This window comes from Nocardia sp. NPDC046473 (genome assembly GCF_040645995.1).
In the GTDB taxonomy this organism is placed as follows: Bacteria; Actinomycetota; Actinomycetes; order Mycobacteriales; family Mycobacteriaceae; genus Nocardia.
The window spans coordinates 146652-204322 of the sequence record NZ_JBEYZJ010000014.1 but is presented as its reverse complement, the minus strand read 5'-3'; the positions used below and the strand labels follow the sequence as shown (position 1 = coordinate 204322).

Genomic DNA, 57671 nt, shown 5'->3' with positions numbered 1-57671 from the left:
GCTGGTTCCTGGTCACCGGCCTGCTGGTGTTCGTACTCGTGGTCGCCAGCGGTCTGTCGTTGATCGTCGATCATGTGCTGCCGCGAAAACCGTTCTCCGCGACCGCCACCGTCGCCGCGGGCACCAGCCTTCGGGTGGCGGCCGACGCCGCCGACATCACCCTGCGCGCCGGGACAGACGAATCGGTACACGTCACCGCCACCGGCGACTACCCCTACACCGCCACACCGAACACGATGACGGCGTCCACCGCGGACTCCGTCACGACCGTGACCGGCGGCTGCCGGAGCGCCTGTTCGCTACATCTGGACATCACCCTGCCGGCAACGCTCACGGTTCAGGCCGAGGTCAAGTCGGGCAGCATCACCCTGGCCGATCTCACGGGCCCCCTCACCGCGCGTACGCAATCCGGCTCCATCGAGGTCGCGAACCCGGCGAGCCCGGTCGAATTGCACAGCGGCAGCGGACAGATCGTGGTGCACGGCAGCCGCTCGAACCGGCTGATCGCCAGCGCGGCCAGCGGCGAGGTCCGGGTCGGCTTCATCGCCGTCCCCACCGCGGTGACCATCACCACCGCCGCCGGTCACGTTGACCTGAACCTCCCGACCGCCGAGTACTACATCGACGCCACCAGCCGATCCGGTACCTCGACGATCGACGTACCCAACAACCGCTACGCCGGTAACACGATCAAGGTCAAAACCGAATCCGGTGGTATCGACATCCACTGACCAGACCTCGGCGCAAGGCCCAGTTGACTGCCGTAATTCTTTGCGGCAGTAGGTATTCCACCACGATAGGAGCTCTGTCATGGCCATGCTCGAACCGGACGACGCCAGCGGGATCCGCTTCCTCACCGACGAGGAAACCGACGCACTCCTGGCTGCCCCGGACGGATCGACCTGGATCGGCCGACGTGATCACACCCTGCTGCAGGTGGCGGTGCACACCGGGCTACGAGCATCGGAAATAGTCCGGCTCTGCCGCGCGGACGCGCACCTGGACACCGATCCGCACCTGTGCTGCCATGGTCAGGGCGGCGCCTACCGGGCCATCCCATTGACTCCGGAAACTGTTGCCGCACTGAGCATGTGGCTGGCCGAAGGCAACGACACCGAGCTGATCTTCTGCACTCGATCCGGCGGACCACTCAACCCAGCTGCCGTGGAGCAGGTGATCGCCAAGCACGCAGCCACCGCCGCACGCGCCAACCCGGCACTGCGGATCACCGACGTATCGTCATACACCCTGCGCCATACCGCCGCACGGTCGCTCCTGCACAACGGCGCCGCCCCGTCGGTGGTCCCGTTCCTGCTCGGATACGAGACCCCCTGACGGGGCGGCGCCGGGACGACGCGGAAGGCTACTCGCGCACCGCGATAGCCTCCACCGCGCGCGTCCGACAGAGCAGCCAGGCTGGAATCATGGTCGAAAGACAGGCTGCGGCAACGGTTCCCACGATCGTCACCAGATAGGTGGTGGCATCGATCGACGGGACGATCGAGCCGGTGATCCCCTTGCTGAACGCCGCGAGCGTGAGCAGGGTGACGAATGTTCCCACGATCACCGAGACCACGCCCACCGCACCGGCTTCCCACCCGAGCATGGCCATGATCTTGGCACGGCTCATGCCGATGAGGCGCAGTGCGGCCAGTTCCCGGCGGCGCTGGAAGGTCGCCATGGCAAAGGTATTCACGACGGCGATGCCGGTGAAGGCGATCACCAGCCCCACGACGAGCGCATTGAGGGCCTCGTTGTTGCGCGACTGAACCGGCGCCGGGGCGTTGTCGGTGATGCCGACCCCCGGGAACGCGGCCGTGGCCGCTTCGATCCGGGCGCGGTCGCCCCCCTTGATCAGAATGGCATTGTCCTGCAGCGTATCGACATGGGCCGCAAGCAGATCGCGGGGCAGAATCAGGTCGCCGAAACCGAGATTTCGACGGTAGAGAGCCACCACACGCAGGGTGGCCGCGGTGCCGTCGGCGAGGGTCAGCTTCAGTTCCGAGCCCACCTTGGTCTGTGCGCCGTCGGCGGCGTTGTCACTGACCGCGACCGTGTCGGCGGCCATCCCCGCCAGCGAGCCCGCGTAGATCTCCGGGTCGACCATGGTGCTGAGATCGGCCGGTGTCATGCCCTGCACGGAATATCGGCTTCCGTCCAAAAACGCGCTGCCGCCGACCATCTCGGTGACCGCGGCCACGCCGGGCTCCGATCGCAGCGTGGCGGCCAGGGCCGGTGGCACGCCGGCCTGCCCGGTGACGGTGTAGTCCGCGAGGATCCCGTCGCGGGCCTGCACCCCGGCCGCCCCGGCCAGCGTCGGCGCGAGGGACAACGCGGTGCACGTGACGGATACGGCCAGGATGAGTGGGGCGAATCCCGCTGCGAGACGGCGCGGTTCGAATCGTCCCGCAGCGGCGGCGAGGTATCCGCTGACGCGGGAGAACCTGGCGCCGGTCGAGGTCAGGACCACCGCGAGCCCGGCGAGCGGCACGGAGAGGAATCCGGCGGCGATCGCCGGGACCAGGATGCCGCCCATGCTGACGGGCAGCCCGGCCTTCTGGGTGTGCGCCAGCACCAGCGTGGTCAACACCCCGGCGAATCCGATGATCGCGACCACGCCGGCCACCTTTGCCCACCACGCCGTGCCCCGGCCCGACAGTGCCACCTCGCGCAGTCCCTCGACCGGATGCATCCGGCTGGTGCGCCATACCGCAACCACGGCGGCGCACCAGGCCGCAAGCAGGGTGGTCGCCACGGCGACGGCGGCGGGAATCGGACTGAGCGACAAGCGAAGTGTGGCCGGAATGATACCGGAGTCGACCAGCCATCCCTGGGAGAGCGCGGCCAGCGCCGTCCCGGCCACCGCCCCCGAAACCCCCGCTGCCAGGCCGAGCCCGATCGCCTCCCGGCCGATCATGGACCGAACCTGTCGGGGCGTCGCGCCGACGGCCCGCAGCAGTGCGATCTCCCGAAGCCGCTGCTGGGTGGCGAGGGTGAAGGTGCCGGCCACCACCACCAAGGCGATCCCCAGCGCGGTCCCACCCGCGGTGGCGCCCATGCTGATGAGTTTCACCCGGTAGCTCGAGGCGTCGGGAAATTCCTGGGTGCCGCGCCCGTCACCGACTTGGACGCTCGTGGGCGTATCCCGAAGCGCCTGCCGCACCGCGTCTTCGGCTGAGGCAGGCCAGACCCCGATCGCCGCGACCTGGCCCTGGTGGCCCGCCAGGCGCCGGGCCTCGGCGCTGGAGAAATAGAAAAGCCCCTGCCGCAACCCGTGATCGGTGATGCCGGTGACCGTATAGATACCGGGCCCGTCGCCGGCGATCACCTGGATCTTGTCGCCGACATTCAGGTTCTCCGCCGCCGCGGTCGCGGCATCCACGACGACGTCACCGGAGCCGGACGGGACGGCGCCGGTACCGAGACTCATCGGAGTCATTGCGGCCGAGTCCCATTCGTGCCCCGACGACTCCGGTCCTTCGACAACCTGCCCGTCCTTGACGAGATGTACCGGGAAGGTGAGTTCCGATACCACGCGCGTCACGCCTGGCACGGCGGCGAGGCGGGCGGGGACGGTGTCGCTCACCCAGGCCCGGTCCGGCAGGTCCTTGGTTCGATACCGGGGCGCGCCCTTGTGGTACTGCGTCCAATGCACCTGCTGATCGCCGGTGACCACGAGGGGCGACCCCGCATACCGCTCGGGTGCCATGGATCCGGCCAGACCGGTTGCCAGCAGCACCCCGCACAATGCGACCAGGGCGGCGGCGAAGAACAGGGCAACCAGCGCCGCCTTCCGATGCCGAACGGTAGTCCAGAACCGGGTCACGACACCCGCTCCAGCTCGGTCATTCGCTTTGCGACGCGATCGGCGGTCGGTGCGGTGATGATGTCGGCCACCTGTCCGTCGGCGAGAAAGACCACGGAGTCGGCGAAGGACGCGGCCACGGGATCGTGGGTCACCATGATCACCGTCTGCGCCCATTCGTCTACCGCTCGACGGAGCAGCTCCAGTACTCGCCGGGCGTTGCTGGTGTCGAGCGCACCGGTCGGCTCGTCGCCGAAGATCACCTGCGGGCGGGTGATGAGCGCGCGGGCGAGGGCCACCCGCTGCTGCTGACCGCCGGACAGCGCGGCAGGCAGGCGGCCCGCCTGATCGCCGAGACCCACCAGTGCCAGCGCCTGCTCCACCCGGTTGCGCTCCGCTTTGATTCCCGCCAGGCGCAACGGCAATGCCACGTTCTGCGCCGCCGTGAGCGACGCGATGAGGTTGAAGGACTGGAAGACGAAACCGATCTGTTCCCGGCGCAGCACGGTCAGCTCGGTCTCCGACATCGCGGTCAGCTCGTGCGCGCCGAGGTGGACCGTGCCCGCCGACGGCTTGTCCAAGCCTGCCGCACAGTGCAATAGCGTGCTCTTCCCCGAGCCGGACGGACCCATCACCACCGTCATCGCCTGCCTCGGCAGGTCGAGTGTCACACCGCGCAGCGCGGACACCGCTCCGCCGCCCGCGCCGTACACTCGCTCGAGTCGGTTCAACCGAACAGCGGGACCACCTGCATGGCCGACGCTATCCGGCGCGCCAACGGATTTCGGAACCGATCGCATGCGCGATCCACCCTTCTCCACAGTCGGAACAATTCAGGACGTTGTGAGATCGATGTCGCCGGAACCCGAGGCGACCGTCAGTGTGTCCGCCGCACCGGCGACGTCGGGGATTCGGTTGTGGATCGATCCGCTGTCGGTATGCGCATCGATCCGATAGGGGTGAGCGGGCACGGTGACGGAGATATGGCCCGACCTGCTGTGCGCGGTCAGCTTGTTCGGCGCGGCCGACAGCTCGATGCCGATATCGCCCGATCTGGTGGTCGCCGCGACGGCGGGCGCGACATCGCTCAGGGACACACTGCCGGAACCGCTCTCCACGTCCACCGGGCCCGCGATCTTCCTGATCGTGGCCGATCCGGAACCACCCCGATAGGTGACCTCGCCGACGCCCTCGACGTCCACCGAACCGGAACCGCCGAAGACGCTGATTTTTGTCGCGGCCGGGACGGTCACCGTGTAATCGATCCTGCAGTTGTCGCATTCCGCGCTGAGCACCAGCGTGCCGTTCGCCTGGCCCGGCACAGCCGAGGGGGCGTGCGATCGGTAGGCGATCTCCCGGTGAACCTGTACGGCATTGCCCGGCGTCACCCGTACCGATCCGCTGCCGTTGTGGATCTCGAGCACCGCCGGATTGCCTGCCACCGACGTATCGTCCGAGGTGTGATTGGGGGCCGGTCCCAGGTCGGAGCATGCCGTCACGCCGAGCGGCACCGCCATCGAGCAGACCACCACTCGGAGAATCGCCGACGATGTTTTCGCCGAAAGCCTCATAACCCCCCTCTCCCTGTTTTTGTCGGCAACGTACAAGCCGCTGTGCGGGTCACCATATCCGGCGATGGCGGGTCCAGAACAGTCATGTTTTCCCTACCTACCGCAAATATCTTCGCGGAGAAGGCTTTTCGGATCGGTCAGCGCGGTCGGCTGTGGACACCGGGTGTCGTTTGGGGCACCAGCTCGGCGCCCCGCGGCGACGAGGCGCTCGCATGCACGGCGAGGACGCACTGCAGCAGGGCCTGTGCTCCCTGCACCAGCAGCGGTTCGGGGGTGTATTCGTCCGGGGCGTGGCTGATACCGCCGGTGCTCGGCACGAAAACCATTGCTGTCGGCACGTAGCGGCTGAGCACGCTGGCGTCGTGTCCGGCGTAGCTGAGCAGCCTGCCGACAGCGGGAGCGACCGTTCGCAGCGACATCTCCACCGTGTGGCACAGCGCGGGATCGAAACGAGCGACCGGCTTGTAGGAGATCTGTTCCACTGTGCCGGAACAGTTCTCGGCCTCGGCACTGCGCTGGACCAGCTGTTCCAACCGACGGCGCACCGTCCGCAGCGCTTGTTCCGTACCGGCCCGGAACTCGACGACGAATTCGGCCCGGCCCGGGATCACATTGGGTGCGCCGGGCTCGAACTCGATGAAACCGAGGTTGGCGACCATGTCGGGGTCCAGGGCGGTGACCAGGTCGATGATCTGGGCCGCCGCCTTGACCGCTGCTTGCCCCGCGTCGGCCCGTCCCAGCATGGGAGTGGTCCCGCCGTGGTTGGCGACACCCTGCATGGTCACGGAATAGCGTGCCACACCGACGATTCCGCTCACCGCGGCGAGCTCGAGCTCCGCGGCTTCCATCCGGGGCCCCTGCTCGATATGTAGTTCCAGGTAGCCCGCGATGCTCTCGATATGGCCGCCCGCGCACAAGGCGGTGGAGCCCACCAGTCCCCCCGTCGAGGTGGCCTGTGCCCCTTCCTCATCCCAGAAACTCACGATCTCCAGCATGTCCGCCGCCGGGTGGTCGGCCTCATGGAGCACGCGAAGCACCTCGAGTGCCGCGATGACGCCATAGGCGCCGTCCAGGTAGCCCCCGCCGGGCACCGTGTCGGTGTGCGAGCCGACCAGCAACCAGGGGCCTCGGCTGTCGCCGCGGCGGCCGAAGACATTACCGGTGTCGTCGGCCCAGCTGGACAGGCCGCATGCTTCGATGCGCTCCCTGATCCAGGCTCGGGACGCGAGGTCGGCGGCGGAACCGGCGACGCGGTCGATCCCGCCGTCCTGCCGCCGTCCGAAGGTGGCGAGTTCAGCCAGGTCCAGCAGGAATCTCCGGCTCGAAATATGTAGTGGTGTCATGTGTTTCAGCTCTCTGTCCCGGGGACGTACCGAAGCAGGGCATCGACCCTGGACGGTTCGAAGACGCCCTGGTGATCACCGGCGATCCGGTCGATTCGCAGACCGCGCAACGCGAGCGACCGCCATCGGTCCAGATATTCGGCGTAGCCACGCCCGCCGGTGACGGAGTGGGTGCCTGCGGCGCACTCGTCGGTCACCATCAGGTGGACGCGCGCGGCGAGCGGTCGATAGCGGTGGGCCGACATACTGCGGTCGAGCAGGCGCCAGGTGCGCATGTTCACCGCCAGTTCGTCCAGCAGTTCGGGCTGGGCGCTCACCCCGGCCAGCCGCAAGAGCGCGATCAGCGTCTCCTCCACGCTCGCTCTGGACGCACCGGTAGCGGCCGCACGGACGGCGAACAGGCGCTCGGCCTCGGCGAAGAACCGTTCATCCACGGCGCCGCCCTGAGCTGTCTGCGGATCCGCCCGATCGATGGCCGGATCGATGAGCGCCAGAATCGGTGCCGGCTCACCCCGTTCGACCAGTTGCCTGGCCATCTCCCACGCCACCGTGGCCCCCGACGACCATGCGAGCAGGTGCACGGGGCCCTCGTGTCCGGTCTCCGCCAGTTCCGCGAGATAACCCTCGGCCAACATCGCCACCGACGGCGGCGCGGCCTCGTCGCGAATTGCCTTGGCCGCGAAGGCCGCGACCGGGCGCCGCGGGCCGATCCGCTCGGCGAGCGGCCGGAACCAATGAATGCTCCCGCCGACGGGGTGCACGCAGAAGATCGGGGCGCCCCGACGGTTGGGGCTGAGCCAGACGAGGGATCTCGTTGCGGTGTCCGCCCGATCGACCTTGGCGGCCAGTTCCGCCACCGTCCGGCACTCCAGCAGGTCCGCGGTGGACAGGGCCAGGCCGAGTTCCTGCGCTTCGGCCACCACGCGCAGCATCAGCAGCGAGTGACCACCGAGCTCGAAGAAGTCGTGGTGGACGCCGATGCGTTCGAGGTCGAGTACGCGACGCCACACCGAGGCGATCAGCACTTCGGTCTCGGTGCGCGGCGCGAGGTAGGTACGACTCGCGGCGACGCTCGTCAGTTCTGGCGCGGGCAGCGCGTTGCGGTCCACCTTCCCGTTCTGGTTGAGCGGGATCGTGTCCAGTTCGATGAACAGCGTCGGCACCATGTATTCGGGCAGCGTCTGCTTGCAGTGGGCGATCAACGCATCGCGGCCGGGCATTTTCGCGCCCTCGGCCACGCAGTAGGCGATGAGCTGCTTGTCGGTGTCGGCCAGCCGGCGCGCGACGACCAGGGCGTCGCGGATCTCCGGATGGCCGGTGAGCACCGTCTGGATCTCGCCTGTCTCGATGCGGTATCCGCGGACCTTGACCTGATGGTCGACCCGATCGACGAAGACGACATTGCCGTCGGCACGGATCCGGCACAGGTCGCCGGTGCGGTAGAGCCGGGACCCCGGCATCCCGAACGGATCCGGGACGAACCGGTCGGCGGTGACGTCGGGCATATTGGCGTAGCCGCGCACCACTCCGACTCCGCCGACGTAGAGTTCGCCGAGGGCTCCGATGGGCGCAGGCTCCATATTTTCGTCGAGCACATACATCGTGGTGTTGGGAATCGGCCTGCCGATCGGAACGAGTTCGCCATCCTCGTCGCCCGCGATCTCGTAGGTGCAGTTGGCCACCGAAATCTCCGTCGGCCCATACTCGTTCAGCAAGACCGAGGGGCCGCCGAGCGCCCGCCAGCGTTCGAGGGTGCGGCGCGGGAAAGCGTCCGCGCCGACCGCGAGCAGCGGTGCCAGGGCCGCCGCCTCGTCGGCGGTGAGCTGCGCGGTGAGCAGGTCGAGGTGGCCCGGCGTCATCTTGATGAAGCGGTAGGGGCCGGACTCGACCAGCAGCCTGCCCAGGTCGTCGACCTCGACCTGCTGCGGAAGCACGTGCACCGCCTCGCCCATGATCAGCGGCGTGTAGAGGTCGGGTACCACCATGTCGAAGGCGATCGACGAAAACAGCGGCGCCCCACCGGAACCCTGCGCGGCGTAACCCTCGACGCACCACCACAAATAGTTGGTCACGCCGCGGTGCGGAACCAGCACGCCCTTCGGCCGCCCCGTGGATCCCGAGGTGTAGATGACGTAGGCCAGGTTGTCCACCCCGGCGACGGGCGGCAACGCCGCGCCGGACTGGGCGTCGATCAGCTCACGGTCGCGATCGACCAGCAGATAGTCGTCGGCGGGGCGGATACCGGCGAGCAGTTCGGCGTAATCGCTGTGGGTCACCACAATGTCCGCGCCCGCGTCGGTAAGCATGTAGGCGAGCCGCTCAGCCGGATAGGTCTGGTCGAGCGGAACATAGGCGCCGCCCGCTTTCCACACACCGAGCAGACACGGGACCAGCTCGAGGCCGCGGTCGACCAGCACCCCCACCACCTGCTCGGGGCCGACACCACGCTGACGCAACAGCCGGGCGTACCGGTTGGCCCTGGCATCGAGTTCCGCGTAGGTCATCTGGGCCCCGTCGAAGGTCACCGCGACCGCGTCGGGATTCTTCGCCGCCTGGATCTCGAAAAGCTCCTGCACACAAGCGATCCGGCGCGGCGCGGCGGTGTCGTTCCATGCGGCGAGGACCTGTTCGCGTTCCCCGGCAGGCAGGTAGGCGGCGACCGCGTCACCGCCGGGCGCGGCGGCCATCGCCACCAGCACCGCCCGGTACATCGCGCCGAGCCGGGCGCCATTGGCGCGGCTGACGACGGCCGTATTGGTGGTCAGGACCACGTGCCCGTCCTGCGTGGCCGCCGAGAGTGCGAACTCGTTGGGGCTGGCGTCCACGCTCATCGCGTAGTCGACCAGGTCCCGGTCGACCATGTGGAAATCGAGGTAATTGAAGAAGACGTCGACCAATCGCCGGCCGCCGGCGAATTCGTTCTGCATGGCCGACAGCGGGAATCGCCGGTGCGGCCACAGCTCGACCTCCTGCGCGAAGACCTGCTGGACCAACTCCCGCCAGGTGGACGCCGATACCCGGAAGGCGAAGGGCACGGTGTTGAGATACATGCCGTAGACCTGATCCGCGCCGAGCCGCTCGGGGCGGGTGTCACAGACCAGGCCCGCGAAGAAGGTGTCCTCGAAGGTGAGCATGCTGAGGACCTTGAGGTGCGCGGCGTGCAGCACGCTCTTCATCGGCACGCCCGCCTCGGCGGCCAGCGCCCGCAAACCGTCCTCCAGGTCGTGGAAGGCGACGGGGACCTGATACATCTCCCGGGGCGCGGCGAGATCGCCCCAGTGCGAGGGCAATTCGAATTTGGTCCCCTCGCGCACCACCCGACTCCAGTAGTCCCGGTCCTCGGCCGAGGTGAGCGCCGCGCGCTCGGCGGCGACATAGTCGGCGTAGCGCACCGCCGGCATCGGCGTGGCCACGGGCGTAGCGCCCGCCCGGATTTCGCGATAGCCGCGCAGCAGCTCCATCAACAGCGAGTGGTAGCTCCAGCCTTCGAGAATCGCGTGGCACTCCGTGATGACCAGCCACCAGTCGGTCTCGCTGGTGATCTGCGCGAACACCCGGAGCAGTGGCGGATTGCCGAGGTCGAACGGATGTGCCCGTTCCTGCTCGATGTGCGCATGGACCGCCTGCCGCTGCGCCTCGTCGTCGAGCCGGCGTAGATCCGCCATGCCCACCGACATCTCGGCCGTGCGGTGCACCAGCTGCAGTGGCTCGGTGTAGCCGAACAGGTCGATGGAGGTGCGCAGCACCTCGTGCCTGCCGACGACGATCGCGGCCGCGGCTTTCAGGGCGGCCGGCGAAAACGGCCGATCATCGAGGACTTTGAACGCGGTCACGTTGTGGTAGGTCCGCTCCGCGCTGCTGAGCATCTCGAAGATCATCCCGGCCTGGACCTGAGACAGCGGGTAGGCGTCGGTGACGTCCGTCGCGCGGACGCGATCCACGTCGGCGTCGGCCAACAGGCTGAAGGGAGCCACGGTCGGCTCCTCCACCAGGGCGGTGGTGTGCTCGGCAACCATGTCGGCCAGCCGCGCCACCGTCCGCAGCCGGAACACGTCGCGGACCGTGACGTCGAAACCGGCCGCCCGGACCGCGCCGACCAGGACCACCGCCTTGATCGAGTCGCCGCCGAGATCGAAGAAGTCGTCGTCGACGCCGACCTGGTCCAGGCGCAGCATCGTTCCCCAGATCTCGGCCAGCACCCCTTCATCCCGCGTGCCGGGGGCACGGTAGCCGCGGACCGCGCGATCGATCGCGCGCCCCGGCGCGGGCAGCAGCCGCCAATCCAGTTTTCCGCTGGTGGTCAGCGGGAAATGATCGACAGCGACGAAAGCCGACGGGATCATGTAGACCGGCAACGACCGGGCGGCCCAGTCCTTGAGCTCGGCCGGATCGGGACCCGGCGACGATCCCGAATCCTCGCCGCCACGAATGACATACGCCACCAGTTCCTTGATGCCCGGGACGTCCTCCCGGACCACGACGACCGCATCCCGTAGCCCCGGATGACCGGCCAGCACCGACTGGATCTCGCCGAGTTCGATGCGATAGCCACGAACCTTCACCTGGCTATCGATTCGGCCGAGATGCTCCAGCTCCCCGTCCGGACGGATCCGGCCGAGGTCTCCGGTCCGGTAGAGCCTGGCGCCCGGCTGTCCGAACGGGTCGGGGACGAATCGATCGGCGGTCAGGTCGGGGCGGCCGAGGTAGCCGCGAGCCAGCCCTGGGCCGCCGACATGGATTTCCCCCGGCACCCCGATCGGGGCCAGATTGCCTGATCGGTCCAGCACGTAGCTGCGCAGGTCGGCGATGGGACGGCCGACCGAATTCGAGGCGAACTCGTTCTCCGCCATGGTGATTCGGCGGTGGCTGACATGCACCGTGGTCTCGGTGATGCCGTACATGTTGATCAGTTCCGGACGGTCGACGCCGAGCCGGGCGATCCATGGCTCGAGGTCGCGGACGTCGAGGTGTTCGCCACCGAAGATCACCGTGCGCAGGGCCAGGCGACGCACCCGGGGATCGTCGTGGCGAGCCGCGTCGGTCAGGGCGCGGAAGGCCGACGGGGTCTGGTTGAGGACGGTAACCTGTTCCGCGACAAGCAGATCCAGGAACTCATCGGGCGACCGGGACACTCCCCCGCCGACGACGACCAAGCGTCCACCGTGCAGTAGCGCCCCCCACAGCTCCCAGACGGAGAAATCGAAGGCGTAGGAGTGGAACAGCGTCCAGGTGTCCTGGGGACCGAACTCGAAGTGGCGCTGGGTGGCGGCGAAGAGGCGGACCACGTTGGCATGGGTGACCGCGACGCCCTTGGGTTTGCCGGTGGAGCCCGAGGTGTAGATGACGTAGCCGAGATTGTCCGGGGCCGTGCGGTTTTCCGGGTTGGTCGCGGGCATGGCGGCGATCGCCTCGTGGTCGCGATCGAGCAGGATCAGCTCGATCGCGCGGTCGGCCGCCGCGGTCACCGTCGCCGCGTGCGCGGACTCGGTGACCACGATCCGGGCACCGGCGTCCGAGAGCGCCCAGCCGAGCCGTTCGACCGGATGGGACGGGTCGAGCGGCAGATAGCCCGCACCGGATTTCAGCACCCCGAGCAGCGTGGCGACCAGATCTATTCCTGGCTCGAGGCAGACACCCACCAGCGACTCCGGACCTGCCCCACGTTTCCGCAAAGCATGGGCGAGCCGATTGGCGTGCGCCTCGAGCTCCGCGTAGGTGCGGCTCGTACCGCCGGACACCACCGCGACCGCATCGGGTGTGGCGGCGGCCTTCGATTCGAAGAGCTCGTGCACGCACGCCGCGCTCGTCGGCGGTAGCCGCACCGCCGACGGCGACCGTCCGCCCGCACTGAGCAACGCGAGCTCGGCGGGCTCGAGCAGCGCGAACGCGGAGACCCGGGTATCCGGTGCCGCCGCGATACCGTCCAGCAGACGAAGGTAGCGATCCGCGAGGCGCCGCACGGTGTCGGATTCGAAGAGCGCGGTGGCATATTCGACGACGCCGCGGAGCGAGCCGTCGGCCTCCTCCTGCAGGTGGCAGGAGAGGTCGAACTTGGCGACCGTCGACGGGACGACGACACGCTCCACCGCGACGCCCGCAATCTCGAAGGTGGCCTCGGCGGACTCGTGCATCGCGAACGCCACCTGGAACAGTGGCGTTCTGGCCAGGTCACGGTCCGGCTGAAGATCGTCGACCAGCTGACTGAACGCCACGTCCTGATGCTCGAGCGCGTCCAACAGCGTCGACCGGTTCGCGTCGAGCAGCTCGGTGAACGACGGATCGCCCGACCAGCGGGCCCGCAGCACCAGCGTATTGACCAGATAGCCGATCAGGTCGCGGATCTCGGCCCGGGTACGCGCGGTGACGGGCGTGCCGACGGCCAGATCCGTGGCGCCGGTGTGGCGGGCGAGCAACACCTGAAAGGCGGTCAGCAGCACGACGAATGGGGTGGTGTTCCGCTCCCGCGCGATCGCGCGCAATGCGGCGGCGACGGGGGCGGCCACCGCGAACGGAACCGTCGCCCCGTGCCAGTCCCGCAGCACCGGCCGCGGCCGATCGGTGGGGAGTTCCAGCGGGCCGAGCCCGGACAGTTGGCGCTGCCAGTAGGCCGCGCCGTTCGCCTGCGTCGCCGACCGGTGGGTCCGCTGCCATGCCGCATAGTCGGCGTATTGCACGGACAGCGTGGGCAGTTCGCCGTTCTTCGGCTCGCCACCGGAACCGTACAGCGTGGCCAGCTCCTTGGTGAAGAGCTCCAGGGAAGCGTCGTCACCGGCGATGTGGTGCATGACGACGATCAGCAGGTGCTCGTCGTCGCTCAGCCGAATCAGCCGGGCTCGGATCGGCGCCTCGTGCTCCAGATCGAACGGCGTTGCCAATTCCTGCTCCAGCAGCGCCCACGCGGCCGACTCCCGCTCTTCAGGAGCAAGTTCGGTGAGGTCCATAGAGTCCATGACCGGTACGGTGTCGACCGAGCCGATCACCTGGACGGGCACCGCCCCCGCCAATCGGTAACGGGTGCGCAGGATTTCGTGCCGCCGCAGCACCTCGGTGAACGCCAGGCCCATCGCCTCGGGGCGCAGTGGCCCGCGCAACCGCAGGACCAGCGGCATGAGGTATTCCGGGCTCTCCGGCGCCCATCGGTTGAGGAACCACATCTGCTGCTGCCCGAACGACAGCGGCAGTTCTCCGTCCCGTGCCGCGGGACCGATCTCCCGCTGAACGCGCGCGGCTGCCGCACTGCCACCGGCCGGGCGACCGGCCAACCGCCGCCGCAACAGCTCCTCGCGGAGGTCGCGGTCCTGGAAGTTGGCCACGCCGGCGTCACCAATCGTCATGACGGGGTCTGCTCCTTGATCTGGTTCGTGTACGCCGCGATCTCGGCGTCGTCGAGCAGGGCTATCTCCGCTCGGATCTCCGCTTCCAGCACCTCCGCCAGGTCGGCGAGGACCGGCCACTCGTAGACCGTGCGCAACGGCACGACAAGCGCGAAGGACTCGTGGATCTCGGTGACCATGCGGGCCGCGAGCAGCGAGGTCCCCCCGGTGTGGAAGAAGTTGCATCGTGCGCTGTCGACCCGGATCCCGCCGAGCAGCTCGCTCCATATCTCGGCGAGACGTTCCTGCACGGGGCCGCGCAGGGCGACCCGCTCCCCGGGCGAACTCCCGAATTCGGCGGGCGGCAACGCCTTTCGATCCACCTTCCCGCTCGGGTTGAGCGGGAACTCGTCGATCGTGACGAAAACCGTCGGGATCATGTAGTCGGGCAACCGAGTACGGCAGTACACGGCGAGTTCGGTTTGTGGCCCCGGCGGACAGGCGGGCACGCAGTACGCGACCAACTGCTGCTCCGTCCCGACCGCGGCGGCGACCACGAGGGCATCGTGTAACTCCGGATGGGTGCGCAGCACCAGGGCGATCTCGTCCGGCTCGATGCGGTGGCCCCGGATCTTCACCTGATTGTCGATTCGGTCCAGGTATTCGACCGTCCCGTCGGGGTGACGTTTGACGAGGTCTCCGGTGCGATAGAGGCGCGAACCCGGGATCGGCGAGAACGGGTCGGGGATGAACTGCTCCGCCGTCCGCTCCGGCAGGTCGCGGTAGCCGCGGGCAAGTCCCGCCCCGCCGATGAGCAGCTCGCCGGGCACCCCGACGGGGACCTGCACCAGGTTCTCATCGACGACATAGACGGTCGTGTTCTGCAGCGGCCGCCCGATCGCGACCCGATCGGGCGCCTGCGCTACCGCCCAGGCCATCGACCAGATCGTGGTCTCCGTCGGACCGTAGACGTTGGTCAGCCTGCCCACCCGCGCACGCAACTGCCGCGCGAGGTCGACCGACAACGCCTCCCCGCCGACCAGGGCGACCGTCGAGGATCGGTCGAAGCCCGCCTGCAGCAACAGTTTCCACCCCGACGGGGTGGCCTGCACGTGCGAAACCCCGTGTCTGTCGACGAGACCGAGCAGGGCCTGTCCGTCTCTGGCCTGCTCGGCGCTGGCCAGCACGACCCGGCCGCCGGAGATCAGCGGGAGGAAAAGCTCCAGACCCGAGATGTCGAACGACAGCGCTGTGATGGCGAGCCACACATCTCCGGGCGCGGCACTGAGGTCGTCGCGCATGGCCAGCAGCAGATTTGCCAGGGCGCGATGCTCGACCTCGACACCTTTGGGCCGCCCGGTCGAACCGGAGGTGTAGATGACATAGGCGAGCTCACCGCCCGACGGCACGAGTCCGGCTGTCCCCGCGGCGTTTTCGGCGTCTCCGTCCGACGCGAGCAGCAGGGTGGCGCCGTTCGCCGCAGGCAGCAGTTCCCGGTGTGCGGCCTCGGCGATCACCACGGTGGCCTGCGAGTCGCCGAGCATATAGGCGAGCCGCTCCGCGGGGAGCGCCGGACTGAGCGGAACGTACGCGGCGCCGGCCTGCCACACCCCGATCAGGCAGGCCACCAGATCAGGAGTCCGGTCCATCAGCACCCCGACCACCGATTCGGGCCCGACACCGATGGCGCGCAAACGACGGGCGTAATGGCCGGCGCGCTCGTTCAGCTCGGCATAGGTCATCCGGCTCGTCCAGGCGTCCGGGGACCGACCGTCGATGATCGCGACCGCGTCCGGGGTAGCCGTCGCCTGCCGCGCGAAAAGCTCAGCGACACCGGCCGAGTCGCGGTCGACGACGGTGTCGTTCCATTCGACCAGCGATTGCCGTCGTTCGACGGCGGTGCGCAGCTCTACCGTGGAGATCGGCGCATCCGGTTGCGCGGCAACACTTTCCAGCAGCGTGAGGAAGTGCCGGGCCATCCGCTCGACGCTCTCCCGATCGAACAGCGCCGCAGCGTATTCCAGCACCGCGCCCAGTGACCCGTCGCGGTCGCGATGCATCACCAGCATCAGATCCGTCTTGGCCGTCTGCCAACCTTGCTGCAGCACGTCGATCTCCGAGGCGTCCGCCGTCGGCGCGGTGAAGCCCTCGTCGTGCAGATCGAACATGACCTGATACAGCGGCGTGCGGGACAGATCCCGTTCGGGCTGCATCGCCTCCACCAGTCGCTCGAACGGCAGCTCTTGATGAGCGAACGCGTCCAATGCGGTGCGGCGAACCCGGTCGAGCGCCACGCCGAAACCGGGGTCACCGGTGAGGTCACAGCGAATAACCAGGGTATTGAGGAAAAGGCCGACCACGCCTTCGGTTTCCGGGCGGAGCCGTCCGGCGACCGGAGCGCCGACCGGGATATCCCATCGACCCGTATAGCGAGCCAGCAGAGTGGCGAACGCGGTCAGCAACGTCATGTACGGGGTGGCGCCGCCGCGCCGTCCCAGCTCGGTGACCGCGCGGCTCAACCGGGGCGGAACGGTGAAGACGACAGCGCCCCCGCGGGCGTCGCGGATCGCCGGACGCGGTCGGTCGGTGGGCAGATCCAGTGGCGTGCTGCCGTCCAGGACCGAGCGCCAGTGGGCCAGCTGCCGGTCCAGCAGGTCGCCGGTGAGCCGATCTCGCTGCCACACCGCATAGTCGGCGTATTGCACCGGCATCGGGGCGAATTCGGGCTGACGCCCGTCGCGAAGGGCCGCGCAGGCGACGCCGAATTCGCGCTCCAGCAGCGCGGATGACCATCCGTCACAGGCGATGTGGTGGATCGTCAGGATGAGCAGGTGCTCGGCGCCCGGGGTGCGGACCAGCAGCGCCCGCCACACCGGCCCGGCGTCGAGGTCGAATCCCCTGGCGCATTCCGCCGCGAAAAGCTGTCCGAGCGCGGCGCCGGCGGCCGTTCCGAGATCCTTCTCCGCCAGCTCGACGACGGGTTCGCGCTCGATCACCTGCCGGGGTTGTCCGTCGAGCACCGGGTAGCGGGTGCGCAGCACCTCGTGCCGCTGCGCCAGCAGCGCCAACGCTCGCGCGATCTGCTCGGAGCTCGTGTCGGCGGACACCCGCAACAGCAGCGGCACAACGTATTCCGCGCTCGCCGGGTTCAGCCGGTCCAGCAACCACAGGCGCTGCTGCCCGAAGGACAGCGGCATCGACGCGCCGCGCTCGACCGGCCGCACCGGGGACACCTCCTGGCCGCGCGTCGCGATCAGCGCCGCCTGCCCCGCCACGGTGGGCGAGGCGAGCAGTTCGGTCAGCGCGACCTCCTGCCCCGACGCACTGTGCAGCCGCCCGGCCAGGCGGTTGAGCATCAGCGAATATCCGCCGCGCTGATAGAAGTCGTCGTGCACCCCGATGCGGTCGATGCCGAGCAGCTCAGACCACAGACTCGCGACGAGGTGTTCCTCGGCCGTCCGCGGGGCCACGTACTCGGGGTCGATGAGCGACTCGCCGGACCAGGGATCCGGGAGCGCCGCCCGGTCGAGCTTGCCGCTGCTGGTCCTCGGCAGCTCCGTGAGCGAGACCAGGACCGTCGGCACCGAATAGTCCGGTAGCCGGGCACGGAGATAGTCGCGCAGTTCGCCGAGTGTAATCGTCTGCGTGGCAACGAAATACGCCACGAGCTGGCGGGCGCCGGCCCGATCCGTGCCGACGGTGACCGCGGCCTGCCGAATCACCGGGAGCGTGGTGAGGACGCTCTCCACCTCGCCCGGCTCGATCCGGACGCCACGGATCTTGACCTGATCGTCGAGGCGGCCGAGAAATTCCAGGATGCCATCGGAGCGCCACCGCGCCCGGTCGCCGGTGCGATAGAGCCTGGCGCCAGCCGGACCGTAGGGGTCGGGGACGAAGCGTTCGGCGGTGAGCTCGGGCCGGCCGAGATAGCCCCTGGCCACGCCGGGCCCACCCGCGAAGAGCTCGCCGGGGACGCCGATCGGGGCCAGTTCGCCCGCCGCGTCGAGCAGCAGTACCCGCATCCCGCTGATGGGACGGCCGATCGGCACCTGACCGGTGGTTTGCGCACGGTCGAACCGGTGGGCGGTGATATCGATCGAGCATTCAGTGGGGCCGAACGTATTCCACAGTTCGGTGTCGGGTCCCAGCGGATCGAGTAGCCGATGCGCCAGCTCCGCGTGCAGCGGTTCGCCTGCCGAGAAGATCAGCCGCAGCGAGCTGCACAGTGGCCAGTCCGGCTCGCCCGCAAGCAGACTCAGCACCGAGGGCACCCCCTGCAGCACCGTGGCGCCGCGCTCGATCACGGCGCGGACCAGTGCCGCGGGATCCCGCTCGGCACCTACCGGAGCCATGACGACCGTCGCGCCGACCACGAGCGGGGCGAAGATCTCCCAGCCTGCCGCATCGAAGCTCAGCGGCGTCTTCTGCAGAACCCGATCGGCACCGCCGAGCTCGTGGCGGCGAACGGTCCACCTCACCCGGTTGGCGATCCCCTCGTGGCTGACGACCACGCCCTTGGGCTGTCCGGTCGAGCCCGAGGTATAGATCGCATACGCGGCGCCCGCCGGATCGACCGGCTGCCCCGCAGAGTGCATCGGAAATTCGGCGATCCCGACGGATGCGTCATCCAACGGCACGCCGTCGTGCACGAGGTGGGCCAGCCGGGACTGGGTCAGCGTGAGGGCGACTCCGGTATCGCGTTGCATGAATTCCAGCCGTTCGGCCGGGTGGGCCGGGTCGAACGGCACATAACCGGCCCCCGCCTTCCACACGCCGAGCAGGGCGATCACCAATTCCGGACTGCGTTCGGCACATACACCGACCAGATCGTCCGGGCCGATACCGCGGGCGCGGAGAAAGTTCGCCAGTTGATCAGCCCGCGCGATCAACTCACGATAGGTGAGCCGGTCGTCACCGGCTTCCACCGCAACGGCGTCCGGCGTCAGCCGAGCCTGTTCGTCTACCAAGCCTGGCAGCATAATTCCTACCGTTCCCGAAACCGATGAATTGTTCGGCCGCAATTATTGGACTGCCGCCATGCGTTGCCGCAGGCTGAGCGGTCGCATATCGGTCCAGACCGTCGCGATATGCGCGAGGCAATCCTTTTTGGGGCCGCGGGTACCCTCCGCTCGCCAGCCGGCGGGGATATCCCGATCGGCCCACCACACCGAATACTGTTCCTCGTGGTTGAGCACGACCAGATATTCGCGAATATCGGCTTCGTCGGCCATGACTATCCTTTCTGTTCGAATAGCGAGATCAGTTCGGGAGGGCTTCCAGCAGCTGCTTCTCCCCCGCGATATTCAGATTCCGATCCACCCAGTCGTCCGAGAAGACGGTCTGCAGATACCGGTCACCGCGGTCCGCCAGAATCAGCACGCAGTGCGACCCGGCCGGGATCTCCGGCGCCTTCTCCAGCAGCGCGGCCACCACCGCCCCCGACGACGCGCCCGCGAGGATGGCCTCGGCGGCGACCAGCCGACGGCAGGCGCGGACGCACTCCGCGTCGGTCACGTGCACGACCTCGTGTGCCGCGTCCTGGTCGAACAGCGCGGGCCGAACCGCGGCGCCGTGCCCGGGCAGCAGTCGTTTCGTGGCCGGCTGCCCGTCGAAGATGCGGCTGCCGACGGCATCTACCGCAACCAGCCGGGTCGACAGCGAGTGGGCGGCAACGTATTGAGCACAGCCACGCAGCGTGCCGAAGGAGCTGACCGCCGAGAACAGATAGTCGACCGGGGCGTCCAGCGCGGACACGATCTCCCGCATGGTCTGTTCGTGGGCACGCGGGTTGAGCAAGTTGGCGTACTGATTGGGCCAGTACGCGCCGGGTACTGAATCGGCTATCTCTTGAACCCGCCGGATGCGCGTGAGCAGATACTCACCGTCGGCGCCCGGCCGATTCACCATCTCCACCTCGGCGCCGTAGGCGTGCAGCATGCCGATGTTGTGTGAGCTGGTCTTCGCGTCGACGACACAGACGAACCGGATGCCGTAGTAGCAGCAGATCTGGGCGATCCCGACGGCGAGATTGCCGGAACTGGATTCCACCACGGTGGACCGGCCCGGCACCAACTCGCCGGACGCGATCTTGTCGGCCAGCATGCTCAGCGCGGAACGGTCCTTGATACTGCCCCCGGGGTTGGCCATCTCCAGTTTCGCATAGACGGAGAAATCGAATCCCGAAGACAACTTGACTAATTCGACAAGAGGCGTCTCGCCAATAGTGGCGAGAATGCCCCCGTGTTTCACACCCATCAGAATCCTCGTCCCTGCCAAGCTTCCCTGTCTCGCAGTTTGGTGCCATTTCCTATATCCGCCCTATACTCCCGGCGGATCCCGTTCCGGGTAGCTGCCACCGGGGCTGCTGTGATACACAGGGACTCGGACCACCTATCGGTTCCAACTCAATACATGTGCATATGAAAATTGGGGGATCTATGGCCGCCATATCGCCACTGACCATCCAGCAGGAATCAATGCTGCTGCTCAACAAGATGGCGCCCGACGGTATCGGGTACAACCACTTCGTCGGATTCACCGTCCGCCCCGGTATCAGCGTCGAACAACTGCAACGTGGCATGGATACGCTGCTGGCCCGGCACGATCTGCTCCGGTCCACCTTCCATGCCGACCACACCGGCACCCGTCGGCTGACCAGCCGGTATGCGGTCATCGAACCCGAAGTCATCGACGGCACCACACTGGATGCCGAACAGACCCGGGAGCTGGCACAGCAATTCGGCTACCGCCACTTCACGCTCGGCGAACAGCTACCGCTGCGCTGCCTGCTGATCGACCGTGGCCAGGCCGAGTCGGTGGTGGTGCTGGTGACCCACCACATCGCGAGCGATTTCCATTCGATCGGCGTGTTCGTGGCGGATCTGTTCACCAGTGCGCTCGAGCCGGATCGCGAACTGCCCCCGGTCGAGCACTCGTTCACCGACCATGTCCACGCGGAGCGGCAATGGCTGAACTCGGACGAGGCCGCGAGCGCACGCGACCATTGGTTGTCGCTGCTCGACGGCGTCGATCCGGTGCTGGAATTGCCGGCCGATCTGCCGCGGCCTGCCGAGTACCGGCTGGTCGGCGGCACCGTCGATTTCCGGCTGCCCGACCCGCTCGTCACCGAACTCAAGACCGTGTGCCGCGAATGCGGTGTCACGCCGTTCTGCTACCTGCTGGCCGCCTTCGTCGTCCTGCTGCAGCGCGGCAGCGGCCGGCGCGAGTTCGTCATCGGCTCGGGCATCGGTACTCGCGGCCGCCGAAGTGCCCATGTGACAGGGCCTTTCGTGAACACCATGCCGATCAAGGCGGCACCGGCAGCGGACCTCACCGTGGCTGAGCTCGGCACGGCCCTCGCCGAGCAGATCACCCGGTCCGCCGAACACGCCAGATACCCGTTCGCGCTGCTGCCGAGCGGCCTCGGCATTCCCCGCGACCCCAGCAGAACACCGTTGGTACAGGTGCTCATGACGCTGATGGCCGTCGGTCGGAGCAACCCGGTGCTCGCCGCGATCGCGGAGGGCGCTGGGCGGGTGGTGATCGGTGATCACCAGTTGGAACACCTGGACCTGCGCCACCAGGAAGGGCAGTTCGACCTGGGGCTGGAGATCTATCAGACCCCGCAGACGATCCGGGGCCGCCTGAAGTTCAACAGCGAGATCTTCACCAGGGCCACCGTCGAGCGGATGGCCCGGCACTACACCACGCTGATCGACGCGGCGGTGCACCACCCCGGCGAACTCATCGACCGGTTGTCCATGGTGGACCAGGAGGAGAAGGCCAGCTTGCTGGCCTTCTCCTCCGGCGAATAGTGTTGGCGCGCACGGGAACCTATGCCGACCGTTCGACGGGCGCGCTGGCCAGCGGCACCCGGGGGCGGCAACCGAGCAGATCCAGGGCATCCTCCACATCGCTGGTGTCCTGGATCAGCGCCCGGTCCTCCTGACCGATGAAGTCCGAACGAACGAGGTGGTCCAGCAGCAGGATCAGCGGGTCATAGAAGCCGTCGCGGTTGACCAGAACCATCGGCTTGCAGTGGAAACGCAGCTGATTCCAGGTGGCCACCTCCATCAGCTCGTCGAGGGTGCCGAGTCCACCGGGCAAGACCGCGAACGCATCGGACATCCGATACATCAAGGCCTTTCGCGCGTGCATGTCCTTCACCACGTAGATCTCACCCCGAACCTCCAGGGATTTCTCGCGCTCGCGCAGCTCGCGGGGGACGACGCCGGTGACGGCGCCACCACCGTCGAACACGCCCCTGGCCACGGCGTGCATCACGCCGGTGCCGCCCGCGCCGTAGACGAGATTGGCACCGCGGCCGGCCAGCGCGAGCCCGAAGTCGTGGCCGAGCTCGATGTGATCGTCGGACGCGCCGGCCCGAGCGCCACAGAAGACGGCGATCTTGTTGGTGAATGGGGTGGTAGCGCTACTGAACATGCTCATCTCCTCGATGAATTACTCGACAGTTGGACTTCGGCGAATGCTCGGCTGAACAGCCGCGCGCCCGCCGCACGAACATCGAGCGCCACGGTGGCGGCGTCGGCGTCGGGTCTGATCGCCTGGATATGACCGCTCAGCTCGAGCTCGACCGCGGCCTCCGCGTCGACCTCGGCCGAGCGGGTAAACCGCACACCGAATTTCCGAATGGCGGTCGGATCGCCGAGCCACGACGCCAGATATCCGGCGGTCAATCCCATGGTCAGCATTCCGTGCGCGACAACCGTCGGCAGGCCGGCGAACCGGGCGGCGGCGTCGCTGAAGTGAATCGGATTCGGGTCACCGGCTACGCCCGCGTAGTTCACCAGATCGCCGCGAGTCAGCCGGGCCGTCCGCGGCGGGAGCACATCGCCGACGGCCAGCCGATCGGCCCGCGGCACCGTGTCGACGTCGGGTCCCCGATACGGCCCGGCGGTGGCGACCTGCGGTTGCGCCGCGGCGGTGATCGGAATCAACCGTGGCGTCCGGTCCCCATCACCGTGCCGAGCCACCGTTTCTGCGAGCCGGGCTATGTCCGAGCGCACTTGCTGTCCCTGCCGAACCGCGATCGTCGTCGATTCGACGCGGATGACACAGCCCGACTGGTCGGTGACGACGAATCGCAAGGCCACGAAGTCCGTGTCGGCCGGCGAGCGAATCGACGTTATCGTCACGGCGGAGCGCAGCCGGTCCCCCGCGACGATGGCCCGGTGCATCTCGATTGTCTGCTCGGCGTGCAACACCTGCGAGAGATCACGGTCGGGGAACACCGCATTCAACACTGCGCGGATGCCGCTGACCGTTTGAATCGCGGTGAAGGTCGGCGGCGCCACCAGCCCGAGATAGCCCAGTTTCCGAGCGGAATCGTCGTCTCGATGCACCGGATGGTCGTTCTGCACGGCCCCGGCGAATTCGCGAATCTTCTCCCGGCCCACCTCGTAGTGGTCCGGCAGCCGGAACCACCGTCCCGCCAACCTGCGATCGGTCGTCAAGGGATCGTCACCACTTGGGCAGCGTGCACCAGTCCGGCGCCGTAGCCGACGACCAACGCCAGGTCGCCCCGGGCTACCGCGCCGTCGGCGCGCAGCGTGTCCATGGCGAGCGGGATCGAAGCGGCGCCGGTATTGCCCTGGGTCACGATGTCGCGCGCGACGGCCACTGCGGGCGGCAATCGCAAGGCGCGCACCAGAGTCTCGGTGATGCGCAGATTCGCCTGATGCGGGATGAATGCCGCGAGATCGTGCACCGTGACCCCGGCCGCTTCCATCGCCTGTTCGGCGACCGGGGCCACAGCGCTTGTCGCCCAGCGGTATACGTCCTGACCGACCATGGTCAGGGCCGGGAAGCGGGATCCGGATCGGGCGAAGTCGTCCGGATCCCGCAGCGCGTCCCATGGGGTGTGCTGCCGGATCGCCTGGCTCTTCGCCCCCTCCGAACCCCACACCACCGCACCGATTCCCGGTGTCGCCGACGGCCCGACCACGACGGCGCCCGCGCCGTCGGCGAACAGGAACGCGGTCATCCGGTCGTCGAAATCGGTGAGGTCGGACAGCCGTTCGACCGATACGACCAGTACCCGGCGCGCGGAACCGGCGCAGACCAGGTCGCCTGCGATCGTCAGCGCGTAGGTGAACCCGGCGCAGGCGGCGCCGACATCGAACGCACCGGACCGTAACCCCAATTCGTGCGCTATTTCCGCGGAAACGGACGGAGTGTTTCGCATCGACGACAGCGTCGCGACGATCACACAGTCGATATCCGCGGGCACGAGCCCGGCATCGGCGACGGCCGCGCGCGCCGCCGAGGCGCCCATCTCGACCAGAGTTTCCTTCTCGGAGGCCCGGCCCCTGGTCATGATTCCGGAGCGCGCCCTGATCCACTCGTCATCGGAGTCGATACGCTCACAGATCTCTTCATTGGTTACTGTCCGGCGCGGGCGATAGGCGCCGAGCCCTTCGATGCGAGCGAATTGCGTGCGGCGATCGGCCCGAATCTCACGTAGCGACATCTTGTTATTCAATTCACGTGCCCCGTACAGTCTCTAAATTGCTTCGGGTAACATCTCCGGTTCACGCCGACGCCGGCTCCTACCGTCGACCTCTCGAACCATGTACGTCGCCGTTGTCACCGCCGCCCTGGCGCAGCCCAGCATCTCCCGCGCCCGGGTCGTCTCGGAGTGATTCAGCAATGACATGCCGTCCAGCGCGCATCGAACAAGGTAGGTCGCCGCCACGGTCAGCGGTTCGCCCGCCGGGATCGTGTTCAGCTTCTCGTACGCGGACCGAAGTAGAAGTTCCGCCTCCTCGAAGGAACTCCCGGGCATTACGCTGCCCCGGATTCATCGCTTTCCTGCCGCATGACATAGTCGGCAAGATCGGCGACGGTGGTCAGCTTCGGCAATTCCGAATCCGGAATGTCGACGCCGAAGGTGGATTCGCTCGCCACGATCAGATCGACGGTGGTCAGCGAATCGACGCCGGCCGCCGTAAAACTGATCGACTCGTCATTACCGCCCTCATATTCAGGAAGGAATCGCTTGATGAGGGCGAAGATCTCGGTGACAACCTCGACACGGTTCATGATAAACAACTTTCTCACTGATTTTCGATGAAAAATTCTCGTATCCTAAAGGCGAACAACCTGAGCCGCGTGGCTCAAACCCGCTCCGTATCCGATCAGCAGCGCCAGGTCGCCGGATTGCACAGCGGGGTTCTCGTACAGGCGATGCAGCGCGAGCGGGATCGTGGCCGACGAGGTGTTCCCGGTATCGATCACATCGCGTGCCACCCGGTCCTCGGCGAAACCGAGTTGGCGGGCGAGCGCATCGACGATGCGCAGGTTGGCCTGGTGCGGCACGAACCAGGCGATCTCATCGAGTCCGACACCGGCGAGCTCGCAGGCCCGTTTGGCGGCCGCGGGCATTTTCCCGGTGGCCCACCGATAGACGGCCTGGCCCTGCATCGTGATCCGGTCGATGTTTCCGTCCTGCGCTTCGGTGACGATCGCCGCTGCCCGCGACCCGTCACTGCCCCAGCTGACCGGACCGATACCCCATTCGTCCGACGCCGAGACCACGGCGGCGCCCGCGCCGTCACCGAAGATCACGAAGGGCTCGCGAATTTCCGGCCCGATCAGATCGGACAGCCGCTCGGAGGAGGTGATGAGCACGTTTCGCGCCTGGCCGACCGCGACCGCATTGGACGCCATCGACAGCGCGTAGGTGAACCCGGCGCACACCGCTCCGAGATCGAAGGCGCCGGCCGCCGGAATACCCAGTCCGGTCGCGATCTGCGGCGCGGCGGCAGGCATCAGCTGACGTCGGCTCGAGGTGGTCAGAATGACCAGATCAACCTCGTCCGGCGCCACCTTCGCCGCTGCCAGGGCTTGCCCACCAGCGGCAATTGCCATGGCGACGATATCGTCCGCAGGCCCGGCATGATAGCGGGACTCGATACCGGTGCCATTTCGAATCCAGTCCGGATCCAGTCCGGCCAGGACGGCCAATTCATCGTTTTTGACGAGATTACCGGGGTGATAGACACCCAGGCCACTGATTCTTGTTCCGCTCGAAGTCACAACGTCGCTCCACCATCGATCTGAAATACCTGGCCTGTGATATACGAAGAACGGTCGGAGGCCAGAAAGGCGACCAGCTCGGCTACTTCTTCGGCGGTGCCCGGCCTGCCCAGAGTAACGCCGGAGAGTATATTTTCGGTGTGTTCCGCAGACAACGCCGAACTCATATCTGTTTCGATCAGTCCCGGTGCCACGACATTAGCTCGCGCGCCATACCGGCCTATCTCCTTCGCAAAGGACTTGGTGAACCCGATCATGCCGGCCTTGGAAGCCGCATAGTTGGTCTGGGCGAAATTTCCGTACACGCCGACCACGGAGGACACGGTGACCAGCGAACCCGACCGGCGGCGCATGAAACCGCGGATCACACTGCGGGAAATATTGTAGAGCCCGGTCAGATTGACCTGGATGACATCGTGCCAGTCCTGATTGTCCATGAGGGCCAATGGGCTGTCCTTCACAATGCCGGCACTGTTCACGACAGTGGTTATCGGCCCGACCGTTTGCTCGACATGCCGGACGAATTCCTGCACCTGCTCGAAATCGGTGACATCCAGTTTCCGGCACACCACCGATACGCCCTTGTCACCGACCTCGTCGAGCACGGCTCGGGCGGCGTCGGAATTGGCTCGGTAAACGAAAGCAATGTCATAGCCTTCCTCGGCCAAGCGATTCACCACCGCCCGGCCGATGCCACGCGATCCGCCGGTTACCAGCGCAACTGGCCTGCTCGGGGTTGGGACCGACACATTACCCCCACGATTACTGGTTGTTTCTTTTGTCAAGAATCAGCGTGCGCCACACGTCGATACGGAACCTATATACAAGTGCGCACGCGGCTAATGCTTGTACGCATCCTCTTGCACCCAGTGAAAACCACGGGCGAGTTGCGGAATCTTCTGTAGGTCGACCTGTGCCAGACGCATATGCACGGGTTGTCCGTCGAGCTGCCCGTCCAGGGTGAGCCGGTCGGGCTGGGGCCTGGTGTACGTCAGCACGAATACCCGGGCACGATTATTCGGGTCCTTCAGGGTGAGCGTATTGCGGTCCTGATCGACGTCGGCGCGGTACTTGGTCAACGAGTCGTCCATCGATTGCACGGACGTCTGCGCAGGCACATCGTCGAACACAATGCGACGCCAGCGTTGCGTGTCCGTGGTCAGCGGCGGCAATTCATGGCCGGCGACGGAGTATTCCTCGATGTTCCAGATGCCGTACAACGGCGACTTCGGCGCTTCCATCTTGGTGATGGTCCAGCTCTGGTCCACGAGCGCGGCCAGAATCCACATCCCAAGCAGCACTTGGGCGCCCGCCGCGATCCGATTGGCGCGCACCGTACGAAACAACGTCTGCGCACGCGATCGTTCGACCGGGCCGTCACTCAGGAATGCGTCCCGCAGCCGACGCGCGTGCGGTGCGGCCAGTACCAGACTGAGCAGCAACAGCTGGAACGCGAAGAGCTTCACCGGCACATCGAAAGCCAGGTTCAGCACGAACACCTGCAGCATCGACACCGCACTGAGCAGCGCACCCAACAGCGCCGTGCGCGGCAAGATCAGCAGCAGGCCGGCGACGATTTCGGCTGCCCCCAAGGACATCTCGTACGGTCGCGACGAGGCGACCTGCTGCCACAACACGCTCATCGGACTGAAATCGCCCCACGGCTCGATCATCCTGGCAAGCTCGAACCGCATTTGGACCGGGAATACCTTGAGCGTGCCGTAGAAGAACATCTGCGATGCCAGGCATATCCGCAGAAATACCTGAAACCATGTGTACAGCATCGTGTACTGCGTACGCCGTCGGTCCAGCACCGACCAGATCACGGCGACGACCACCGCCAGGACGAGCAAGCAGAACGCCCATACCCAGTAGTACATGATGTCGCCGCCGCGCGAGGGATGGTACCGCGCCTGCACCCCGAACACCTGCGAGCCGACCCAGTCGACGACCGGGCTCAATTGCCGGGCCTCCCAGCCGAGCACGCTCTCGCCGGCGTCGTTGGTGAGAAATCCGCCCCACCGCACCATGATCTGTCCGGTGCTGAGGCAGAACAACAGCAAATATGCGAAGTAGAACCGGAACGCCACCAGCGTGGCCGAGTGCCAACGCCGCTGCGGCGTCTCCTCATTTACTTCCCGATCGTCTTGCAACGCAATCGAATCCACGTAAGTACTCATGCTATCGCCCTATTTCTGGGTCCGCGGCCCCGGCGGTGGCTCGATGCGGTAACCGTCGGGGATCTTCGGAACATGCACTCGCCGACGGCCGAGCGCCTTTTCGATCGCGGGTGCCAGCCGGTCCAGCTTGGCCTTCTCGTTGGCCTCGTCTCGCTCGTGGAATTCGGGCATGACTTCCCGCGCGAACAGCTCCATCGATGCGCAGATCTGCTCGTGCGGTATCCGGCCGGTCTGACAGATCAGCAGGATCTGGTCGACCCCGGCCGCTTCGTACTTGCGGAGGTTGGCTCTGATCTGCTCAGGCGTGCCGACCCCGTCGAACGCCGAGCTTGCGGTGGTCGAATTCTCGTCGGTACCCGACACCACATCCGGAATACCCAGGTCTTCCCACAGTTTGGTGTGACCGGGCACCGGGCGGCCGTACCGGTAGTAGTAAACGACGGCCCTGGCGAAGAATTCATGATTGGCCAGCCCCTGCTTCTTGGCCACCTCTTCATCCTCGTGCGCCATCAGGTACATGGTCATGGCCACGTTCGGATTCACCGTCCGACCTACCGGGACGCAGCTTTCGGACTCGATCGTCGCGTAATAGTCGTCAACCCACTTCCCGGCTTCCTCCGGACCGAGGAAGGAGAGGGTGAGCGCGCCTGTCCCGCGTTTGGCGGCCTCGACGATCCCGTCGCGGCGCGAGGCCGAGCGCCACAGTGGCGGATGTGGTCGCTGCAGCGGCTTGGGCAGCACGTTCCTCGGTGGCATCCGGACATATTCGCCCTGGAAGCCGGCGAATGGCTCCTCGCTGAACATGCGGATGATCGCCTCGAGCGACTCCTCGCACGCCGCCTGTTTCGAGCTCCATTCGACATCGAATCCGCCGAGTTCGACCGGCGTGGAAGACTCGCCGGAGCCGAACTCCACTCGGCCATCGGAGATGAGGTCGAGCATGCTGATACGTTCGGCCACCCGCGCGGGATGGTTGATTTTCGGCGTGATGACCATGACCCCGTGGCCGAGCCGGATATTCTTGGTTCGCTGGCTGGCCGCCGCGAGGATTACCTCCGGCGCCGAGGAGTGGCTGTACTCCTCGAGGAAGTGGTGCTCCACCATCCATGCGTAGTCGAAGCCCAATTTATCGGCCAATTCGATCTGGTCGATGGTCTGCTTGGCGATGCGATGGGCACCGCCTTCGACCCAGGGCTTGGGTTCTTGGAGTTCGAAGAACAGACCAAACTTCATGTGCGGCTCCGGTCTTGTCGTCTAACTGGTCAGATCCAGCCTGGAGCGAAGGGCAATACTGGACCTATACACCGGATACAAAGGCCGGCAACCTGCACTTTCCGTCCATAGCAACACCGCGATCACGAAGTCCGGCAACATCACTCACGCGTTCCGATAGCGCATTGCCGGCCGCTCGCCGCGCAGCCCGGGCAGCGGAAAAAGCCCCGGATCGCCGTCGAGTACGGCACGAAATGCTTGCACGAGATCGAGGCCGGGATCCACCCCCAGTTCCTCGACCAGCAGGACTCGTCCCTTCTCGTAGACGGCCAGCGCCTCGGCCTGACGGCCGGACAGGTACAGCGCCGCCATCAGCTGCACCCGAAGCCGTTCCCGGAACGGGAAGCGGTTGACGAGACCGACGAGTTCCAGGATCAATGTCCGATGCAACCCGAGCGCCAACTCGGCATCGATGCGATATTCCGTGGTCGTGGTCCAGGCTTCGTCCAAGGCCGGCAATTCGGTTTCGGTCAGATACTCGGTGACGTTGGTGAGTGCTGAACCACGCCAGATGCCCAGTGCCGCGCGAAGCAGTTGCGACGCCTCCTCGAACAACCCGGCGGCCAGCCGATCACGCCCCTGCTCGGCCAACTCCTCGAATACCTCGATATCCACCCAGGCGTTCTTCGTATCGACTCGATAGCCGGGCGCGCGGCGGATCAGCTCGACCTCCGGACTCAGCCGTTTCCGCAGCCGGGAAATGTAGGTGTAGATCTGCGCATCCACCGTCGTCGGCGGATTCCAGCCCCACAGCAGGAAACTGAGCCGGTCGACCGAAACCACCTGTCCGCGCGAGAGCAGCAAAATCGCAAGCATCGTTTGCAATTTCTTTCCCGGCAACGCAAGTTCACAGCCGTCCCTTGTCGCCTCCACCGGCCCGAGGATCTTCAAGGTCACCTGATCCCCCACCTGTCTTGCCAATGTAATTGTGCTTGCATCTGCGATTGCCATTATCCCTCCTGAAAACAAGGCTCGGCTTTCGACGCCTCCGGCCAGCGCACCGATCCCTCTCCTCCCACTGGTCAGATCGGCGCGCTGGCACCGCTCGAACATCCGAGCAGCGCGGAAGGGCCCTGGCCCGCTCGGGTAGGCACAGGCCGGACACGGTACGGGCGACGTGCCTGCTACGGGCATCTCGAATGCCGACATGCGCGTCACGATCGCCGATGCCGCTTTCAGATCGCTTTCGTCGAAGCAGCAGCACCGAATCCCATCGGCGAAAGACCAAACTTATAGGGGCACATAGTAATTCGTAGAAGATTGAAGGAGACACGGGAAGCGGCTTGTGGAATATTCGAAGCATGCGACGCAGACAGCCGCAACCTGCGGAGACGCGCTGGTCCACTCGGTCGCTGGTTGCTGTCGGCGCCGGCGCCATGCTGGAGAACTACGATTGGGTGCTCTACGGTCTGCTGATCAATCAGTTCGCACCAGCCTTTTTCGGTAGCGGCAACCACGATCCACTGCTGCGCGGCTGGGGGGTCTTCGCCCTCGGATTCCTGGCCCGGCCGATCGGCGGCATCGTCTTCGGGCGGCTCGCCGATACCAGAGGGCGGCGGTCATCGATGCTGTGGGCGATCACCGCGGCCGCGGCGGCCAGCCTCGGCATCGCGCTCACCCCCACCGCGGATACGATCGGAGTCTTCGCTCCGGTCGCACTGGTGTGCTGGCGCCTGCTCGCCGGATTTGCCATGGGCGGCGAACTTCCGGTGGCGCAGACCTATCTGGCCGAACTAGCACCGGACAAGCGGCGCAACCTGTGGTCGAGCAGCCTGTACTTCTCCGGCTCGATCGGAATGCTCGGTGCGACCGGACTCGCGATGATCTCGTTGCATATGTTTCCGCACCCGGTCATGTCCGGGCTGAGCTGGCGCATCCCGTTTTTCATCGGCGGCGTGGGCGGGCTGGCGGCCCTGCTGTTGCGCAGGCAACTGTGCGAGAGCCCGTTGTTCACCACCCCGAACCCTCGCGCCGGGCCGGGATGGGGCAGGGCCCCGACAACCATCATCCGGCCGATGCTTGCCGTCGCGGGACTGACCGCCGGCGTCACCAGCGCCCTTTACATCTGGTCCACCGCTACGACCAGCTATGCCACCGCCACGCTCGGCCTGTCGAAAATGACGGCCCTGTCCGCCAACGGCGCGGCGAACATCCTGTTCGCCATCACATTGCCGATCTTCGGCCTGCTCGCCGACCGTATCGGAGCCCGCGCGGTGATGGCCGGCAGCGCCGGACTGTTCGCCGTCGCCGGATTTCCGCTAGCGATACTCCTCACCAACGCCACCACGATGCGATTCCTTGGCTCGCTACTGATCGCCACGGTGTGCCTGTCCGCGATGTGCGCGGTCCTACCCGGGATGCTGTCCGGACTGTTTCGGACATCCATCCGCGCGACCGGACAGGCTATCCCGTACACGCTCACCGTCAGCGTCTTCGGCGGTACCGCCCCCTGGCTGCAGCACCTCACGGCGCGCCACTCGGTGCTGTTCGCCGCTTACCTCGCGCTCCTCCTGGTGGTCACCGCGATCACCGCGATCAGAACCACCCGGCTCGATACGACGGCGAAAAATACAACTCACCGATTCGAACCCGTCCGAACCGGCACACCAGGACATACCGAAGCACAGCACCCCTGCCCGGATTGAGATGCACTGTATCGTAGGATGTTTGGCGTATGATCGCTGAGGTGCGACCTGCCACATGGTTCGGCATTCTCGGACCAGTAGCGGCCGTCGTCGAGGGGGTCCCCGTCACCGTAGGTGCTCCCCGGCAGCGCGCCCTACTGGCATCGTTGGTGCTGCAAGCCAATCAACTGGTGACAGTGGACGAATTGGCCGAGCATCTCTGGGGAGAACATCCACCCGCCGACGCCCGCGCTTCCATTCAGATCCACATGTCCCGCCTGCGAAAGCTGCTCGGGCGAGCCACACCCAACGATCGACCGCAACTGATCGAAACCAGAGCCCGCGGCTATGTCCTCGCTCTCGAACCCGAGCAGAGCGACATCTCCGAGTTTCGCCAGGCCCGGGCCCGGGGCGCCCGCGCTCGTACCGACGGCGACCTCGCGGCGGAATCCGAGGCGCTGTCCTCGGCGCTGAATGTCTGGCGCGGTGAGGTTTTCGCGGATGTCGAGTCGGAATCGCTGCACCGGGATGTGGTTCCCTATCTGCTCGAATTGAAACTGGAAGTCATCGAACGCCGATACGAGGTACAGCTCGAGCTCGGCAACCACCGGCGATCGATACCCGAGCTACGAGCCGACGTCGCGCGCTATCCCCTGCGCGAACGGCTGTGGTACTTCCTGATGATCGCCCACAGCCGATGCGGCCAGCAGGCTGAGGCGCTCGAGGTCTACCGCACGGTGTCTCGCGTTCTCGATCAGGAGCTCGGCACCGCACCGTCGGCAGAACTGTCGGCCCTGCATCAATCCCTCCTCGCCACCGGTCCCGTCGAACAACCGCCGTCGATCGGCTGGACCGCCACCTGCGGACTGCCCGCCGATATCCCGGACTTCGTCGGCCGAGCCGAAACGGTGGCCACGATCGCCGACCAGCTCACCGCGGCCGTCGGCGCATCCGGGATTCCGCTCGTCTCGATCGACGGGCCGCCGGGTGTGGGTAAGACGTCCCTGGCGGTCCGGGTCGCGCACCGCCTTCGCAAACAGTTCCCGGACGGGCAGTGGTACATCCGGTTGTCCGGACCGGCCCGGCAGGGCAAGCGGCCGGCCGATGTACTCGCCGAACTGCTGCAGGCCTCCGGCGTCAGCAGAAACCTGCTGCCACCCGGCGTCGACGCCCGCAGCGCCATGCTGCGCGCGCGGACCGCCGACCGGCGGGTACTGCTCGTCTTCGACGACGTGCTGTCCGCAGAGGCCGTCCGGGCCGCGATTCCGGGCACCGCCGGGTCCGCGGTGGTGATCGTAGGTCCGACCTACCTACCGGATCTCGTGGTCCATCACAGCGCCCACCCGGTGCACCTCAGCGAATTGTCGTTGCCGGAGGCACGCGAGCTGCTGACATCGATCCTCGGCGAACGACGCGTTTCCGCCGAGGGCGCGGCAGTCGATCGTCTTGTCGAGATCTGTGCGCGGCTACCGCTGGCGCTGCGCGTGGGAGCCGCGTACCTGATGGGCCGGCCGCTGCTCGGTATCGACGAATTCGTCGGTCAGTTGGGCCGGGGCAGCGCGCGGTCCACGTTACGCATGGGTGCCCGGGACAAGTCGGCGCTGATCGCCGCGCTCGATTTCGCATACTTCGCCATGTCCAAGGACGCACAGCGCGCGCTGCGGCTGATCGGCCTGCTGCCCGGCATGGATTTCACGCTGGGCGCGCTGGAGGCGTTGACCGGCAACGACATTCCGACGGCCGCCGTGCTCGATGAGCTGACCGTGTTCGGGCTGCTGCGCGAAACCGTCGCGGGGCGCTTCCAGGCCGGTCGGCTGATTCAGCTGTACGCGGCCGATCGCGTCGCCGATGCCGAGGGGCGCGACGAGCGGCGCCGGGCCATCGAACGTCTGCTCGAGTGGTTTCTGTCCGCGGGCCACGCCACGATCGAACAGGACAACCTGGCCATCGCGGTGAGCGTCGCCGCGCAGAACGGGTTGCACAGCCTGGGCCGACGGATCGTCATGGCCATCGGCCCCACGCTCGGCTCGGGCGACGCCGGGCACCGGCACAGGGTTCCGCGCGGCGAGCCCGCGGCCGCGCTCGATGTCTACGCGCTCAACGCGCGCGCACTGTACTTGCAACGTATCGGCAAAGCCGCCGAGGGCACGGCACTGCTGCGCGAGGCGCTCGACACCGTCCGCGTGCGCCAGGATTTCAAGGCGAAAGCCTTCACCGCAAGCAATCTCGCCGCCGGGCGTGAGCACATCGGGCGGCTGCCGGAATCCCTCGGTCACGCGATGTCGGCGATCACGCTCAAACGGACGCTGGGGTCCGAGCTCGACGACCCCGAGGATCTGTACGCGCTCGCGATGATCCTGCTGTATTCCGGAAAGTCCGACCAGGCTTTCGCGCAGCTCCGCCGCGGGGTACAGATCAGCCAGCTGATCGGCTCGACGGACGCGGAGGCCCGCGCGCGGTGCGGGTTGTCGGCCATCTATCGAGGACAACGACAAAGCGGGCAAGCGGTTGCCCAGGCGCGCAAAGCCGAGGCCCTGGCGGCGCGCGGCGACGACTCCGGCACGATGGCCATGGCATCGAGCGCGCTCGGCGAGGCGCTCCAGGTCGAGGCGGTGCTCGGCGGCATCACCGCACAGATCCCCGAGGCCATGGCGTATCACACTCGCGCGCTGGATATTTCGGAGTCGATCAGTGATCAGCTGACGTCCACGCAGGCGCACATCTGTCTTTCCGCGGCGCACCGACATCTCGACGATCGGGAAGGAGCGCTGGAGCACGCCGTGCTGGCGACGAATCTGACTGCCGCGCACGATTTCCGGTTACTGCGGGGAAAGGCCCTTGGTATCCTCGCCGTCGCGAATCTCGCGGTACAGCGGCTCTCGGTCTCGTCGGACCGGATCGATGAGGCGCTGCAGATTCACCTGGCCACCGGGAACGCGCTCGAGGAGGACTGCCACCGAAACTGGCAGCGCATCATCAGGGAATCCGAGATGAAAGCGCACCGAACAGTACTGTCGTGACATCGTTCCTACGAACGAGCCGCCCCCAGATCGGTTTCCGAACCCAGGACTCGGATTCCTCCGGCCGAGGGCACCGCCCCTGTTCCCACCGGGCGACGTCGCCGGGCCTCGGATGACGGAAGACGAAGCAGTCCCGCCGAATTGCCCGCGCCGAAGGTGGCCAGGTTGATGATGCTGGATTCGATTTCCTCGCCCTGTCGCTGAGTGAAGTCGAGGACCAAGCGAGCCACCGTCGATCGATCGGCCAGGGCGGCCGGTGCCTGGACGAGTACCAGCGCTTCGGGGTCGTCGATTGGCCGGAAGGCGGAGAACATCAGCCGGAGCTTGTCGTGCGGGCCGACGGCGACGACCACCTCGCGGGCGGTCAGATCGTCGATGGCCTGGCACTCCCACCAGGTGGCGAGCTCCGGAAAGTCGGCGCGGAGTACCGCGTATATCTCTTGGGTGCGAGCGTCGTCATGCCGTGCGGTTTGGGTGCGGAATTGCGCGAGGACGGCGCGGGCGAGGTCATTCCAATCAATGACATTGGCGCGGATCGCCGGATCCCCCGCGACACACCACATGAAATTGCGGCGGGCCGGGGCGATCTGCCCGGGGTCGGACCATACTGCGGCATAGGCTCGATTCCACGCCGTGATGTCGAACCGGGAGTCCAGCAGCACCGCGGGACTGGTCTCCCAGGAATCCAGCAGACACTGCGTGCGCCGCGCGACCGCTTGGTGATCGGTCTGCTCCAGCGCGGGCGGTAGGTACCCGGCCAATGCGAGCAAATGACGGCGAGCCGGAACGTCCAGCCCCAGAATCTGTGCGACCGATTCCAGCACCTTCTTGGATGCCACGACTCGGCCCTGTTCCAGCCAGGTGTACCACGCCACGCCGACTCCGGCCAGGGCGGCGACTTCCTCGCGGCGCAGGCCAGGAGTACGGCGTCGACCGGTGTTGGGCAGACCCACATCTTCGGGCTGTCGCTGTTCGCGGTGCGCACGCAGAAACGCGCTCAGCTCTTTGGGATTGGCAGAATCCTTGGGCGCAACAGACTTCGCGGCTCCGTGATCGCTACGCAACAGTCGCCCCTTCGATCGATCGGCGAGGAGCCCTGACACTCAGCCATCGACCTCACCGGTGCGCATCGAGAATCCCCATGTCAGCCCGGCGGCCGCTCCCACGACGCGCTACCGGGAACGCGGCAAGTGTATCAAAAGATCACCGTACCCGCACCGATCGCTGACCACAGCATCTGCGAAATTAGCTGTACGACACAATAATTCGGCATATAGTCGACAACCTCGACAAGTCAGCCGAGCTGGGCGCGGAGGAACTCGGTGACGTCGCGCACGGCGTCCACGGCGGCCGGTAACCCGGGAACGGCGATATGCCAGAGATGATCGGTGTCGTCCCAGATGCGGTGTCGTACCTGACCGCCGACGGCGATCATTCGCTCGGCGAAGCGGGTGGCGTCGTCGGCGAGCACTTCACGGGCGCTGGAGTGGATCAACATCGGCGGCAGCCAGGCGAGCGCTTCGTCGGAGGCGAACAGCGGTGAGGCGAGCGGGTGCCGCGGATCCGCTCCGGCAAGATAGCGATCAACGGAATCGCGCATCGACGCGGCGTTGAGGATCGTGTCCGTGTCGTGGCAGCGCTCGTATGCGGCGGCGACGACGGTGAGGTCGTACCACGGAGACAGCCCGACGACCGCAGCGGGCGCGGGCAACTCGAGATCGCGGGCGGCGAGTACCGCCGCCAAAGCGAGTCCCCCGCCGGAGGATTCACCGAGTACCGCGATCCGCTCCGGTGCATCGCCGCGATCGAGCAGTGCGGCGTATGCCGCGAGCGCGTCGGCGACCGCGGCCGGGAACGGCTGCTCGCCGGAGAGCCGGTAGGTGGGCAGCAGGACTTCCATATCGGCACCGGCCGCGAGGTAGGACGCCAATCCCTGCGAGGTCATGGGTGATCCGGTTCGGTATCCGCCGCCGTGCAGGTGCAGGATGGTTCCGGCGTGTCCACCGGTGGCGGGACGGACACACTGGGTGGGCCGGCCACCGAGGCCGGTCGCGCTGAGCACCGTGCCGACGGCCAATGGTGCGCACCCGCTGGCCGCCAGTGACCACGCCTGCGCGGGATCGATCATTCTGCGCCGCATGACGTCTCGGTGTCCTTGTCGATCAATCAGCCGAACGCAGCTCGGCCAGCAGTGGACGCAGCTTGCTCGGCTCGGCGGCCAGTTCGGGAGTGGCGCCGATGCACAGCACCACCGTGGTAACACCTGGATGGAGATAGCAGGCAATGCGTTCGCGCAGTTCGGCGGGACTGCCGTGCAGCCACAGCTGATCGATCAGCTCGTCCGGCAATGCGAGTGCGGCGCCGTGCCGATCGCCCGCGGTGAAAAGCTGGTAGGAGTCGTGCAGCGCCTGCTCTCGTCCGCGCCAGACATGGAACGCATGGTAGGGCTTCTGGTTGAGGATCCAGCCGAGGAAGCCGCGGCCGGCCTGCCGCGCCGCAGTCGCATCGGTGGTGGGGCAGACGAACAACTTCACCACCGTCTCTCGATCTGGATGCGGTCCGCCCGCCGCCGAGATCACCTCCGGCACATCATCGTCGGTGAGCAGATTGAGGATCGCACCATCGGCCTTCTCGTAGGCCAGTCGCAGCATCCGCGGCCGCAAGGCCCCCACGATCATCTTCGCGCCGCACTCGGCGAGTAGCGGCCGGACCGCGTCGACCGTGCGCCCGACCGTCTCCAGGGGTGCGCCGAGCGGAATGCCGTTGAGCGTGGTCACATGCTCGGGGACCGAGGAGCCGACGCCGAGCACCACACCGCCGGCCGCGAATTCGGCCAATCCGGCGGCGGTTTGCGCGAGCACGCCGGGACCGCGGGTCTGCGCGGGAACGACGCCGACGCCGACGCGGAGCCGAGGCTGCCACGCCGCAGCCGCGGCCAAGGGGGTGAACGCATCGATCACACCGCCCTCGCCCGTCCACACGTCGGTGTATCCCAGATCGGGCAGTGCCTGCACCGTTTCCCGTTGTTCACACAACTTCATCGCGGGCAGCGGGAGGTTAACGCCCCAGCGAAGCGGTTGTTTCGGCAATGCCATCGGCGGTCTTCCTCCGGGTGCTCGGGAACGCGCGGCGCAATCGACGCGCGGGGCTTTCGATCAAAATGTAGGACAGCCAAGCGAGTACCGTCGTGACAGCAACGGTGATCGGGAACAATAAGGCGAAAGACACCGTGCCCGGCCCGGTTTCGGTGAGCCGGAACCAGCTTTCGACCACCACCATGTGCCAGAGGAACAGGCCGTAGGAGATCCGGCCGAGCCAGGCGGGGATGCCCTGGGCCAGCGGCCGAGCCGGTCCCCGCGCCGGCGCCGCCAGCAACGGCGCCACCAGCGCGACCGCGACCACCATATTGAGCACGTGCTCCAGCAGCGCTTGACCGACGGTGGGATAGAAACTGGTGCTGCCGGTGATCGGGCTCGACAGCAGCATGTATCCGACCAGCGCCACCCCCCATCCGGCCCATGGATATCGGGCCAGCGCACCGAACCGGGCGCCGGACGCGGACACCACCGCCAGCGCCATACCGGCAGCGAAGTAGCCGAGATATTCCGGCAGCCAGAAATTGGCCTGCGGATAGGCGCCCGCCGACGGCACGTGCGTGGCCAGCACCGACACGATCGTGACGACCTCCAGCACCCCCAGCGCGGCGAAGGCCATGGCGGGTCGGCGCAGGAGTGGGTGCAGCACAACAGCAATGAGCGGCAGTACCAGGTAGAACGCGACCTCGGTCGCCAGGCTCCAGGTCTGTGTGATCCCGGCCGGGATGCCACCCTGCCCGTAGATGTGCAGCAACAACAGCGCGCGCAGGGCCGCCCACGGGTGAACCGGCGCGAACAGCAGCAGCGCCGCCAGTGCGGCCATCCAATACGGGGGCAGGATGCGCAGCGCTCGATGCCCGAGATAGCGCAGGGTGGCCGGGCGTCCGCGCCCCGCCAGTCCGGCCGCAGCGTAGGGCCGATACAGCAGAAACCCGGACAGCACAAAGAACACCGGCACCGCCACCGTGCAGCGCGCCAGCACGATCCCGAGCGGGCCGCCCTGCCCGATCCCCAGCCAGCTGGAGGCTACCTGCCCGGTGTAGATCCCCACGTGCAGCGCCATCACCATGAAGGCGGCGATCGCGCGCATCCCGGTCAACGCGGGCGCGTCGAAGGCCGGTCCGCCGGCGCTCGATGCCAGCGGCTCGTCCGCCGGAATCGTCAGTGGTGAAACGGCATTCACGAATCCTCACCAGCCTCGGTCCGGGTTTCGGCCGACCGAGGTCGGCTCGCCAACGGCAGCGCAGTCAGTGCGGACAGCAGGGCCAGTCCGCCGCCGACCAGTGCGATGCCGACGGCCGCGTTCGCGAACGCCCCCACTGCGGCAACCCCGATCGCGGCACCCGCGTACAGGGTCGCGCTGTTCCACGAACTGACGGTGGCGGCGAGATCGGGGCGCGTGGTCAGCAGCAAGGTCTGCACGTTCGTGACGAAGGCGCCGCTGGCGACGAACCACACCAGTACCACCGCGGCCACCAGGACCAAGGGCGCCCCCCAGGCCGCGAGCACCGCCGAAACGCCGAGCACAACGGCCCAGACCGGAATCCACCATGCGTCGTCGCGACCGTGCCGCCGGGCCCGGTCGCCGATCCGCCCGGCGAACAGCGATCCGAGCGCACTCCCGATCCCGACCAGCACGCCGAGCCCGCCGAGCGCGCCGACCGACAGGTCGAAACGGTCGTGCAGCACCGCGCCGAGGAAGGTGTAGGCCCCGAGACTGGCGGCTTGCAGCAGCAGCACCACGATCAGCGCGCGTCTCGCCGTCTGGTCGCGCCAGATCACGAACACCGCCCCGAGCCGCAGCGGTCGCCGCTCGAATTGCCGGTCCGGCGTACGAGTCTGGCTGTGCAGCAACGGAAGTGCCAGCACGGTCAGCGCGGCCAGTACCCAGAACGGCGCGTGCCAGCCGCCCCAGCCGGCCAGGAAGCCACCCGCGGGGACGCCGAGCACCTGTCCTGCGGAAAACAGGGCCATGCCGAGGCCGATCGCTCGACCGCGGACCGCCTCGCCCGAAGTCTCGGACAGGTGCGCCCAAATCGACGGTCCAGCGAATCCGGCGCCGAGCGCACCGACCACCCGGCCGAGCACGAGAACACCGAGATTCCCGGCGAGAGCGGCCATTACGTTGCCGAGCAGGAACAGGACGGCGCCGATGACAATGGTGGGCCTGCGTCCGAACCGATCGGAAACCGCACCCAGGAACGGCGCGGTGAGCGCGTAGACGATGGTGTAGGCGGTCACGGCGCTCGCCGCCGCGGCCGTGCCGACCCGCACGGACGAGGCAATCGTCGGCAGCAGCGGGGAAATGAGGAATGTTTCGGTGCCGATCAGGAAGAGCAGTAGGTAGACGCCGCAATATCGAACCCACGCCACCTGAGATGGTGGCGCGATTGCGCGTTCGGCGGTGCGAGACATGCGATTCCTTGTAGTTTCGCCATCGGATGGATTGGTTTTAGTGCGCTTCGCGGACGTCAACAAGTTCTCCGTTCATGCTGTGAGTGGCACACACCCCCTGAGCGCGGACCGAGCGGGTCAGCGTGGGACGGCTCGCCAGGCCCGCACGGAAATCCGGTAGACCTCGTCATATTCGGCCATTCGGCGCGCGGCGACCGCGCCGACGGCCTGGAAATAGTCCTCTTGGCGATCCGGCACGACCCGGCTGAAATACGTTCCGAAAGTGGCGATATGGAAGCGGCGATACTGCTCGGCATCGACCACCCGCACCGATACCCGGCGATCCTCGACGGCATCGATGACGAGCCGCCGGTTCAGGATCGCGCCTATATCGTCGGCCGGTCGCGCTCGTGCGCCCATCGGGATCACGCCCTCGAGCCGGTCCGGTTCGGCTCCGATCAGGGCGAGGGCCTCGGCGGCAATCGTGTCCTCGCCCCCGCGCCCCGAACTGTCGAGATCGGGATGGTGGGTGGTGACGAGAAATGCGCCATCCGGTGCGAGATGCGCTGCTATCCACGCCGCTACGCGGTCCTCGTCGGGATACAGCCAGTGCAGCACCGACGTCATCGTGATCAGATCGAAAGCCTCTGCGCGATCTGGCAATTCGCGCAGGTCGGCCAGCTCCACCGCAGCCCGCGCGCCCAACCGCGCGCGGGATTCCCGCACCCGCGCGGGCAAGCCGTCGATGCCGAGTGCGCGTTCGACCGGCCACCGGTCCAGCGCGGTCGCGAGCAGCGTGCCGGTGCCGCAGCCCAGGTCGGCGATTCGTCGCGGGGGCCGCGGTGCCATGCCGAGCACCCAGTCGATGTCCTCGGCTTGGCGCAATCGGCTGGCCTCGTCATAGTCGGCCAGGTTCTGTGCCTGGGTCACCACGTCGGACGCGGCGCTCTCACTAGTCATCAGAGCGGTCGCGAGATCAGCCGCTGGATGCGTTCCCGGACCTCGGTCTGGTCGTGGCGCCGGAGCAGATTGATGCGATTGCGGGCGAGGTCGCCGCGGTGCACGGACTCGTACAGGTGCTGGCGCTGGCCGAAACTGTCCGAGGTCAGCTCCCAGGCCAGGCGGAACAGGCGCGACTTCGCGGCGGCGCCGATGTCTTTGCCGTGCATGTAGCGGTCGAGAAAGGTGCGCAGTGTGGGATTGGCGAGATCGTTTTCGGTCGGTTGCATGAGGGTGCCGGACTGACCGATCCGCCGAACGATGTCCACGGCGTGGCCGGACACAGCGGCCGCCCAGATCGCCGCGGCCGGCGTAGGCCCCGGCGCCAGCAGGCCGCTGTCCGTCCGGCCTGCGCCTGCCTCGCCCGCCGCGAGGAAATGGTCCAGGATCTCGACGTAGCCGGCGAGCTCGCCCAGCTCCTCCTGGATGTTGCGGAACTGGTCGACGCCGATGGCTTCGGCGATCAGGGTGCCGACACCGAGTAGCGTGCGCAGCCGTTCCTGGTAGCGGATCTGGCCGATGTACTGACTCCACGCGGTGATCCGGCCGAGCCCCTCCCGCGCCAGCGCACCGTCGTGCAGGAGAAAGACCCGCTCCCACGGCACCTGCACATCGTCGAAGAACAGCATCGCATCCTGCTCGTCGAACCGGGAGGCGAAGGGGCGGGCATGGCCATGCCCGCTGGTGCCGAACGGCTCCCGGCACAGAATGTGCAGCCCGGGCGCGTTGATCGGCAGCGCGAACCAGACGATGAACTGTTCAGTGCCACGCTGGGCGAACGAGGCGGAAAGGTAGACCAGCACTTCATGCGCGAAGGGCGCGAGGGTGGCCAGCTGTTTCGCCCCGCGCACCACGATGCCGTTCGCGTCTTCGCTCAGGATCCGGAGGGCATGGTCGGGATGGTCGACCACGTCGGCGCTCCGGTCGATCTGCGGGTCGCCCAGGGCATGGGTGAGCAGCAGATCTCGATGTGCGGCGTAGTGATACCAGGCGGCGGCGTGCGCGCCGAAGCCGGCGCGGTTGCTCTCCAGCCGGTGCCGAAAGTCATACAGCCCCACGGCAATCGATGCCATGAACGCGGGCGCTCTGCCGTGTTGTCCCCACGACTCGCGCATCCACACCGCGGCGCCGCGCCGCGCGGCACGCAGATCATCCAGGGTCTGCGGCGGATGGTAGCCACGACCGAGGCGCAGGCCCGTCGCGGGATCCTCGACGGTCAGTGTTTCCCGGTATTCCGGATCGTGCTGCAGGTCCAGCAGCCGCGCGAACTCGGCGACCGATGGCGCGAAGGCGGGATGCTCCGCGACACTGTCGATCTGCCGACCGTCCAACCACACGGCCCGCCCGTCGTCCAGTGACGCCAGGTAACGGTCGCCCGTCAGCGCACCCAACGGTGCGACATCCACCGCCAGCGGCGGCGCGCCATCGAACCCGCCGGAGCGGTCCGTCGCGCGCGGTTCGAGGTACTCGGTTTCGAGGTACTCGGTGTCGGTCATGCGCATTCGTCCTCTGGGATCGGCGCGTACTCGACGCGCGGTAATCGGCCGCTCACGTGATCCGCACCCGATAGGTGCTCAACCAAGAGTTCACGGCCACAAGGAATTCCAGGCCCCCCGTAGGGTGCGGCGCGGCGCGCGGCCCGGGTAACACCGCACCGTCGTCCAGCAAGCGCCGCACCTTGGCGCGATCGACGAGCTGGAACACCGGGGCGTCCCGGCGCAATAGCTCCTCGACCTCGTCGCGCACCGCGCGCCGGTAGGCAGGGGCCGAGCTCGCCGGATAGCCGCTCTTCGGACGGTTCAGGACCAGGTCCGGCAATAATCCGGACATGGCCTTGCGCAACAGGGCCTTTGGTGTGCCGCCCTCGGCCTTGAGCCGCCAGGGGACGTTCCACAGGTATTCGACGAGGCGATGGTCGGCGAACGGCACGCGCACCTCGAGACCGACGGCCATGCTCATCCGGTCCGTCCGATCCAGCAGGGCCGGTAGCCAACGCGTCAGGGCGAGATAGGAGATTTCCCGCTTCCGCCGGTCGAATTCGTGCTCCCCGGGCAGCCGCGGCACCTCGGCGATGGCCTCGCGCAGGCGTTCGCGCGCGTACTCGCGCGGGCGCGCGAGGTGTGCGACGTCGTCGCGCAGCAGCTCCGCGGGCGAGCCCTTGTCTCGCAACCACGGGAATTCGTCCAGTGGACCACCGCAATCGTGAAAGTACGGATAGCCGCCGAACACTTCGTCGGCGACATCACCGGACAGCGCGACCGTAACCTGTTCGCGGACACCACGAAACAGCACGTGCAGTGACGTGTCCGGTTCACCCCAGCCGGGCCGGTCGCGTGCCGCCAGTCCGGCGCCACGATGCGCCAGCAGCCCGCCCCCGGTCACCGCGACCGAGGTGTGGGCCGTACCGAGTTCGGCGACGACTTCGCGGATATAGGGCTCGTCGTCGGCGACGTTCCACGCGCCGAGCCGCTCGGGTGACTCGTCCTCGGGGAAACCCACGGAAAAGGTCGAGATCTTGTCCGTCGCCGCCGCGCCCGGCGCGACGGCGAGTGCGGTGAGCGCACTGGAATCCAGACCACCCGACAGCAGCAAACCCAGCGGAACGTCACTGATCAGCTGACGACCTACGGCATCGGCGAGCAGCTCGCGTACGTGCGCCACCGCCTGCTCCGGACTGTCGCGATGCTCGGCCGACGGTAGTTCCCAATAGCGAGCCGAGTGCAGCCCCGCCCGCGAGAACCGAACCAGGTGGCCGGGACGAACTTCGTACAGTCCGCGATAGAGCGCGTGCCCCGGGGTCGGCGCGGTCGGCACCGAGAACAGTTCGGCTATCCCCTCGGCGTCGAGCTCGGGGTGGAACAAGGGATTGGCCAGCACCGCCTTCGGCTCGGATCCGAACAACAGCCGCCCGGGCGCCGGTGCGTAGTACAGCGGTTTGACGCCGAGCCGGTCGCGAACCAGGAGCACCTGTTCAGTGCGAGCGTCCCAGATGGCGTAGGCATACATACCGTTCAGGCGCTCCGCCGCCCCCGCGCCCCACGCCAGATGCGCACGCAACACGACTTCGGTGTCCGAGTGGGTATCGAAGCGGTGCCCGAGCGCGGTGAGTTCCGCGCGGAGTTCGCGGAAGTTGTATACCTCGCCGTTGTAGGTGATCGCGGCCCGCACGCCGCCGTCCTCGTCGCGAACGACCATCGGCTGCGTGCCACGATCGACATCGATGACCGCCAGGCGACGATGTCCGAACGCGGCGCGCTCGGACAGCCACACGCCGCCGGCATCGGGACCGCGCCGAATCATCGTCTGCGTCATGGCACGAACCGTGCCTTCGTGGGTGCGCAGATCACGCCCGTAATCGACCCATCCGGCTATCCCGCACATGAGCTCTCATCCGCGGACATCGTGGGCGCGCCGGTCGGGGCCGTGATCTCCCACCGGCATCCGTGACCGTTGGCGCCGTCGATCAACGTGTACCGCGACTGGAAACCTTTCGCAGCCACGTTCGCGCCGATCGCATGGGTGCAGTACTCGCACGGCGAATCGAGCGTGATCGGCACGCCGCGCGCACGGGCCCGCTCTCGGTAGTCCCAGATGCCGCAGTGATCGATCTCGATCGTGGCTCGATCCGGGCCGGCGTCCAGCACTCGGTGATCGGACGAGTAGAGCTCTGCCTGGCGGGCAATGCGCAGCGCCGGGTCGAGCGCACCATTGCCGTTGTCCCGCTCGACATATCGGTGGACCTCGGCGTTCGCGTCCGCCCACCCTTTGAGTTCACCGTGTCCGTACCTGGTCAGCAGAAAACGCTCCATCAGGGCCTGTGCCCGGAAGAAGATCCGCTGCCACCCCGCGGAGTCCGCATCGTCGGGCAGATCCGCGAACATCTGCGCGCACAGCCGAAGCCAGTCACCGTGGTCTCGACCACCGTGCTGCTCGGTGAGGTACCGCGTCATGCCCGCCGCTGCCTCGAAGACCCGCTGTTTCCAGAGTGCCGACCTCTCGGTCTGGCTCATCGTCATGGAATGCCCTGCCATGGATCCCCCCTATATCGGGTTTGCCCCTAATAATGGTGTCGTATCATCATCGAAACTCGATGCCCCCTCGGTCTTCGCGGCCAAGCCCAACGATAGAAATGGCGCCGACTTCGGTCAATGCCAATCCGATATACCCTGACAGATACACTATCTAGTACGGGTAATAGGATAGAGATTGTTCGCCACCGGCGGCCCCGGCGCTACACTGCGGAGGTGTTCACCGGCTTTGCAGCGTTCGATTTCGAGGTCTCCGGCGTGCGGATCCATGGCGTACGTGGCGGCACCGGACGACCATTGCTATTGCTGCACGGTTTTCCCCAGACGCACGCGATGTGGCACGCCGTTGCACCGCGGTTGGCGGAGGAATTCACCGTCATCGCCAGCGATCTGCGCGGCTACGGAGACAGCGGGAAGCCGCCGACGACTCCCGACCACGCGCCGTACACGAAACGCGCGATGGCTGATGATCAGGCACAACTGATGACATTGCTGGGGTACGAGCGGTTTTCGGTCGCGGGGCACGACCGGGGTGGCCGCTGCGCCTACCGGCTGGCCTTGGATCACCCCGGACGGGTCGAGCGCCTCGCGGTGTTGGACGTGGTACCGACCTTGGACGCCATGGCCGGAATGAACGCACAGTTGGCGCATTCACTGTGGCGCTGGTTCTTTCTCGGCCAGCCCGCGCCCCTTCCGGAAAAACTGATCGCCGCAGACCCGGAGACATTTTATTTCGGCAAACACGCCAATCTTTTCGAACCCAGCGCCCTGGCGATCTACCGGCGCGCAGTATCCGATCCGGAAACCGTTCATGCCATGTGCGAAGATTACCGCGCAATGTTCGGCCTGGATATCCGGCACGACGAAGCCGACCGCGCCGCGGGTCGCCGCATTACCTCTCCACTATTAGCACTGTGGGGTTCTCGTGCACACCTGCACAGTAATTACAACGTTCTCGGCATATGGCGCTCATGGGCAGATGACGTACAAGGCCGAGCACTGGACTGCGGCCACTTCCTCCCCGAGGAGGCACCGGCCGAAACCGCCGAAGGATTAGCCGCGTTCTTCAGATGAATCGGGAAGACCGTTCTCCTTGGCGAGGATCCGGTATCGCGCCAGCAGGGCATGGTGGTCGAGCTGGGCGACCTGGGGAAAAAAGGAGAGGTGGCTGACCAGGAATCCGGGGAAAATGCAGTTCGGGCGGCCCAGGTAACCGGGGATCACCACGGACAGCAGATGTTCGTCGTCGTCCACGGCGGACAGGTACGACAGGTCCGTGCCGAGCCAGGAGATGAAGTTGATCGAGAGACGGTCCTGCCACGGGATCGGCGCTCGCGGCACTTCCTGGAACGGTCGCTGGTCGTCCAGGAAGTGATGGTGCAGTATCGACGCCAAGGTGCCGCTCGCCCAGAGGGTTCCGCCGAATCCCTGCGCAGGCAACTCCAGCCGCATCAGGTCGTGCGGTATCGCGCCGGACTGCTGCTGGTAATAGGCGCACACACCGTTGTTGACGACGTTGGCGCTGACGAGAAAAAAGTTCGGTTCCTGCCGCCGGAATCGGATGAATTCCGCTAGCTGATCGAGCTGCAGGTAGACGACATCGTCATCGCATTTCAAGAAGACGGCATCGGCATAGTATTCGGCCCGGACGGCGTAGAACCGGTAGAACTCGGCCCAACCCTGGCCACCGACGGCGGTCCGGTAGCGGTACTCCGTCGCCGCCAGATCGGGAAAACGCCATTCGCCGTCGGAGCCGTACCCGGTCTTCACGTAGACGCAGTACGCACCGATGCCGCCGACATCTGCCAGCACAGTGTTTCCGTCCACGCTGAGCGCAAGGCCCGACGCTCCGACCGATACCTCCAGGTCGCGAAATACATTCTGCGACAGAATGCCTGGCGTGTAGAGATCGGCGACCGGCGGCGGACGATCAGCACGCGACTCGTGCTCGTGCACAAACAGTTCGCCGGCGCGTACCTGACGAAGCACGGTTCGTTGATTGTTCCATCCACCGATGACCAGCTCGTAAGCCGGAGCATCCTCGTCCCGAGGTGCCAACCCGATATGAGCATCATTGGCCGCGCGCACCCGGCTGCGCCACGGAGAGTCCGAAACAAGCTCGCCCGCAGCGGAATACGTGGGATCGTCCGCGGTACGGCCGACGATCGGGAAGCGCGATGCCAGCCAGCGGGCGTCGTCGTCGTTCCGGGAAAAGTCCCAGACATGCCATTCGTCGATCAGACCGCGCCGAATCGCCTCGCCCGCATAGCAGGCGAGCAGCTCCATCCGGTCCCGTCGCCCCGCGAAGGTGACCAGGATGACGGGTTCCGTTGCCATCAGTTCGATGCCCGCTAGGTCAATGTGGCCAGGACGCTGTCGAGCGCCTGGCGCATGTCGGCCGCCTCGATCCGCATCAGCGTCTCCTGGTCCAATGCCCGCAGATCCAGCGTGTCGTCCATGGCGAGCCGGTATTCCCGCTCCTCCTCGGCGGTTTCGACGATATTGCGGATGAACCGGCCGTTGCCCGCGATGTCGACGCCGCGCCGCGGCAGGCCGCTCTGATCGGTGCGCTCGGCGTTGTACAGCTCCGTGCATGCCGAGCGCAGGAGCTCGATCGCGTCGTCGGAGATCGTCGAATCACGCTTGCCCGCAATGAATGTGCCGATGTCGCACAGTTCCGTCGGCGAATATGACTCGAATTTGACCCTTTTCGAGAAGCGGGATGCCAAACCGTCGTTGCTGGCCAGAAATCGGTCGATCTCACCGTCGTAGCCCGCGATGATGACCACCAGCCGGTCGCGATCGTTCTCCATCCGCGCCAGCAGGGTGTCGACCGCTTCACGGCCGAAGGCATCACCACCGGACAGTCCGGTCTGGATCAGCGTGTATGCCTCGTCGACGAAAAGCACACCGTCCATTGCCGAGTCGATCAGCTTGTTGGTCTTGATGGCGGTGGAGCCGAGGTGCTGGCCGACGAAATCGGAGCGTTTGGTCTCCACGACCTTGTCGGTTTTGAGCAGGCCCAGGCCACAGTAGATCTTGGCCACCACCCGGGCGATGGTGGTTTTACCCGTTCCCGGCGGACCGGTGAAGGCTAGATGCTGCCCACGCGGCATGCTGGTGAGGCCCTTCTCGGCCCGGATCTGCGCCAGTGTCGCCGAGGATTGCAGCTTGGCGACCTGGACCTTCACCGCGCCGAGGCCGATCTGCGCCTGCAATTCCGCGCGGGCGGCGGCCAGGATCCCCTCGGCCTTGTGCTGCTGCTGCTCCTGGGCGGCCTCTTCCAGTGACGGCGCCGACGCCGGATCCCAACGGTCGACCCGGGATTCGAGCTGTTCCTTGGTGGTGACCACGATGCGAAACTTGGGGTCGTGCATCGCCTGCGCGACGGCCGCGAAGTCGGGGACCTGGGTGTAGACGGTCTCCAGTAGTGCGCGCGCCTCGTCCTCGTTGCCCTGCTCGCGCACGCACAGGCCGCGGCAGTACATGGCCGCGATGCGCGCGGCCGGAATGGGACCGCGCTCGGCCATCTCCAAGCGCCGGGTCGCCTCGCCGAACAATCCGAGGTGCGCGCACGCGGTGCCCACCATGACGTGCGCACCCGCGGCCATGTAGGTGTCCTGCCACTCCGCGGAGCCGACCAGCACCGACATCACGTCCGGCCAGCGCTGCGTAATGAAGTGCAGGACGGCGCGGGTATAGGCACACACCTGATCGTCGACCACCCGGTCGGGATCATCGACGATCTTGCGGCGTCGGGCCGCGAGCTCGTCCAAAAGTTGCTCGGCATCGCCGAAACGCTTGTCGTCGATCAATCGCATTGCCTGGGCGAGCCAGATCTCGGTCAGGCTGGCGATCGGATAGTCGATGTACTGACCGATCTGGAACCGGCCCGACAGTTGTCGCGGCGGCAACCCGAGGCGCCGCTGCTCGCGCAGCAGCGAAGTCGACGAGGTCTCGTAAAGCCGTTGCAGCACATCGGGAGTCACCTCACCGGCGGTGACCCGGCCCAGCCAGGCATCGCACATGCCCGGATCGAGTTCGGTGGCACGGCGGAAGGCGGCTTTGGCGTAGTCGAGATCCTTCGCGGCCTGTCGACCGTCGACCATGACACCCAACGACAGCACGCCCGCGTCGAAGATCTGTTGCGCTTGCCGGTTGGCTGACATGCCCGGCAATGTAGCGGCCATCGCCCGCACTGGTCGCCTCGAAACAAACCGCGCCTACCGGACATTCACGGACCGTTCACATACTCCCGAGGGCATGACCAGGGTTTCCGCATGTCGTCTCCGCGGCGCGGTTACGACGAGGCGAACTCTGTTCACCACGGGTGCCGCGCCGTCTGCCGATTGATACCTTGCCGAAGATCGAGACCAGGAACTTCGGGAGTCGTTTAGGTGATGGAGTCGACGGCTATCGAGCCGCAGCGGTGCCGTGTTTCCGTGATAGGCGGAAATACCCAGGTGGACGTGGTGTTGCCCACGGCGGTCGCGATCGCCAATTTCATCCCGGATGTGGTGGAGCTCATCGCATCCCGCAATCCGGACCTGTCCGAGCACGACGACGGCGGCCCGCTGGCGGCCCAGCACTGGACGCTGGCACGGTTGGGCCACAGCGCGATCGATCCCGCGCGCACATTGACCGACGCGGAAGTCTTCGACGGTGAACTGCTGGTGCTGCGGGCGGTGGACTCGGCCGAATCGCCCGCGCTGTTCGACGATGTCATCGACGCCGTTGCCCGGTTGACCGAAAGTTCTTTCCGCGGTTGGACATCCGGTTCGTCCGGGCGGGCGGGTCTGGCGGCCGCCGTTGCCGCCACCGTCGGTGTATGCCTGCTGCTCCTGGTCGCGGCGACCCACGGCTCGGGCATCCTGGCGGGTGTGAGCGGCCTCGTCGCCGGACTGCTGACGCTGGTCGCCGCCACGCTCGTCGCCCGGATCTACGGTGCGGCGGCAGCGGCGACCGGCCTGTCGCTGTGCGGGCTGTTATTGGCGGGCAGCGGCGCGGCCGCGCTGGTGCCCGGTTCGCTCGGCGCCCCGCATCTACTGCTGAGCAGCGCGGCCACCTTGCTGCTCGCGGTGATCGCGCTGCGGATTGTCGGTGCGGGCCAGACGATGTTCTCGGCGGTGATCAGCCTGGCGGTGTTCGGCACGGGCACCGCGGGCGCGGTGACGGTGTGGCACGTGGCACCGTCGAAGGCCGCGGCGGCGGTCATCGTGGTGGCGCTGATCGGCATCACGCTGGCGCCGCGCATCGCGGTGGCGGCGGCCCGGCTGCCGGTGCCGCCGGTACCGACGGCCGGTGGCGCGATCGATCCGCGAGACCACGAGCCACGCCCGAATATCGAAGGCATCGGCGCGATCGGCGCGACGTCGATTCCGTCGGCGGCCGGGCTCGGCCTGCGTTCCCGGCTGGCGAACCAGTACCAATCCGGCATGATCATCGCGATCGTGGCGGTCACCGTAAGCGCGACGATCACGACGGTGGTGACCGCGACGCATTGGAACGCGGTGGCGCTGGCCGGTGCGGTCGGGATCGTATTGGCCAGGCGCGGACGCGGATTCGCCGACCTGACCCAGGCCTCGACCCTGGTGCTCGGCGGCTGCGCCGGCCTGGTGGTACCGGCCGTGGTGGTGGGTCTGCGGAATTCGGACGCGACGCTCCCCGCGGCGGGCGCGCTGGTGGTGTTCGCGGTGCTGGCCGTGCTGATCGGCGTGGCCGGTCCACACCTGGAGGTGTCGCCGGTCGTGCAACGCGCGGGTGAGCTGCTGGAATACCTGATGATCTGCGCGATCGGCCCGCTGGCCTTCTGGATACTCGACATTTACTCCCTCGCGCGCCATGGCTGAGCCCCGGCGCGCGGTGCTGCGGGGCTGCGCGGCCGGGCTGGCACTGGGCTTGGCGCTCGCGCCGATCGGCACGGCGCAGGGTGTGGCCCCGCCCGAGGTGGATCCGGGTGCGCTGGTCACGAACGCCCCGGTGGCGCCACCGGAACCCGCACAGCAGCGACTGCTCTGCTCGCACCCGATCTGGACCGGTCCCCCGCCGGTCGGGATACCCGCCGTGCAGAAGGCGCTCGGGCTCGAAGCAGCCTGGAAATTCAGCAGGGGTGACGGGCAAACCGTGGCCGTGATCGATACCGGCGTCAATCCGCACCCTCGCCTGAATCTGGTCCCCGGTGGCGATTACGTCGCCGACTCCAACGGCACCGTCGACTGCGACGGGCACGGCACGCTGGTCGCCGGACTCATCGCCGCGCACCCGGCGCCGGACGGCAGCGACGGCTTCTCGGGCGTGGCACCGCAGGCGACGATCCTGTCGATCCGCCAGACCAGCCTGGCCTACGAACCCAAGAACAGTTACGGCACAGACAATCCCGGCGGGATGTCGGCAGGCGGCTTCGGGACGGTCGCCACCCTCGCCGACGCGGTGGTGCACGCGGTCGACCTGCACGCCACCGTCATCAACATCTCGGAGGTGTCCTGTCGCCCGGTCGGCACCGACCCGGTGGACGGAATGCTCGGCGCCGCTCTGAAATACGCCTACGACCACGATGTCGTCGTCGTTGCCGCGGCGGGCAACCTGGAGTCCCAGGGGGCATGCAAGGACCAGAACGGCACCGCGGGCTGGGATGCGGTCAATACCATCGCGGCCCCGGCCTGGTTCGCTCCCTATGTATTGACGGTCGCCGCGGTCGAGGCCGACGGATCACCGTCGCCGTACACCCTTTACGGACCGTGGGTCGGGGTCGCCGCGCCCGGCAGCAATCTCATGTCGCTCGACAGCACCTCCGGTGGTACCGGGCTGGTCAACGGCACGCCACAGTCCAACGGCCAGGTTGCCCCGGTCGACGGGACCAGCTTCGCCAGCGCCTACGTGGCCGGTCTGGCCGCGCTGGTCCGCGCCCGCTACCCGCAGCTGTCCGCGGCCGAGGTGATGAACCGCATCACGGCCACCGCGCACGGGCCGGGCACCGGGCGCGACAGCCGGATCGGGGCGGGCATGATCGACCCCGTCGCCGCGCTCACCGCGATGCTGACGCCCCGGACCGCAGGCGACCCGGCGGCCGGCATACCGATCGCCGCGCCGATCCCGCCGGTACCCGAAAACCCTTGGCCGCGTTGGATCGGCGAGGCCGGGGCCGTGATCTGCCTAGCACTGCTCGGCCTGGTTCAGGCCCTGTCGATTCCGTTCCGGCGGGAACAACGCGCAACACTCGCCTTCCCTGGCGACGAGACCGAGGAGCGGTCATGACTACGCAGGGCTTCATCCGGGTGGCTCGAATCGCGCCGCCGCGCGCGCCGGGTGGCGAGGTGGTGCTCAACGCGCCGCCCGAGATCACCGCGCCGATACCGAGCCCGCTGTGGCAGCGGTTGATGCCGGTGGTGATGGTGGTCGCCATGGTCGGCATGGTGGTGCTGATGGTCACCATGAGCGGCAAGGCCATGCTGAGCAACCCGATGACCATGATGTTCCCGATGATGATGCTGATGTCGATGGTCGGCATGATGGCCGGACGCGGGCAGGGCGGCACCAAGAAGGCGGCCGAACTCAACGAGGAACGCAAGGACTACTTCCGCTATCTGGACCAGCTGCGCCGCGATGTGCGCGATACCGGTGCGCTGCAACGTGAGTCGCTGACCTGGAGTCACCCGCACCCGATCGACCTGCAGGCGCTGATCGGCACCCGGCGCATGTGGGAGCGACGACCCAACGACCCCGACTTCGGGCACGTGCGCATCGGCATCGGCAGCCATCGCATCGCCACCAAGCTCGGACGGCCCGAGACCGGCCCGCTCGAAGACCTGGAACCGGTGGGCACGGTGGCGCTGCGGCGTTTCGTCCGCACCCATTCGGTGGTGCACGCGCTGCCGACCGCGATCTCGCTGCGTGCGTTTCCCGCGGTCAATATCGAAGGTCCCCGCGAGCACGGTAGGACGCTGGTGCGCGCGATGCTGCTCGAGCTGGCCACCTTCCACGGTCCGGACCACATGGTGTTCGCCATCGTCACCGCCGACCCCGAGTCCGACACCTGGGCGTGGACGAAATGGCTTCCGCACCTGCAACATCCGCGCGACTCGGACCGTATCGGCACGGCCCGCATGCTGTACGAATCGCTGTCGGAGCTGGAGACCGCGCTGTCGGAGGACCTGCTGGAACGCGGACGGTTCCTGCGCAACGCGCCGCCGACCGCGGGCCGGTTGCATGTGGTGGTAGTGATCGACGACGGGTATGTCAGCGGCTCAGAGCGCACCATCAGCGACGCGGGCCTCGACTCGGTGACCGTGCTCGACCTGACCGCACCGCAGACCGGGCTCGCAGTGCGGCGCGGGCTGCAGCTGGTGGTCGAGGAGGGGGTGATCGGCGCCCGCACCGGCGGTTCGGTAGAGAAGTTCGCCGACCCGGACCTGGTGAGTTCGGCGGTGGCGGCGACCTTCTCGCGCGGCATGTCCCGCTACCGGATCGCCACCACCGCACAGATCGTCAATCTCGGTGACGGCGGCAGCGGTGACCCCGGCCTGATGGCACTGCTGCGGATCCCGGACGCGGCGACCATCGACCCGAACACGGTCTGGCGGCCCCGGTCCTTTCGCGAGCGGCTGCGGGTGCCGATCGGTGTCACCCCCGACGGAACACCGGTCGAGATCGACATCAAGGAATCCGCCGAAAACGGCATGGGTCCGCACGGATTGTGTATCGGTGCAACGGGTTCCGGCAAGTCCGAGTTTCTGCGGACGCTGGTGTTGTCGCTGGTGACCACCCATTCACCCGACCTGCTGAATCTGGTGCTCGTCGACTTCAAAGGCGGCGCAACCTTTCTCGGCCTCGATCCGCTGCCGCACGTGGCCGCCGTCATCACCAACCTCGAGGAAGAACTCTCGATGGTGGACCGGATGCGCGACGCGCTGGCCGGCGAGCTGAACCGCCGCCAGGAACTGCTGCGCTCGGCCGGAAACTTCGCCAACGTCACCGATTACGAGAAGGCCAGGGCCAACGGCGCCCCGCTCGATCCGCTGCCCGCGCTGTTCGTGATCGTCGACGAGTTCTCCGAATTGCTGTCGCAGAAACCGGATTTCGCCGAGCTGTTCGTAATGATCGGCCGACTGGGCCGCTCGCTGCGGGTACATCTGCTGCTGGCCTCGCAGCGGCTGGAGGAGAACCGGCTGCGCGGATTGGACTCGCACCTGTCATACCGGATCGGCCTGCGCACCTTCTCGGCCGGTGAATCTCGTCAGGTGCTCGGCATCACCGACGCCTACCACCTGCCCGGCCAACCGGGCGCCGGATACTTGAAGAGCGACTCCTCGGATCCGTTGCGGTTCAACGCGACCTACGTTTCGGGTCCCTATGTGCCGCCGACCACTCGGCCGACCGGCGGCGGTCCGATCGCGCCAGCGATGGGCGTCGTCGATGTGTTCACCGCCGGTACCGCCGAGGTCACGACGGAGACGCCGTCGGTGGTCGAGGTGGCGCTCCCCGACCTCAGCGAGCTGCTCGCCGAGACGCCGCCGAGCGGCGTCGAACGCTCCGTATTGCAGACCGTGGTCGAGCGGCTGGTCGGCCACGGCCGTCCGGCGCACGAGGTGTGGCTGCCGCCGCTCGAACTCTCCCCCACCGTCGATATGCTGCTGCCGCAGTCGGATTGGCGCTCGCCGGAAAACGTGCACGGCAAGCTGTGGCTGCCGATCGGCATCGTGGACAAGCCGTATGAGCAGAAGCGCGACGTCTTGACCATCGATCTGGCCGGCGCACAGGGCAATGTCGCGGTCGTCGGCGGACCACAGTCGGGTAAGTCCACCACGCTGCGCACCATCATCATGGCCGCTGCGGCCACGCACACCCCCGAGCAGGTGCAGTTCTACTGCCTCGACTTCGGCGGTGGCACCCTCGCGGCGCTCAACGGCCTGCCGCATGTCGGCTCCGCCGCCGGACGGCTCGAGAGTGATCGGGTGCGCCGCACGGTCGCCGAGCTCAGTACCCTGTTGCGCCAGCGCGAGGCTCGATTCCTGGAGCTGGGCATCGAATCCATGCGTGACTTCCGCAAGCTGCGGTCCGAGCTGGCGGCATTGCCGCAGGACCAGCGCGCCGCGCATCCACTCGCCGCGGACCTGTTCGGCGACGTCTTCCTGGTGATCGATGGCTGGGCCGCGTTCCGCGAGGAATTCGAGCTGATCGAACCCCAGGTGCAGGCGCTGGCCGCGCGCGGGCTGTCCTACGGTATCCACCTGATCATCGGCGCCAACCGCTGGGCCGAGTTCCGGCCCGCCGTCAAGGACCAGATCGGCACCAGGATCGAACTACGCCTCGGTGATCCGTCCGACTCGGAGATGGATCGCCGTGCGGCCGTAGGGGTTCCGATCAATCGGCCGGGTCGCGGCCTCAGCCCGGACAAGCTGCACATGCTGCTCGCACTGCCCCGCCTGGATTCCGACGTCGACCCGAACACGTTGTCCGAGGCGGTCATCGCGGCCAAGGAGGCGCTGACCGAGCTCTACGGCGACCGGCGCGCGCCCGCGGTCCGGATGCTGCCACTGGAACTTCCGCGCGAGCAGGTACTGGCGACGGCCCGTGCGCAGGGCCTGGTGCTGGACAACCAGCGGGTGCTGATCGGACTCAGCGAGTCCGAATTGCAGCCGATGGTCCTGGATTTCGCGGAACAGCCGCATCTGATGATCTTCGCCGACGTCGGCTGCGGCAAGACCACGCTGCTGCGCAACATCGCGCAGAGCATCGTGGAGAATTGCGGTCCGGACGAGGCCCGCATCATCCTCGTCGACTACCGGCGCACCATGCTCGGCGCGATCGAGACCAACCATCTGGCCGGGTACTCCACCTCCGCGCAGACCTCGATCCCGACGCTGAAGGAGGTCGCGGGATTCGTCTCCGCCCGCCTGCCCGGTGCCGACATCACCCCCGCGCAACTGCGCGAACGGAATTGGTGGACCGGGCCGGAGGTGTATGTGATCGTCGACGACTACGACATGGTGGCCGCCAACAATCCGCTGCTACCGCTGATGGATCTGGTCCCGCAAGCCCGCGACATCGGCCTGCACCTGATCATCGCGCGGCGGGCGGGCGGCGCGGCGCGGGCACTCTACGACGGTGTGCTCGGTCCGCTGAAAGACATGTCGGTGGACGGCATCTTGATGAGCACACCCAAGGACGAGGGCGTGCTGCTCAGCGATGTGCGACCGGCGCAGTATCCCACCGGGCGCGGAATGCTGGTGTCGCGCACCCGAAGTCGCGAACTGATCCAGGTCTGCCACCTGCCGCCGGTGTGAGGCCCGGAGAGTTCTCGGTGCAGAATCGGTCAGCCCCGCGCGGAGTATTCGTCGGCACCCTGTAGACCGTCGGCGGCCTGTCGCATGCCCTTGGCGAACTCCGTCAGTGTTTGCGCCAGGTCGAAGCCCCCCTGCAGTAGGTCGACGCTCATAGCCACGTAACCCGAAGCGCCGGAGGCGAACTTGCGGCCGGTGGCGTCGGTGGCCCACGGCGGGCGTGGGCTTTCGGTGGAGCTCACCACCGTGGCCGAGGCGCTTCCCGAGGTACCGCTCGGCACCGCGGAGATCGGGTCGCCGAGGCGGGTGAGGGTCTCATAGAGCGTGGTGACCGTGTGGCTGACCGCCTCGTACACGTCGTCCATCTCGGTCGCGGCGGCGCGGAGCCCGGCGGGTGAATCGACGGTAATGACCTGTGCCACAGTGGTTCCTCCTGGTCGGGGCGGACCACACCACCATGATCGACACAGTCGACCGGAACCAGGATTGCGCGAGAGCAGCACCGAAACAGTGTCTTAACAATATGTTTCGGAATGCAGGAGCTGAATGCTGCTGTTACGCAGCACTACTCGCTCGACGGATTCGGTATCCCAGCTCGCCCACTGGGTGGAAGCGGCGGACAGGGCGGGTGCCGAGGGTGTGGTGGGCGCAGCGGGTCCTGCGGCTCGGGCGGGTCCGGTGGCTCGGGCGG

General features: G+C 67.1%; 38 protein-coding genes (1 of these 38 only partly in view). 9 read left to right on the top strand and 29 right to left on the bottom strand.

The window, feature by feature from the left end:
- Positions 1-731: the 3' portion of a DUF4097 family beta strand repeat-containing protein gene (locus ABZ942_RS41015; RefSeq protein WP_357391668.1), read on the top strand. Its footprint begins 19 nt before the window's first position; the window shows 731 of its 750 coding nt (coding positions 20-750); its start codon lies beyond the left edge, outside the window; the stop codon is at positions 729-731.
- A gap of 79 nt (positions 732-810) precedes the next feature.
- Entirely contained in the window at positions 811-1335 is a 525-nt protein-coding gene (locus ABZ942_RS41010) for a tyrosine-type recombinase/integrase (protein ID WP_357391667.1), read from the top strand.
- A gap of 28 nt (positions 1336-1363) precedes the next feature.
- On the opposite strand, the gene ABZ942_RS41005 is transcribed toward ABZ942_RS41010, so the two are convergent.
- From ABZ942_RS41005 to sbnA, 8 genes are all read right to left on the bottom strand, one after another.
- Positions 1364-3826, bottom strand: coding sequence for an FtsX-like permease family protein (locus ABZ942_RS41005; protein ID WP_357391666.1), 2463 nt, complete (start codon positions 3824-3826; stop codon positions 1364-1366).
- On the bottom strand, positions 3823-4536 hold the full coding sequence (locus ABZ942_RS41000) for an ABC transporter ATP-binding protein (RefSeq protein ID WP_357391665.1): 714 nt from the start codon (positions 4534-4536) through the stop codon (positions 3823-3825). Before ABZ942_RS41000 ends, ABZ942_RS41005 begins: the two co-directional genes overlap by 4 nt.
- A gap of 102 nt (positions 4537-4638) precedes the next feature.
- Positions 4639-5376 (bottom strand): DUF4097 family beta strand repeat-containing protein, encoded by a 738-nt coding sequence (locus ABZ942_RS40995; RefSeq protein ID WP_357391664.1) that lies wholly within the window; start codon positions 5374-5376, stop codon positions 4639-4641.
- Between the two features lie 137 nt (positions 5377-5513).
- Positions 5514-6719, bottom strand: a complete 1206-nt coding sequence (locus ABZ942_RS40990; protein WP_357391663.1) for a Zn-dependent hydrolase — start codon at positions 6717-6719, stop codon at positions 5514-5516.
- Positions 6720-6724: 5 nt separating this feature from the next.
- Positions 6725-14053, bottom strand: a complete 7329-nt coding sequence (locus tag ABZ942_RS40985) for an amino acid adenylation domain-containing protein (protein ID WP_357391662.1) — start codon at positions 14051-14053, stop codon at positions 6725-6727.
- Positions 14050-18999 (bottom strand): amino acid adenylation domain-containing protein, encoded by a 4950-nt coding sequence (locus ABZ942_RS40980; protein ID WP_357391661.1) that lies wholly within the window; start codon positions 18997-18999, stop codon positions 14050-14052. Before ABZ942_RS40980 ends, ABZ942_RS40985 begins: the two co-directional genes overlap by 4 nt.
- Before the next feature lie 54 nt (positions 19000-19053).
- Positions 19054-19263 carry an MbtH family NRPS accessory protein gene (locus ABZ942_RS40975; protein ID WP_357391660.1) on the bottom strand — a complete coding sequence of 70 codons (210 nt, stop codon included), beginning with the start codon at positions 19261-19263 and terminating at the stop codon, positions 19054-19056.
- 28 nt (positions 19264-19291) lie between these two features.
- The gene (gene sbnA, locus ABZ942_RS40970) at positions 19292-20287 is read right to left on the bottom strand and encodes a 2,3-diaminopropionate biosynthesis protein SbnA (RefSeq protein ID WP_357391659.1); all 996 of its coding nucleotides are present in this window, start codon (positions 20285-20287) and stop codon (positions 19292-19294) included.
- Between the two features lie 182 nt (positions 20288-20469).
- Between sbnA and ABZ942_RS40965 the strand changes: the two genes are divergently transcribed.
- Entirely contained in the window at positions 20470-21846 is a 1377-nt protein-coding gene (locus ABZ942_RS40965) for a condensation domain-containing protein (protein ID WP_357391658.1), read from the top strand.
- A gap of 19 nt (positions 21847-21865) precedes the next feature.
- Here the strand turns inward: ABZ942_RS40965 and ABZ942_RS40960 are convergent, their stop codons facing one another.
- From ABZ942_RS40960 to ABZ942_RS40920, 9 genes are all read right to left on the bottom strand, one after another.
- Positions 21866-22474, bottom strand: a complete 609-nt coding sequence (locus ABZ942_RS40960; protein ID WP_357391657.1) for a TIGR00730 family Rossman fold protein — start codon at positions 22472-22474, stop codon at positions 21866-21868.
- A 2-nt stretch (positions 22475-22476) separates the two neighbouring features.
- The gene (locus ABZ942_RS40955) at positions 22477-23505 is read right to left on the bottom strand and encodes a fused (3R)-hydroxyacyl-ACP dehydratase subunits HadA/HadB (RefSeq protein ID WP_357391656.1); all 1029 of its coding nucleotides are present in this window, start codon (positions 23503-23505) and stop codon (positions 22477-22479) included.
- On the bottom strand, positions 23502-24521 hold the full coding sequence (locus ABZ942_RS40950) for a beta-ketoacyl-ACP synthase 3 (protein WP_357391655.1): 1020 nt from the start codon (positions 24519-24521) through the stop codon (positions 23502-23504). Before ABZ942_RS40950 ends, ABZ942_RS40955 begins: the two co-directional genes overlap by 4 nt.
- 314 nt (positions 24522-24835) lie before the next feature.
- The gene (locus tag ABZ942_RS40945) at positions 24836-25093 is read right to left on the bottom strand and encodes an acyl carrier protein (RefSeq protein ID WP_357391654.1); all 258 of its coding nucleotides are present in this window, start codon (positions 25091-25093) and stop codon (positions 24836-24838) included.
- Positions 25094-25138: 45 nt separating this feature from the next.
- Positions 25139-26089 (bottom strand): beta-ketoacyl-ACP synthase 3, encoded by a 951-nt coding sequence (locus ABZ942_RS40940; protein WP_357391653.1) that lies wholly within the window; start codon positions 26087-26089, stop codon positions 25139-25141.
- Positions 26086-26838: a 3-oxoacyl-ACP reductase FabG gene (gene fabG / locus ABZ942_RS40935; protein ID WP_357391652.1), complete on the bottom strand. Its 753-nt coding sequence runs from the start codon at positions 26836-26838 to the stop codon at positions 26086-26088. The genes ABZ942_RS40940 and fabG overlap by 4 nt, the downstream gene beginning before the upstream one ends.
- A gap of 90 nt (positions 26839-26928) precedes the next feature.
- Positions 26929-28269, bottom strand: coding sequence for a DoxX family protein (locus tag ABZ942_RS40930; RefSeq protein ID WP_357391651.1), 1341 nt, complete (start codon positions 28267-28269; stop codon positions 26929-26931).
- A gap of 9 nt (positions 28270-28278) precedes the next feature.
- Positions 28279-29502, bottom strand: a complete 1224-nt coding sequence (locus ABZ942_RS40925) for an LLM class flavin-dependent oxidoreductase (protein ID WP_357391650.1) — start codon at positions 29500-29502, stop codon at positions 28279-28281.
- Positions 29503-29646: 144 nt separating this feature from the next.
- Positions 29647-30492 (bottom strand): AfsR/SARP family transcriptional regulator, encoded by an 846-nt coding sequence (locus tag ABZ942_RS40920; RefSeq protein WP_357391649.1) that lies wholly within the window; start codon positions 30490-30492, stop codon positions 29647-29649.
- A gap of 350 nt (positions 30493-30842) precedes the next feature.
- On the opposite strand from ABZ942_RS40920, the gene ABZ942_RS40915 reads away from it, so the two are divergent.
- Positions 30843-32186, top strand: coding sequence for an MFS transporter (locus ABZ942_RS40915; RefSeq protein WP_357391648.1), 1344 nt, complete (start codon positions 30843-30845; stop codon positions 32184-32186).
- A 41-nt stretch (positions 32187-32227) separates the two neighbouring features.
- Positions 32228-35185 carry a transcriptional regulator gene (locus ABZ942_RS40910; protein WP_357391647.1) on the top strand — a complete coding sequence of 986 codons (2958 nt, stop codon included), beginning with the start codon at positions 32228-32230 and terminating at the stop codon, positions 35183-35185.
- 8 nt (positions 35186-35193) lie between these two features.
- Here the strand turns inward: ABZ942_RS40910 and ABZ942_RS40905 are convergent, their stop codons facing one another.
- From ABZ942_RS40905 to ABZ942_RS40865, 9 genes are all read right to left on the bottom strand, one after another.
- A complete protein-coding gene (locus ABZ942_RS40905; RefSeq protein WP_357391646.1) occupies positions 35194-36249 on the bottom strand; it encodes a helix-turn-helix transcriptional regulator in 1056 nt (351 codons plus the stop codon).
- A 230-nt stretch (positions 36250-36479) separates the two neighbouring features.
- Complete coding sequence (locus ABZ942_RS40900) at positions 36480-37325, bottom strand: alpha/beta hydrolase (protein ID WP_357391645.1); 846 nt, start codon at positions 37323-37325, stop codon at positions 36480-36482.
- Between the two features lie 22 nt (positions 37326-37347).
- Positions 37348-38226: an LLM class flavin-dependent oxidoreductase gene (locus ABZ942_RS40895; protein ID WP_357391644.1), complete on the bottom strand. Its 879-nt coding sequence runs from the start codon at positions 38224-38226 to the stop codon at positions 37348-37350.
- Positions 38227-38242: 16 nt separating this feature from the next.
- Positions 38243-39463: an acyltransferase gene (locus ABZ942_RS40890; RefSeq protein ID WP_357391643.1), complete on the bottom strand. Its 1221-nt coding sequence runs from the start codon at positions 39461-39463 to the stop codon at positions 38243-38245.
- Positions 39460-40695 carry an MFS transporter gene (locus tag ABZ942_RS40885; RefSeq protein WP_357391642.1) on the bottom strand — a complete coding sequence of 412 codons (1236 nt, stop codon included), beginning with the start codon at positions 40693-40695 and terminating at the stop codon, positions 39460-39462. Before ABZ942_RS40885 ends, ABZ942_RS40890 begins: the two co-directional genes overlap by 4 nt.
- Before the next feature lie 117 nt (positions 40696-40812).
- Positions 40813-41634, bottom strand: a complete 822-nt coding sequence (locus tag ABZ942_RS40880) for a class I SAM-dependent methyltransferase (protein ID WP_357391641.1) — start codon at positions 41632-41634, stop codon at positions 40813-40815.
- On the bottom strand, positions 41634-43169 hold the full coding sequence (locus tag ABZ942_RS40875; RefSeq protein ID WP_357391640.1) for a 4-hydroxyphenylacetate 3-hydroxylase N-terminal domain-containing protein: 1536 nt from the start codon (positions 43167-43169) through the stop codon (positions 41634-41636). Before ABZ942_RS40875 ends, ABZ942_RS40880 begins: the two co-directional genes overlap by 1 nt.
- Positions 43170-43221: 52 nt before the next feature.
- Entirely contained in the window at positions 43222-45054 is a 1833-nt protein-coding gene (gene asnB, locus ABZ942_RS40870; RefSeq protein ID WP_357391639.1) for an asparagine synthase (glutamine-hydrolyzing), read from the bottom strand.
- Positions 45042-45704: a hypothetical protein gene (locus ABZ942_RS40865; RefSeq protein WP_357391638.1), complete on the bottom strand. Its 663-nt coding sequence runs from the start codon at positions 45702-45704 to the stop codon at positions 45042-45044. Before ABZ942_RS40865 ends, asnB begins: the two co-directional genes overlap by 13 nt.
- Before the next feature lie 213 nt (positions 45705-45917).
- On the opposite strand from ABZ942_RS40865, the gene ABZ942_RS40860 reads away from it, so the two are divergent.
- The gene (locus ABZ942_RS40860; protein ID WP_357391637.1) at positions 45918-46775 is read left to right on the top strand and encodes an alpha/beta hydrolase; all 858 of its coding nucleotides are present in this window, start codon (positions 45918-45920) and stop codon (positions 46773-46775) included.
- Here ABZ942_RS40860 and ABZ942_RS40855 read toward each other — a convergent pair.
- Complete coding sequence (locus ABZ942_RS40855; RefSeq protein ID WP_357391636.1) at positions 46755-48038, bottom strand: hypothetical protein; 1284 nt, start codon at positions 48036-48038, stop codon at positions 46755-46757. The genes ABZ942_RS40860 and ABZ942_RS40855 overlap by 21 nt on opposite strands.
- A gap of 14 nt (positions 48039-48052) precedes the next feature.
- Positions 48053-49870, bottom strand: coding sequence for a type VII secretion AAA-ATPase EccA (gene eccA, locus ABZ942_RS40850; protein WP_357391635.1), 1818 nt, complete (start codon positions 49868-49870; stop codon positions 48053-48055).
- A gap of 273 nt (positions 49871-50143) precedes the next feature.
- Between eccA and eccD the strand changes: the two genes are divergently transcribed.
- Genes eccD through eccCa form a run of 3 tightly spaced genes read left to right on the top strand, consistent with a single transcriptional unit; the run spans position 50144 to position 56983 of the window.
- Positions 50144-51550, top strand: a complete 1407-nt coding sequence (eccD, locus tag ABZ942_RS40845) for a type VII secretion integral membrane protein EccD (protein WP_357391634.1) — start codon at positions 50144-50146, stop codon at positions 51548-51550.
- Positions 51543-52955, top strand: a complete 1413-nt coding sequence (gene mycP, locus ABZ942_RS40840) for a type VII secretion-associated serine protease mycosin (RefSeq protein ID WP_357391633.1) — start codon at positions 51543-51545, stop codon at positions 52953-52955. Before eccD ends, mycP begins: the two co-directional genes overlap by 8 nt.
- Positions 52952-56983: a type VII secretion protein EccCa gene (gene eccCa, locus ABZ942_RS40835; protein ID WP_357391632.1), complete on the top strand. Its 4032-nt coding sequence runs from the start codon at positions 52952-52954 to the stop codon at positions 56981-56983. Before mycP ends, eccCa begins: the two co-directional genes overlap by 4 nt.
- Before the next feature lie 29 nt (positions 56984-57012).
- Here eccCa and ABZ942_RS40830 read toward each other — a convergent pair whose 3' ends face one another.
- Positions 57013-57402 (bottom strand): hypothetical protein, encoded by a 390-nt coding sequence (locus ABZ942_RS40830; protein ID WP_357391631.1) that lies wholly within the window; start codon positions 57400-57402, stop codon positions 57013-57015.
- Positions 57403-57671: the final 269 nt, after the last annotated feature.

Excerpts from the sequence above, each read along its gene's own strand:
- ABZ942_RS41010 (WP_357391667.1), top strand. The coding sequence starts at position 811 with ATGGCCATGCTCGAACCGGACGACGCCAGCGGGATCCGCTTCCTCACC.
- ABZ942_RS40995 (WP_357391664.1), bottom strand. The coding sequence starts at position 5,376 with ATGAGGCTTTCGGCGAAAACATCGTCGGCGATTCTCCGAGTGGTGGTC.
- ABZ942_RS40990 (WP_357391663.1), bottom strand. The coding sequence starts at position 6,719 with ATGACACCACTACATATTTCGAGCCGGAGATTCCTGCTGGACCTGGCT.
- ABZ942_RS40985 (WP_357391662.1), bottom strand. The coding sequence starts at position 14,053 with ATGACGATTGGTGACGCCGGCGTGGCCAACTTCCAGGACCGCGACCTC.
- ABZ942_RS40975 (WP_357391660.1), bottom strand. The coding sequence starts at position 19,263 with ATGGCCGACGAAGCCGATATTCGCGAATATCTGGTCGTGCTCAACCAC.
- sbnA (WP_357391659.1), bottom strand. The coding sequence starts at position 20,287 with ATGGGTGTGAAACACGGGGGCATTCTCGCCACTATTGGCGAGACGCCT.
- ABZ942_RS40965 (WP_357391658.1), top strand. The coding sequence starts at position 20,470 with ATGGCCGCCATATCGCCACTGACCATCCAGCAGGAATCAATGCTGCTG.
- ABZ942_RS40960 (WP_357391657.1), bottom strand. The coding sequence starts at position 22,474 with ATGTTCAGTAGCGCTACCACCCCATTCACCAACAAGATCGCCGTCTTC.
- ABZ942_RS40950 (WP_357391655.1), bottom strand. The coding sequence starts at position 24,521 with ATGTCGCTACGTGAGATTCGGGCCGATCGCCGCACGCAATTCGCTCGC.
- ABZ942_RS40945 (WP_357391654.1), bottom strand. The coding sequence starts at position 25,093 with ATGAACCGTGTCGAGGTTGTCACCGAGATCTTCGCCCTCATCAAGCGA.
- ABZ942_RS40930 (WP_357391651.1), bottom strand. The coding sequence starts at position 28,269 with ATGAGTACTTACGTGGATTCGATTGCGTTGCAAGACGATCGGGAAGTA.
- ABZ942_RS40925 (WP_357391650.1), bottom strand. The coding sequence starts at position 29,502 with ATGAAGTTTGGTCTGTTCTTCGAACTCCAAGAACCCAAGCCCTGGGTC.
- ABZ942_RS40920 (WP_357391649.1), bottom strand. The coding sequence starts at position 30,492 with ATGGCAATCGCAGATGCAAGCACAATTACATTGGCAAGACAGGTGGGG.
- ABZ942_RS40915 (WP_357391648.1), top strand. The coding sequence starts at position 30,843 with ATGCGACGCAGACAGCCGCAACCTGCGGAGACGCGCTGGTCCACTCGG.
- ABZ942_RS40900 (WP_357391645.1), bottom strand. The coding sequence starts at position 37,325 with ATGCGGCGCAGAATGATCGATCCCGCGCAGGCGTGGTCACTGGCGGCC.
- ABZ942_RS40895 (WP_357391644.1), bottom strand. The coding sequence starts at position 38,226 with ATGAAGTTGTGTGAACAACGGGAAACGGTGCAGGCACTGCCCGATCTG.
- ABZ942_RS40885 (WP_357391642.1), bottom strand. The coding sequence starts at position 40,695 with ATGTCTCGCACCGCCGAACGCGCAATCGCGCCACCATCTCAGGTGGCG.
- ABZ942_RS40880 (WP_357391641.1), bottom strand. The coding sequence starts at position 41,634 with ATGACTAGTGAGAGCGCCGCGTCCGACGTGGTGACCCAGGCACAGAAC.
- ABZ942_RS40875 (WP_357391640.1), bottom strand. The coding sequence starts at position 43,169 with ATGACCGACACCGAGTACCTCGAAACCGAGTACCTCGAACCGCGCGCG.
- asnB (WP_357391639.1), bottom strand. The coding sequence starts at position 45,054 with ATGTGCGGGATAGCCGGATGGGTCGATTACGGGCGTGATCTGCGCACC.
- ABZ942_RS40865 (WP_357391638.1), bottom strand. The coding sequence starts at position 45,704 with ATGGCAGGGCATTCCATGACGATGAGCCAGACCGAGAGGTCGGCACTC.
- ABZ942_RS40855 (WP_357391636.1), bottom strand. The coding sequence starts at position 48,038 with ATGGCAACGGAACCCGTCATCCTGGTCACCTTCGCGGGGCGACGGGAC.
- eccA (WP_357391635.1), bottom strand. The coding sequence starts at position 49,870 with ATGTCAGCCAACCGGCAAGCGCAACAGATCTTCGACGCGGGCGTGCTG.
- mycP (WP_357391633.1), top strand. The coding sequence starts at position 51,543 with ATGGCTGAGCCCCGGCGCGCGGTGCTGCGGGGCTGCGCGGCCGGGCTG.
- eccCa (WP_357391632.1), top strand. The coding sequence starts at position 52,952 with ATGACTACGCAGGGCTTCATCCGGGTGGCTCGAATCGCGCCGCCGCGC.